Here is a 55,782-nt window from a genome sequence, read left to right on the forward strand (position 1 = left end):
GGCCGAACCGGCCGGAGCTGCAGCACCGGCGGAGCCGGCGCCTGCCTTGATCAGTGCCTCTTTGAGCCGGCGGGCCACGGGGGGCTCGATGCTCGAGGACGGGCCCTTGACGAACTGGCCCATCTCTTTGAGGGTTGCAAGGGCGACCTTGCTGTCGACGCCGAGCTCGGCGGCGACTTCATGTACACGTGGTTTTGCAGCCACAATTCTCCTGTCTGGGGTCTACCCAGACAGGGCAGACCATTAATAGCGGACGGGTCTCATTTCGAGCCGCTCATCAGTTGTCACTCATGGGTTCACGGTGCCGTTCAGCCTGTTCTCTAATGTCGTCACGTCGAGGACTCCCTCGACGCGGAGCGCACGCCCGAATGCTCGTCGCGTGACCGCGATCCGGAAGCACTCGGGTGAGGGATGCAACCATGCGCCTCGCCCGGGAAGAGTGGCCGTCTCGTCGACGACCAAGACATGTTCCTTGGCAACGACCCGCAGTAATGCGGACCGCGTGGCGCGCGCACGACATCCGACGCACGTTCTAACGGGTTCCATGCTACTCCATATTCCCTGGGCGCCGATCGAACGACGCCCGGGAACGCTTGCGATCAGTCTCCGTCGAGGATGCTGTCGGGCTGGATGTCGATCTTCGCGCCAGTCAGCTTCGCGGCGAGCCGCGCGTTCTGGCCCTCCTTGCCGATGGCCAGCGAGAGCTGGTAGTCGGGCACGAGCGCCCGCACGGCCTTGAGGGCGGGGTCGATCACGAAGGCGCTGGAGACCTTGGCCGGCGAGAGCGCGTTGGCGACGAAGGTCGGCAGGTCGTCGGAGTAGTCGACGATGTCGATCTTCTCGTTGCCGAGCTCGCTGGTCACGGCACGCACGCGCTGGCCGAGCTCGCCGATGCAGGCGCCCTTGGCGTTGACGCCCGGCTCGGTGGCCCGGACGGCGATCTTGGTGCGGTGACCGGCCTCGCGGGCCAGCGACACGATCTCGACGACGCCGCTCGCGATCTCCGGCACCTCGAGCGCGAAGAGCTTGCGCACGAGCGACGGGTGGGTGCGCGAGACTGTGATCTGCGGGCCCTTCGGCCCCTTGGCCACGCTCGTGACGTACACGCGGATGCGGGATCCGTGCGCGTAGTCCTCGCCCGGCACCTGCTCCTCGGGAGGCATGATGGCCTCGATGGTGCCCAGGTCGACGTGGATCATCTTCGGGTTCGGGCCCTGCTGGATGACTCCGGCGACGATGTCGCCCTCGCGGCCCTTGAACTCGCCGAGCACCTTGTCGTCGCCGATGTCGCGGAGCCGCTGGTTGATGACCTGCTTGGCCGCGAACGCCGCGATGCGGCCGAAGTCGCTGGGGTTCTCCTCGGCCTCGCCGATGACCACGCCGTCCTCGTCGTGCTCCGGCACGAAGATCGAGATGTGCCCGCTCTTCCTGTCCAGGTGCACGCGCGCCGACGGGGTGCCGTCCTCGTTCGCGAGGGGGCGATCGGTGTGCTTGAGGAAGGCGGTCAGGATCGCCTGCTCGATGATGCCCACGAGCTCCTCGAAGGGAATCTCTCGTTCACGCTCCAAGAGGCGTAAGACGCTGAGGTCGATGTCCACTTCCGGCCTCCTCTGTTCAGATCTGTGTGCCGATGTCTCCGGCAGTCAAACGGAAAGACTACCGGAAGCTGTCGGCCACGGCATCCAGTTCGACCTGCGTTCGCTCTCCGCTTCTGCGATCCCACAGTTCGACGACCCCGTCAGCGACCCCGCGCCCGACGATCACGATGCGCGGGACGCCGATCAGCTCGGCGTCGCCGAACTTCACGCCGGGCGACACCTTGGGCCGGTCGTCGAAGAGCACGTCGAGGCCTGCGCCCTCGAGATCCTGGACCACGGACTCGGCCGCCTGGTAGATCTCCGGGTCTTTCCCCGTGGCGATCACGTGCACGTCGAAGGGGGCGACGGCGGGCGGCCAGATGAGGCCGCGGTCGTCGTTGTTGAGCTCGGCGATGATGGCCAGGATGCGCGTGACGCCGATCCCGTACGACCCCATCGTCACGGTGACGAGCTTGCCGTTCTCGTCGAGCACCTTGAGCCCGAGCGCCTCGGCGTACTTGCGGCCGAGCTGGAAGACGTGACCGATCTCCATGCCGCGGGCGAGCTCCACCGGCCCGGAGCCGTCGGGCGCCGGGTCTCCCGCGAGCACCTCGGCGGCCTCGACCGTGCCGTCGGCGGTGAAGTCGCGGCCGGCGACCAGGCCGAAGACGTGCTTGCCGTGCACATTGGCACCGGTGATCCAGCCCGAACCGTCGACCACGCGGGGGTCGACGACGTAGCGGATGCCCGTGCTCGACTCCTCGCCGAGCACGGCACCCTCGGGGCTCCACGGGCCGATGTAGCCCTTGACCAGCCCGGGGTGCTTGGCGAAGTCGGCGTCGGTGGCCGGCTCGATCTCGGCGGGGGCGAAGGCGACCTCGGCGCGCTTCAGGTCGACCTCCCGGTTGCCGGGGAGCCCGACCACGACGAGCTCGCGGCTGCCGTCGAGGTGGGTGAGGGCGAGCACGACGTTCTTCAGCGTGTCGGCCGCGGTCCAGGACCGGCCGTCGGGACGCGGGTGGGCCTCGTTCGCACGGTCGACCAGCGCCTGGATCGTGGGGGTGTCGGGGGTGTCGAGCACCTCGGCCGGGGTGAGCCCCTCGAACGAGCGCGACTCGGGGACGAGGGTCGTGAAGGCCTCGACGTTCGCGGCGTAGCCGCCGGCGGAGCGGACGAAGGTGTCCTCCCCCACGGGCGTCGGGTGCAGGAACTCCTCGCTCTTGGAGCCGCCCATGGCGCCCGCGTCGGCCTTGACGATCACGTACTCCAGGCCCAGGGCCGTGAAGATGCGCTCGTAGGCGTCGCGCTGCGCCTGGTACGACGCATCCAGCCCCTCGTCGGTGTAGTCGAACGAGTAGGCGTCCTTCATCGTGAACTCGCGGCCGCGCAGGAGGCCGGCACGGGGACGCGCCTCGTCGCGGTACTTGTCCTGGATCTGGTAGATCGACAGGGGCAGATCCTTGTAGCTGGAGTAGAGGTCCTTCACGAGCAGCGTGAAGACCTCCTCGTGCGTGGGGGCCAGCACGTAACCGGCCTCCTTGCGGTCGGACAGGCGGAACATGCCGGGCCCGTACTCGTCGTACCGGCCGGTGACCTCGTAGGGCTCCTTGGGCAGCAGCGCCGGGAAGTGCACCTCGAAGGCGCCCGCGGCGGCCATCTCCTGGCGCACGATCGCCTCGATCTTGGCCTTGACCCGGAGGCCGAGCGGCAGCCACGCGAAGATGCCCGGCGCCTGGCGCCGGATGTAGCCGGCACGCACCAGGAGGCGGTGGCTGGTGACCTCGGCGTCCGAGGGGTCTTCGCGGAGGGTTCGGAGGAAGTACGACGACAGGCGAATAGGCACGGAACGAGTGTACCGAGGAGCGCCGGCTCCCTCCGCTCCTCCACAGCGACGCCCGGTCGGCGGCCTGTCCACAGATTCGCCCGTGATGGGCCGCCGATGAGTCGGGATGCTTAGCCTCGCCCCATGGACACACTCACCCAGTTGCGGGCCGCCTCGCCCTACCTGCAGCGCTGTTCGACGCCGATCGGGCGGATCGAGGTCGCCAGCGACGGCAAGTCGATCACCGCGGTCGCTCTTGAACGCCACGGCGCCCTGCCGCATGACGGGCTCGCGTTCGATTCCACGGCGGTCGCCGACGAGGCCGTGGCCCAGCTGCTGGACTACTTCGAGGGCAGCCGGAAGTCGTTCTCGGTGCCGATCACCCAGCACGGCACGCCCTTCCAGCGCTCGGTCTGGAACCGGCTGGCGGCGCTCAGGTGGGGCACCGCGACGACCTACGGCGCGATCGCCGCCGCGGTCGGTCGGGCCGGATCGGGTCGCGCCGTCGGCGGAGCGATCGCCTCGAACCCCACTCCCCTGTTCGTCGGCTGCCACCGGGTGCTCTCGGCCTCCGGTGCCGTCACCGGGTGGAGCTGGGGCGAAGGGGTGCGCACGAAGGCCTGGCTGCTCGACCTCGAGGGGGTGCCGCACTCCCCCTGACCGCTGACACCTGACACCGGGCCTCTGGCACCTGACACCGGGCCGCAACGCTCGCCAGGCGATCGGGCCGAGCTCAGACCTCGAGCACCAGCTCTTGCCCGTCCAACGACAGCCGCTGGCCGACGGTCCGGCCCCAGCCGATCAGCTCGTCGACCGAGGCGAAGTCCGCCCCGTGCTGCACGATCGCGCGCACGAGCTCGCCCTTGCCCTTCTTGTTGAAGTGGTTGAGCGCTCGGCGCGCTCCGTCGTCGCCGACGCTGACCACCCTGAGGTAGTACGACTCCGGCACCGCGACCGGCACCGGCCCGAGCGCGACGTAGGCCTCCGAGCGCAGGTCGAGCACGAGCTCGCTCGCGTGTGCGGCCAGCTCCTTCGACAGCGAACCCGCCCAGGTCGCCTTCACCGAGGGCGCCTCGAGCCGCGAGTCGTGCGAGAGCCGGTACGCCGGGATCGGGTCCCCGGCCGCGATGAGCCCGAACAGCGCCGAGTGGATGCGGACGTGCTCCGCGGCGAAGGCCCGCGCCGCCGCGTCCAGTCCCGGCGCATCCAGGGCCTCGTAGAGGACCCCGGTGTAGCGGTCCATGGCGGGCATCGTGGGAGCCCTCCGCAGCATCCGGTCGCGGTCGACCTCGAAGGCGAGCTTCGGCCCGAGCTTCAGGCGCGCCATGGCCTCCTCGGGGTTCCGCGCGAGCTCGCCGACGCGGCGGACGAGGGCTCGCCGAGTCGCGGTGAGCTTCGGATGCGCGAGCTGCGCGAGATCCAGCGGAGGCCCGTCGCCGCCGTCGCGCTTGGTCTCGGACGGGGGCAGCAGGATGAGCACGTCTTGCGTCCTTCCACGCGAAAACCGCCGTGCCCGCTCCGGAGAGCAGGCACGGCGGTCTCGACAGGTGTTACTTGATCAGTTCGGCGTCGCGGGCGACGATCGTGACGGTGTCGTTCTCGACCGAGAGGAAGCCGTCGTCGGCACGCGCCACGAGGCGCTCACCGGTGCTCGCGTTCACGCGCACCTCGCCGGCGGCGAGGATCGCGAGCAGCGGCTCGTGACCGGCGAGGATGCCGATCTCGCCCTCGACGGTCTTCGCGACGACCATCGAGGCCTCGCCGGCCCAGATCTGCTGGTCGGCGGAGACGACGCTCACGTTGAGGGAACCAGCCATGATCAGCCGTTCTCCTTCTGGATCTGAGCCCACTTCTCTTCGACGTCCGTGATCGGGCCGACGTTGAAGAACGCCTGCTCGGCCACGTGGTCGAACTCACCCTTGGTGATCGCGTCGAACGACTCGATCGTGTCCTTGAGCGGAACGGTCGAACCCTCGACACCGGTGAACTTCTTCGCCATGTAGGTGTTCTGCGAGAGGAACTGCTGGATGCGGCGGGCCCGCGACACGGTGATCTTGTCTTCCTCGGAGAGCTCGTCGACACCGAGGATGGCGATGATCTCCTGCAGCTCCTTGTTCTTCTGGAGGATCTGCTTGACGTTGGTCGCCACGCGGTAGTGGTCGGCGCCCAAGTACCGGGGGTCCATGATCCGCGACGTGGAGGTCAGCGGGTCGATGGCCGGGTACAGACCCTTCGACGCGATCTCACGGGAGAGCTCGGTCGTCGCGTCGAGGTGCGCGAAGGTGGTCGCCGGGGCCGGGTCGGTGTAGTCGTCGGCCGGCACGTAGATCGCCTGCAGCGAGGTGATCGAGTGACCACGCGTCGAGGTGATGCGCTCCTGGAGCACACCCATCTCGTCGGCGAGGTTCGGCTGGTAGCCCACGGCCGAGGGCATGCGGCCCAGAAGGGTCGACACCTCAGAACCGGCCTGGGTGAAGCGGAAGATGTTGTCGATGAAGAGCAGCACGTCCTGGTTCTGCACATCGCGGAAGTACTCCGCCATCGTCAGAGCCGAGAGTGCCACGCGGAGACGCGTTCCCGGCGGCTCGTCCATCTGGCCGAAGACGAGGGCGGTCTTGTCGAACACGCCCGCCTCCTCCATCTCGTGGATGAGGTCGTTGCCCTCACGGGTACGCTCGCCGACACCGGCGAACACTGACACACCACCGTGGTCCTGCGCGACGCGCTGGATCATCTCCTGGATGAGGACCGTCTTGCCGACGCCCGCACCGCCGAACAGGCCGATCTTTCCACCCTGCACGTACGGGGTCAGGAGGTCGATCGACTTGATGCCGGTCTCGAAGAGGTTGGTCTTCGACTCGAGCTGGTCGAACGCCGGGGGACGACGGTGGATGGGCCACCGCTCGGTGATCTCGATCTTCTCGCCGGGCTCGGCGTTGAGCACCTCGCCGATGACGTTGAACACCCGGCCCTTGGTGACGTCGCCGACGGGCACCGAGATGGCGGCACCCGTGTCGCGCACCTCCTGGCCGCGGACCAGTCCGTCGGTCGGCTTCAGCGCGATGGCACGGACGAGGTCGTCACCCAGGTGCTGGGCGACCTCGAGCGTGATCTCGGTCGACGTGTCGCCGATCGTGATCGTGGTCTTGAGCGCGTTGTAGACCTCGGGGATCGAGTCGTGGGGGAACTCGATGTCCACCACCGGCCCGGTGACGCGCGCAATACGGCCGACGCCGGGCGTGGCCTCCGCCTGGACTGGCGCGGTAGCAGTGTCAGTCATTGTGCTTTCTCTTTTCTTCGTTCAATTCTTGGCGGAGGCCAGTGCGTCGGCCCCGCCCACGATTTCGGAAATCTGCTGCGTGATCTCGGACTGGCGCGCGTTGTTGGCAAGGCGCGTGTAGTCGCGGATCAGGTTGTCGGCGTTGTCGCTGGCCGACTTCATCGCCTTCTGACGTGCCGCGTGCTCGGCGGCCGCCGACTGCAGCATCGCGTTGAAGATGCGGCTCTCGACGTAGATCGGGAGGAGCGCATCCAGAACGGTCGCGGCGTCGGGCTCGAACTCGTACAGCGGGTACACGTCGTTCGTCGGGGCCTCGGGGGCCGCGCCCTCGACGATCTCGAGCGGGAGCAGACGGGTCACCTCGGGAACCTGGGTGACCATGCTGACGAAGCGGTTGTACACGAGGTGGATCTCGTCCACGCCGCCGTCGTCATCGAGGTTGTAGGCCTCGACGACCGCGTCGGCGATCTCCTTCGCGGTGCCGAACTCGGGCTGGTCGGTTCCGCCGGTCCACGACTTGACGGCCGCACGACGACGGAAGCCGAAGTACGCCACGGCCTTCCGGCCGACGAGGAAGTACTCGACCTTCTTGCCCTCGCTCCGCAGGAGCTCGGCCAAGCTCTCCGCCTCCTTGAGGATCGAGGAGGAGAAGGCGCCGGCGAGACCGCGGTCGGAGGTGAAGATGACGATCGCTGCCGTGTCGAGCTTCTCGCGCTCGCTGGTCAGCGGGTGCTCGACGTTCGAGTAGGTGGCGACCGCGGAGACCGCACGCGTGATGGCCTTGGAGTAGGGCGCCGAGGCGGCGACCCGCTGCTGAGCCTTCTGGATGCGCGAGGCGGAGATCAACTCCATCGCCCTCGTGATCTTCTTGGTCGTCTGGGCCGACTTGATCTTCGACCGGTAGACCCTGAGCTGTGCACCCATGGCTTAGCGGCGACCCTTGACGATCTTCTCCTGGCCGACGTCGCCCTTGTCGGTGGCGACGAACTCTTCCTTGCCGACCGAGGCGAGCGGCTTGCCCTCACCGGTCTGGAACTCGAGCTTGAAGTCGTCGACAGCCTTCTCGAGGGCCTGGACGGTGTCGTCGCTCAGCACGTTGGTGTCGCGGAGCGTCGTCAGCACCTCGGTGTTGCGACCGAGGAAGTCGAGGAACTCGGCCTCAAAGCGGAGGATGTCCTCCACCGGGACCTCGTCGAGCTTGCCGTTGGTGCCGGCCCAGATCGAGACGACCTGCTGCTCGACCGGGAAGGGCGAGTACTGCGGCTGCTTCAGCAGCTCGGTGAGGCGGGCGCCTCGGGCGAGCTGGCGGCGCGACGCCGCATCCAGGTCGGAGGCGAACATCGCGAAGGCCTCGAGCGAGCGGTACTGGGCCAGCTCGAGCTTCAGCGTTCCGGAGACCTTCTTGATCGACTTGACCTGTGCGTCGCCGCCGACTCGGGAGACCGAGATGCCGACGTCGACCGCGGGACGCTGGTTGGCGTTGAACAGGTCGGACTGGAGGAAGATCTGGCCGTCGGTGATCGAGATCACGTTGGTCGGGATGTAGGCCGAGACGTCGTTCGCCTTGGTCTCGATGATCGGGAGCCCCGTCATCGAGCCGGCGCCCAGCTCGTCCGACAGCTTCGCGCAACGCTCGAGGAGACGCGAGTGCAGGTAGAACACGTCACCGGGGTACGCCTCCCGTCCCGGCGGACGACGCAGCAGCAGCGACACGGCGCGATAGGCCTCGGCCTGCTTGGAGAGGTCATCGAAGATGATCAGGACGTGCTTGCCGCCGTACATCCAGTGCTGGCCGATGGCCGAGCCGGTGTAGGGGGCGAGGTACTTGAAGCCGGCCGGGTCGGAGGCGGGCGACGCCACGATGGTGGTGTACTCCATCGCTCCGGCGTCTTCGAGCGCGCCCTTCACCGAGGCGATGGTCGAGCCCTTCTGGCCGATCGCGACGTAGATGCAGCGCACCTGCTTGTTCGTGTCGCCGGACTCCCAGTTGGCCTTCTGGTTGATGATCGTGTCGATCGCGATGGCCGTCTTGCCGGTCTGGCGGTCGCCGATGATCAGCTGACGCTGGCCACGGCCGATCGGGATCATGGCGTCGATCGCCTTGATGCCGGTCTGCATGGGCTCGTGCACGCTCTTGCGGGCCATGACGCCGGGCGCCTGCAGCTCGAGCTCACGACGACCCTCGGCGACGATCTCACCGAGACCGTCGATCGGGTTGCCCAGCGGGTCGACCACGCGGCCGAGGTAGGCGTCGCCCACGGGGACGGAGAGGACCTCTCCGGTGCGGGTGACCTCCATGCCCTCTTCGATGCCGGTGAACTCACCGAGCACGATGACACCGATCTCGTCCTCGTCGAGGTTCTGGGCGAGGCCCAGGGTGCCGTCCGAGAAACGGATGAGCTCGTTGGCCATCACGCCGGGCAGGCCCTGCACGTGGGCGATGCCGTCGGCGGCGTCGATGACGTAGCCGACCTCGGTGGTCGCTGCTTTGCCGGGCTCGTACGCCGCGACGAAGTCCTTGAGGGCGTCGCGGATCTCATCCGGGCGGATCGTAAGTTCAGCCATCGTTTTCCCTTTTCTGTGGGGTATCACCCCAGTGTGTTCCGGTGCCCGCCGATTAGCCAGCGAGCTGAAGTCTCAAATCGTTGAGCCGCGTCGAGACGCTGCCGTCGATGACGTCGTCGCCGACCTGGATGCGCACCCCACCGACGACGGAGGGGTCGATCACCTGGTTCAGCTGGATCGTGCGGCCGTGCCGGGTGGCGAGCACCCGTTCCAGCCGCTGGAGCTGTGCCGCGCTCAGCGGCGCGGCCACGACGACCGTGGCCACCTGCGAGCCCGACTGGTCGGCCACGATGGCCGAGGCGTACCGCAGCAGTTCGCCGATCCGGCGGCCGCGCGGCTGGGTGACAAGCTGGCGCACGATCGCGAGGGTCTGCTCCGAGGCCCGGCCGCCGATCAGGCGCTCCACGAGGGAGCGCTTCTGATCGACCGATCCGAGCTTCGACCCGAGCGCGAGCTCGAGGTTCGCGTCGGTCGTGACCGCGCGGCTGAACTCGAACAGCTCCGAGTCGATCGCCGCGGAGGCCGGTGCCGAGGAGGCGACGGCACGGATGCCGAGCTCCTCGATGCCGGCCAGCAGGTCTTTGTGGCTCGACCAGCGGCTGGTCGCCACCGCATCCAGCAGCTCGACGGTCACCGGCGAGTACGCCGGGCCGAAGAGCTGCTTGACGAGCGCCGTCTTGGCCGAGGCCTCGGCCCCGGGGTCGGAGAGTGCTCCGAGCAGGTGTGACGAATCACCGATGATCCGACCAGCGGCGAAGAGCTCTTCTCCCGTGGCCAGATCGACCTTGGCACCCAGGCCCGCGAGGCGGGTCGTGGCCTGCTCAAGGGCTACTCTGGTCGCGCTACCCATGTGGTTACTTCTTTCCCGAGGTGTCGGCGGTCTCGAGGTCGGCGAGGAAACGGTCGACGAGCGCCGTGGCCTTCTGATCGTCGGAGAGGGACTCTCCGATGACGCCGGACGCGAGGTCGATGGCGAGGCTGCCCACCTCGGTGCGCAGCGAGACGAGGGCCGACTGGCGCTCCGCCTCGATGGCGACCTGGGCGTTGGCCTTCACGCGCTCGGCGTCGGTCTGGGCCTGGGCCTGGATCTCCGAACCGATGCGCTGGGCGTCGGCACGGGCCTGTTCGCGGATCTTGCCGGCCTCGGCACGCGCGTCGGCGAGCTGGGCGGTGTACTGCTCGAGAGCGGCCTCCGCTTCGCGCTGGGCGACGTCGGCCTTCTCCATGTTGCCCTCGATGGCGGCGGACCGCTCGTCGAGCAACTTCTTCATGCGCGGCAGAACGAGCCGCCAGAAGAAGAAGAGGATGACGACGAAGCACACGGCCGACCAGATGATGTCGTACGGTTCGGGAAGCAGCGGGTTCGCCGGGGCTTCGCCTTCGGTGGCCGCTACGAGAATCGTCTGAAGCATGGTGCCTCCTTCCTAAGGATGAAAGAGGTCTAGAAGCCGAAGATGAAGCCGGTGGCGATACCGATGAACGCGAGTGCCTCGGTGAACGCGATACCGATGTACATCAGCACCTGGAGACGGCCGGCCAGCTCGGGCTGACGGGCGACGCCTTCGATGGTCTTGCCGACGACGATGCCCACGCCGATGGCCGGGCCGATTGCGGCGAGGCCGTATCCGACGGTGGCGATGCTACCGGTGACCTCGGCGAGGATGGCTGTGTCTGCCATTGTTGTTCCCTTTCGTGATGGTGGAGCAGGCGGGTGCCTGGCGCCGTTAGTGTTCGTCAGCCAGCGCGAGCTGGATGTAGACCGTGGTGAGAAGAGCGAAGACGTAGGCCTGGAGGACTGCGACCAGGACTTCGAACAGCGTGAAGACGAAGCCGAACGCCAAGGTGCCGACACCGAACAGACCGTAGAAGATGCTGGTCTGGGTGGCGGTGAACAGGAAGAACTGGGTGGCCGAGAAGAACAGCACCAGGAGCAGGTGCCCGACCAGCATGTTCATCAGCAGTCGGAGCGTCAGCGTGACGGGCCGGAGGATGAAGGTCGAGACCAGCTCGATCGGCGTCACGATGATGTAAAGCGGCCAGGGCACTCCGGGCGGGAAGAGCGCGTTCTTGAAGAAGGCACCCGGGTGCTTGCGGATACCCGCGTACATGAACGCGAGCCACGCCACCACGGCCAGCACCAGCGGCATGCCGATGAGGCTGTTCGACGAGATGTTCATGAACGGGATGATGCCGGTCAGGTTCGCGAAGAGCACGACGAAGAAGATCGTGGTGATCAGCGGGAGGAAGCGGCGTCCGTCCTTCTTGCCGAGCAGGTCCTCCGCGATGTTCACGCGAGCGAAGTCCAGGCCCATCTCGACGATGCTCTGGAAGCGTCCGGGGACGACCTTCATGCGTCGCGTGCCGATCCAGAAGATCAGCACGATCGCCAGCATCGCGATGAAGCGGATGAGGATGATGCGGTTTATTTCGAACGGGGTACCAGCGAAGAAGATGGCGTCCGGGAAGAACTCGTCGATGGACGGGCCATGGAAACCGCCATCGTCGGAGGTTGCCATCGGGGCTAGCAGGTTCACAGCGTTAGCTATCAGCGCTATCTCCTGTTTCGGGGCGTGGAACTTTCAGAGTTCTCGCGGCGACGAACGGGTGGGGGGTGTGCTGCCTCCGGGCGCGGAAGGCGCTTTGCGGCAGCGGAACGAACTCCGCAAGCCTATCAATACTTAGGTCGTCCTGACTAATCGGCAGGGCCTCATTCATCGCCGGGAAGCCGCACGTCCGAGGCGTAGGGAAGCCGCGTGCGCGCCACGACGACCACGTCGACCGCGAGCGACCCGACGACCGCGACGACGATGCTCGCGAAGAGCGCGACGTCGTTGACCCAGGGCTGTCCGCGCAGCAGCAGCACGAGCACGATGAAGAGCACGAACTTCACGATCCAGGAGCCCAGGACGATCGCGAAGAACAGCGTCGTGTAGATCGGCGACGCCGTGAAGCGGTTGGCCACCAGGATGCTGCCGGCCGTGATTCCGGCGAACACGAGCACCATCACGGTGCCGACCAGTGCGCTGATCGCGGCGGGCCAGCCGTCGACGAGGTAGCCGATCACTCCCCCGACCACGGCGATGACGAGCGCCAGGATCGCGTCGTAGCGCAGGATCCTCGCGAAGACCTTGTTCGAGGACGGGGTCGGGTAGTTCCCCTTGATGACGGGATCGGTCACGGTCTAGAGCTCCTTGATGTCGTCGGCGGCCGCATCCAGCGGGTCGTCCACGGCTTTGATGTCGGCTTCGAGGGTACCCGCATCCGCGGACTGGGCCTCGATCTCGCGCCGCTTGAGCGGGCTGAGCGGGGCCAGGGTGAAGCCGGCGCAGACGATGATGCCCACGGCGAGGAAGATGAAGGCCGGCCAGTACGGGTCGAGCACGAAGAACAGCAGGCAGCCGACCGAGATGACAGTGGTCCAGGCGTAGAAGATCAGCACCGCCCCGAGGTGGCTGTGGCCCATGTCGAGCAGGCGGTGGTGCAGGTGCTTGCGGTCGGCGCTGAACGGGCTCTTGCCCGCCCGGAGCCGCCGGATGACGGCGAGCCCGAAGTCGAGCAGCGGGATCACCAGGATCGCGAACGGCAGCAGGATCGGGATGAACGCCGGCAAGAGCTGCGACCGCCCGAGCTGCGCCGGGTCGACCTGGCCCGTCACGGCGATCGCGCTCGTGGCCATCAGGAGTCCGACCAGCAGGGCGCCCGCGTCGCCCATGAAGAGCTTCGCGGGGTGGAAGTTGAGCGGCAGGAAGCCCGCGCAGGCGCCGATCAGGACGGCGGTGATGAGCGAGGCGAGGTTGAAGTAGTCGGTCGGCGAGGTGTCCTGCGCGAGCAGGTAGCTGTAGATGAAGAACACGCCGTTGGCGATCAGCGCGACGCCGGCCACCAGACCGTCCAGCCCGTCGATGAAGTTGATGGCGTTCATCACCAGGACGACGGCCAGGATCGTGATGGCCAGCGACATCCCGCTCGACCCGATCGTGAGACCGCCGATCGGCAGCGAGACGATCTGCACGCCCTGCCAGGCCAGGAGACCTGCCGCGATGATCTGGCCGGCGAGCTTGGTGAGCCAGTCGAGGTCCCAGATGTCGTCCGCGACACCGATCAGCACGATGATCAGGGCCGCGCCGAGGATGGCCCAGACCTTCCCGGGTTCGGCGAAGACGAGCCGGAACCAGCTGATCTGCGAGGCCACGGCGATCGCGATCACCACGCCGAGGAACATCGCGATCCCGCCGAGCCGGGGCGTGGGGCGGGTGTGCACGTCGCGTTCGCGGATCTTCGGGTAGAGCCGGTAGCGGTGGCTGAGCTTGTAGATCACCCAGGTCAGGATGAAGGTGACGACCGCCGACACCGCGGCGACGAGCAGATAGAACCGCATGCCTCAGGCGCCGGAATCCGCGAGCCGGTCGCCGATCACCTGGCGGAGCCGCCACTCCGAGACCGCGCCCTGCCGCACGATGCGGAGGGTGCCGTCGGCGGCGGTCGCGTCGACGATGGTCGAGGCGAGGGCCTCGCGGCGCTCTCCCCCGTCGAGGTACACCGAGACGCTGTCGCCCAGCATGGCGACGGCGGCGTCGGCCGTTGTGGCGGCGGGTTCGCCGGTGAGGTTGGCGCTGGAGACCGCGAGCGGCCCCGTCTCGGCGAGGAGTTCGAGCGCGATCGGGTCGGACGGCATCCGGAGCGCGACCGTGCCCCCGGTCTCCCCCAGGTCCCAGACCAGCGACGGGGTGGCCTGCAGGATCAGCGTGAGCCCGCCCGGCCAGAACGCGTCGACCAGCGCTCTGGCGGCATCCGGGATGTCGGTGGCCAGGGCGTCGAGCGTGGTCAGCGCCGGGATCAGCACCGGAGGCGGCGACTGCCGCGTGCGCCCCTTGGCGTCGAGCAGGCGCTGCACGGCACGGGCGTTGAAGGCGTCGGCGGCGACCCCGTAGACCGTGTCGGTCGGCAGCACGACGAGCTCGCCGCGGCCGAGGGCGGCCCTCGCGAGCCGCATTCCGGTGAGAAGCTCCGTCGGTGCAGAGCAGTCGTAAGTGGCAGCCATCTCGCCCCCCATGATAGCGGGGACGCCCACGGCTCCCGTGCGCCGCGCTAGCGGTTGACGCGGCCCCGGCCGAAGATCAGCCACAGGATCGAGCCGAGGATGGAGAGGAAGAACGCCACGAGGATCCAGACGAACTTGCCGAGCCCGCCGTGATTCGGGTTCTTCACGATCGACACGACCGTGACGATGAAGATGATCAGGCCGACGATGCCGAAGGTGAAGCTGATGGGTTCCATGGATGATCAGCGTAGTGCCGTCGTGGCCCGGTCGCGTCCGGTGAGGTCGCGGTGGGTCGCCACGGCGCGCCAGCCGTCGGCCTCGAGCAGCGCGCGGGCGCCGGGGCCCTGCAGGTCGCCGTGCTCGATCACGAGGTGGCCGCCGGCGTGCAGCAGCCGGCGCGCGGTCGCGGAGACCTCGCGCACGACGTCGAAGCCGTCCTCGCCGCCGTAGAGCGCGGCCTCGGGGTCGTGCAGGCGCACCTCGGGGTCGCGCGGGATCATGCCGGACGGGATGTAGGGCGGGTTGGAGACCACGACGTCGACCGTGCCGTCGAGCTCGGGCAGCGCGTCGGCCAGCCCGATGAAGACGAGCCGGGCGTTCTCGGCGCCGGTGCTCCGCAGGTTCTGCTTGGCCCAGATGAAGGCCTCGGTCGAGTTCTCGACGGCGACCACCTCGGCGTGCGGCACCTCGGTGGCGAGCGAGAGCGCGATGGCCCCGCTCCCCGTCCCGAGGTCGACCGCGAGCGGACGGGATCCGGGGGCCGGGACGACCGCGCGCAGGGCATCGATCGCGAGCCCGGCGACGAACTCGGTCTCCGGCCGCGGCACGAAGACGCCCGGGCCGACGGCCAGCTCGAGCGAGCGGAACCAGGCGGAGCCGGTGATGTGCTGCAAGGGCTCGCGCGCGGCGCGGCGCTCGACCGCCTCGATGATCGCGATCGCATCCTCGACGCCGAGCGGAGCATCCGTCACCGTGAGCGACTGGACGCGGCCGCGCGAGGCGCCGAGCACGTGGCCGATCAGCAGCTCGGTGTCGACCTGCGGATCGTTCACCCCGCTGGCGGCGAGGATCGCGACCGAGCGCTCGGCGAGCGAGCGCACCGTGACCGGTCGGTCGAGGGCGGTGTCGGTGGTCACCGGCTCAGCCCTCGCTCCCGATGGCCGCGAGCCGGCTCTCCTCGTCGGCCGTGATGGCCGACTGGATGATCGGCTCGAGCGCGCCGTCCATCACCTGGTCGAGGTTGTAGGCCTTGTAACCGGTGCGGTGGTCGGCGATCCGGTTCTCCGGGAAGTTGTAGGTGCGGATGCGCTCGGAGCGGTCGACCGTGCGGATCTGGCTCTTGCGCGCGGCCGAGGCCTCCGCATCCAGCTCTTCCTGCTGCTTCGCCAGGATGCGCGCACGGAGCACCCGCATGCCGGCCTCGCGGTTCTGCAGCTGGCTCTTCTCGTTCTGCATCGAGACCACGATGCCCGTGGGCAGGTGGGTGATGCGCACGGCGGAGTCGGTGGTGTTGACCGACTGGCCGCCGGGGCCGGAGGAGCGGAAGACGTCGATCTTGAGATCGTTGGGGCTGATCTCGACCTCCTCGGGCTCGTCGACCTCAGGGAAGACGAGCACGCCGGCGGCGGAGGTGTGGATGCGCCCCTGCGACTCGGTGGCCGGCACGCGCTGCACGCGGTGCACGCCGCCCTCGTACTTCAGGTGCGCCCAGACACCCTCGGCGGGGTCGGTCGAGCGGCCCTTGACCGCGATCTGGACGTCTTTGTAGCCGCCCAGGTCGCTCTCGGTGCGCTCGAGGAGCTCGGTCTTCCAGCCCTTGGACTCGGCGTAGTGGAGGTACATGCGCAGCAGGTCGGCCACGAAGAGCATGCTCTCCGCACCGCCCTCGCCGGCCTTGATCTCCATGATCACGTCACGGGCGTCGTCGGGATCGCGCGGGATGAGCAGACGCCGGAGCTTCTCCTCGTTCTCGGCGAGGCTCGCCTCGAGGGCCGGGACCTCGTCGGCGAAGCTCTCGTCGTCCTTCGCGAGCTCACGCGCGGCCTCGAGGTCTTCGATGCTCTGCGACCAGGCGGTGTGCGCCGCCACGATCCGGCTGAGCTCCGCGTAGCGGCGATTGACCCGCTTGGAGCGCGCCGGATCGCTGTGGAGCTCCGGATCGGAGAGCTGCCGCTGCAGGTCGTCGTGCTCGGCCTGCAGTGCGGCGACCGATTCGAACATCACTCGCCCTTGTGGCCGTGCCCGTTGTTGCCCTGGGTCGGCGTGGGCATCGACTTCTGCACCTGCATCAGGAACTCGACGTTCGACGAGGTCTCCTTCAGCCGGCTCAGCACGATCTCGAGGGCCTGCTGCTGGTCGACGCCGGCCAGGGCGCGACGCAGCTTCCAGGTGATCTTGGTCTCGTCGGCGCCCATCAGGAGCTCCTCACGGCGGGTGCTCGACGCGTTGACGTCGACGGCCGGGAAGATGCGCTTGTCGGCGAGCTGACGCGAGAGGCGGAGCTCCGAGTTGCCGGTGCCCTTGAACTCCTCGAAGATGACCTCGTCCATCTTGGACCCGGTCTCCACCAGTGCGGTGGCGAGGATCGTGAGCGATCCGCCGTTCTCGATGTTGCGGGCGGCACCGAAGAAGCGCTTCGGCGGGTACAGCGCCGAGGCGTCGACACCACCGGAGAGGATGCGGCCGGACGCCGGGGATGCGAGGTTGTACGCGCGGCCCAGACGGGTGATCGAGTCGAGCAGCACGACCACGTCGTGACCGAGCTCGACGAGTCGCTTGGCGCGCTCGATGGCGAGCTCGGCGACCGTCGTGTGGTCTTCGGCGGGGCGGTCGAAGGTCGAGGCGATGACCTCGCCCTTGACCGTGCGCTGCATGTCGGTGACCTCTTCGGGGCGCTCGTCGACGAGCACGACCATGAGGTGGACCTCGGGGTTGTTCGTCGAGATCGCGTTGGCGATCTGCTGCAGCACGATGGTCTTGCCGGCCTTGGGAGGAGCGACGATCAGGCCGCGCTGGCCCTTGCCGATCGGGGCGACGAGATCGATGATCCGCTGCGTGAGCTTGCCCGGCTCGGTCTCCAGGCGCAGGCGCTCCTGGGGATAGAGGGGGGTCAGCTTGCCGAACTCGACGCGGTTCTGCGCCTCTTCGACGGGCAGGCCGTTGATCGACTCGATGCGCACGATCGCGTTGTACTTCTGGCGGCCGCTGCCGTCGTTCTCGCGCGGCTGACGGATCGAGCCGACGATCGCGTCGCCCTTCCGCAGGTTGTACTTCTTGACCTGGCCGAGCGAGACGTAGACGTCGCTGTTGCCCGGGAGGTAGCCGCTCGTGCGGACGAAGGCGTAGTTGTCGAGGATGTCGAGGATGCCCGCCACCGGGATGAGCACGTCGTCCTCGGAGATCTCGGGCTCGATCTCGTCGCCACCGGTCTGGCCGCGGCGCTTGCGGTCGCGGTAGCGGTTGCGCGCTCCGCGCTCGCTGCGATCGCCCTCGGGGCCGTTCAGGTCGTCGCGCTGGGCGCGGTTGCCCTGCTGCGCACCGTTGTTCTGGCCTGCCTCGCGGTTCTGCGCCGATTCACGCTGGCTCTCGCGCTGGCTGGGCTCGCCACGGCCGCGCTGGTTCTGGCCGCGGTCGTCGGTCTGCTCCTGCTTCGGCTCGGCGGCGGCCTGGTTGCGACCGTTGCCGTTGCCCTGGTTGCCGTTGCCGGCGTTCTGGTTGCCGTTGTTCTGGCCGGCGTTGCCGTTGTTCTGGTTGCCCGTGCTCTGGCCGCCCTGCGCATCCTGACCGGCGGTGTCACCGGAGTCTTTGGCGTTGCGGTTGCGGTCGCGGCGGTTGCGCCCACGGCCGCGGCCCTGGCGCTCCTCGCCGGACTGGCGCTCGTCGCCGGACTGCTCCGAAGCCTGCTCGCCGGCCTGCTCGCCCGACTGGTCGGCGGGCTGCTCGTCGCGCACGGCGGCCGAGTCGTTCTCCGGCGCGGTGGCGGGGACGAGCTCGTCGATCGAGTTGTCGGTGGTGTTGACGTGACCGCCGGCGCTGACGCGCTCGGTGGTGACGCGGCGCGACCGGCGCTTGGGCGAGACGGGGCCCTCGGGCAGCTCGATGACGATCTGCTCCTTGGGCGCGGCAGCCGCGGCGGGGGCCGAGCGGAGGAGCTCGTCCGGAACGATCGGGCCGTCGACCGGAGCGGCCTCGGCAGCGGGGGCCTCGGCGGCTGCCGGAGCCGCCTCAGGCGCAGCAGCGGCCTCGGCGGGCGCCTCGGCGGCAGCGGCCTCGAAGTCGAGGGTGATGGCGTCGGGGAGCGCGTCGACCGCGCCCGCCTGCACCGTACGGATGGCCTCGATCAGGTCGCCCTTGCGGAGCTTGGAGGCTCCGGCCATGCCGAGTGAGGCGGCGATCGCCTGCAGCTCGGAGACTTTGAGGCTCGAGAGATCGGGCTGAGTGTTGACGTCTGTCACGGAATTCGTGTCCTTCCCCTGTCAGCTACGAAAAGCCAGGCAGAGAACTGTCGTCGGTGTGGCCGGCGTCCGATGAACGGTCATCGATCATCGATGCGGGTCAGACCACAGCATTCGACAGATAGTGATTTGGAGGAAATGCGACCGGGACGGGATCTGGAGAAGTGGGTACTACGCCACGTCGTCCGGGTGCACTGTCACTGTAGCACCTTTGAAGTCCACGGCCAGAACGAGCGCCTCCCAGGGTGTCGCAGCCTTAGCGGCCACGAGTTCGGCGGCGGCGAGCCGCTGTCCGGGGTCGCTGCAGAGCACGAGGATGCTGGGGCCGGCACCCGAGACGACGGCCGGGAAGCCCTCCGCCCGGAGCGCCCGGATCAGCCGGTCGGTCTCCGGCATCGCGCTCGCGCGGTAGCTCTGGTGCAGCTTGTCCTCGGTCGCGGCGAGCAGCAGCTCGGGGCTCTGGATGAGCGCCGCGATCAGGAGGGTCGAGCGCGAGACGTTGAAGATCGCGTCCGCGTGCGGCACCGACTCGGGCTGCAGGCTCCGGGCCAGCGCCGTCGACATCGTCTCCTGCGGCACGAGCACGAGCGGCGAGACCCCGCGGTGCACGATGAGCTTCTTGAACTGGGGGCCGTCGGGCGTGGTCCAGGCGATCGTGAGGCCGCCGAACAGCGCCGGAGCCACGTTGTCCGGGTGCCCCTCGAGCTCGGTCGCGCGGGCGAGGAGTCCCAGCGGGTCGATCTCGACGACGCCGGTCAGGAGGCCTTTGGCCGCCATGATGCCCGAGACGATCGCCGCTCCCGAGGAGCCGAGTCCGCGGCCGTGCGGGATCACGTTCTTCGCGACCAGGTGGAGCCCGGGGAGCTCCTGCCCGTACGCGGCGAAGGTGTGGGCGATCGCGCGCACGACGAGGTTCGTCGAGTCGGTGGGCACCTCACCGGCGCCGACGCCGTTCACCTCGACGAACGCACCCGGCTCGTCCCGGACGGAGACCGTCAGCTGGTCGTAGAGGGCGAGGGCGAGACCGAGGGTGTCGAAGCCGGGGCCGAGGTTCGCCGTGGTCGCGGGAACCCGGACGGTGACCGAGCGGCCGGCGAGCGGTCCGCTCACGAGTCGGCTTTCCGGAGGCCGAGCACGCCGGCGATCTCGGCGGCGTCCACGGGGACGATCGTCGGGGTGACCTCGGTGCCGTCCTCGGAGCGGAGGGCCCACTGCGGGTCCTTCAGGCCGTGGCCGGTGACGGTGAGCACGACGGTGGCGCCGGCCGGGATGGCTCCCGCCTCGGAGCGCTCGAGCAGCCCCGCGACGCTGATCGCCGAGGCGGGCTCGACGAAGATGCCGACCTCGGCCGAGAGCAGGCGGTGGGCGGCGAGGATGTGCTCGTCGGTGATCGAGCCGAAGTAGCCGTCGGTGGCCTCGCGGGCGGCGAGGGCGAGCTCCCACGAGGCGGGGTTGCCGATCCGGATGGCGCTTGCGATGGTCTCCGGGTGCAGCACCGGGTGGCCGAGCACGATGGGCGCGCTGCCGGCGGCCTGGAAACCGAACATGCGGGGCAGCTTGGTGGTCGCGCCGCGCTCGAGCTCCTCGGTGTAGCCGCGACTGTACGCGGTGTAGTTGCCCGCGTTGCCGACCGGGAGGAGGTGGAAGTCCGGCGCATCCTGCAGCACCTCGACGACCTCGTAGGCGGCGGTCTTCTGACCCGCGATGCGATCGGGGTTCACCGAGTTGACCAGGTGCACGGGGTAGTTCGCGGCGAGGTCGCGCGCGAGGTCGAGGCAGTCGTCGAAGTTGCCCTGCACCTGGATCAGCTGCGCGTTGTGCGCGATGGCCTGGCTGAGCTTGCCCATCGCGATCTTGCCCTCGGGCACGAGCACCGCGGCGGTGATGCCGGCGTGCGCGGCGTAGGCCGCGGCCGACGCGGAGGTGTTGCCGGTCGAGGCGCAGATGACGGCCTTCGCACCGTGCTCGACGGCCTTGGAGATCGCCATCGTCATCCCGCGGTCCTTGAAGGAGCCGGTCGGGTTCATCCCCTCGTACTTCACGTACACGGTCGCGCCGGTGCGGGCCGAGAGGGCCGGGGCCGGGATGAGGGGGGTGCCGCCCTCGCCGAGCGTCACGATCGGGGTCGCGTCGGTGACGTCGAGGCGGTCGGCGTATTCACGCAGGACACCGCGCCACTGCCGCGACGGGATCGGGCGGGCGGGGGTGCGGTCGGTGTTGTCGGCCACTAGGGCGTGTCTCCTTCAACTCGTAGGACCGACTCGATCCGGACGACGGAGTCGTCGGCCGAGACGGCCGCCACCGTGGCCGACAGGGCGGCCTCGCTGGCTTCGTGCGTGACAATCACAAGGGTAGCGGTGAGCGGCTCGTCCGCCGGACGGGCCGGGTCCGCGCTCGCCACGGTCTGCTGGACGGCCTCGACCGAGACGCCGTGCTCGCTGAACAGGCTGGCGATCTGCGCGAGCACGCCGGGCTTGTCCGTGACGATGAGGGTCAGCTGGTACCGCGTGGTGACCGAGCCGATGCCGAGCACCGGGAGGTTCGCGTGCGTGGACTCCCCCACCCCCGGGCCCCCGGCCACGTGGCGTCGGGCCGCCGAGACGAGGTCGCCGAGCACGGCCGAGGCGGTCTCGAGACCACCCGCGCCGGCGCCGTAGAACATCAGGTCGCCCGCGGCCTCGGCCTGCACGAAGACCGCGTTCTTGGCGTCGTGCACCGCGGCGAGCGGATGCCGGCGGCTGATCAGGGCCGGATGCACGCGCGCCACGACCCCCTCGACGCCGGTCTCGGGATCGACCAGCCGCTCGCAGATCGCGAGCAGCTTCACGACGTAGCCCGCCTTCTCGGCCGACTCGACCTGCGAGGCGGTGACCGTGGTCATCCCCTCGCGGTGCACGGCCTCGACCGGCACCGCGGTGTGGAAGGCGAGGCTGGCGAGGATGGCCGCCTTCTGGGCAGCGTCGTAGCCCTCGACGTCGGCCGTCGGGTCGGCCTCGGCGTAGCCCAGGGCGGTCGCGGTGGCGAGGGCGTCGTCGAAGGTGGAGCCCTCGACGTCCATCCGGTCGAGGATGAAGTTCGTGGTGCCGTTGACGATGCCCATCACGCGCTTCACGCGGTCGCCGGCGAGACTGTCGCGGAGCGGCCGGATGATCGGGATCGCTCCCCCGGCGGCGGCCTCGTAGTAGAGCTGGGCGCCGACCTGCTCGGCCGCGTCGAAGAGCTCGGGGCCGTGGGTCGCGAGCAGGGCCTTGTTGCCGGTCACGACGTCGGCGCCGGAGTTGATGGCGAGCAGGATGAACTCGCGGGCGGGCTCGATGCCGCCCATCAGCTCGATCACGATGTCGGCCGAGCGGATGAGGGTGGGCGCGTCCGTCGTGAGGAGTTCGCGCGGGATGCTCGTGTCACGCGGCGCGTCGACGTCGCGGACCGCTACCCCGACCAGCTCGAGACCGGCGCCCACGCGGGCGGCGAGCTCGTCGCCGTGCTCGAGCAGCAGCCGCGCCACCTGGGACCCGACGGAACCCGCACCGAGCAGGGCGATCCTCAGGTTGCGGTATTCGATCATCGGTCGGCTCCTGAGTAGGCGGTGTCGCGCGCGAGGAGGTCGTCCTCGGTCTCGCGCCGGATCAGCACGGTCGCCTCGCCGTCGGCGACGGCGACCACGGCCGGGCGGCCAAGGTAGTTGTAGTTGCTCGACAGCGACCAGCAATAGGCGCCGGTCGCGGGCACCGCGACCAGGTCGCCCGGGCGCACGTCGCCCGGCAGGTAGTCGGCGTAGACCACGATGTCGCCGCTCTCGCAGTGCTTGCCGGCCACCCGCACGAGGGCGGGATCGGCGTCCGAGCGGCGTCCGGCTAGGCGTACGGAGTAGTCGGCGCCGTAGAGCGCGGGGCGGGCGTTGTCGCTCATCCCGCCGTCGATGCTGACGTAGCGGCGCACGAAGTCGACCGAGCCGGGCTCGGTTCCGTCGGCACCACCCGGAACGCCGACCAGCACGTCCTTCACGGTCCCGACCTCGTAGAGCGTGGCCCCGGCGGTGCCGATCACGGCGCGGCCGGGCTCGAAGGCGAGGGCCGGCACCGGGATCCCGAGCCGCTCGCACTCGCGGGTGACGGAGGCGACGATCGCGCCGGCCAGCTCGGCGACCGGGGTCGGGTCGTCGGCGCCCGTGTAGGCGATCCCGAAGCCGCCGCCGAGGTTGAGCGCGGGCACCTCGCCGCCCGCGAGCAGCTCCGCGTGAACTTCGAGCAGGCGCGCGGCCGACTCGGCGAAGCCGTCCGAACCGAAGATCTGCGAGCCGATGTGGCAGTGCAGGCCGAGGAAGCGGAGACTGTCGTGCGAACGGATGGTGGAGGCGTACTCGACCGCCTGGTCGAGCCGGACGCCGAACTTCTGGTCCTCGTGCGCGGTGGCGAGGAAGTCGTGGGTGTGCGCGTGCACGCCGCTGTTCACGCGCAGCCGCACGGTCTGCACCCGGCCGTGCCGGGCGGCCGCCTCGGCGACCCGCTCGATCTCGATCGCGCTGTCGATCACGATCACGCCGACGCCCACGGCGACCGCCCGGTCGATCTCGGCGAGGGACTTGTTGTTGCCGTGCAGCCCCAGTCGCGCGGGGTCGACCCCGGCGGCCAGCGCGACCGCGAGCTCACCACCGCTGCAGACGTCGATCGAGAGCCCCTCCTCGGTCATCCACCGTGCGACTGAGATGCTGAGGAAGGCCTTGGCGGCGTAGTAGACGGTCGCCGTCGTGCCGGCCCTCTCGGCCTCGCCGACGAAGGCGTCACGGATCTCGCGGGCGCGCGACCGAGCATCCGCTTCGTCGATCACGTAGAGCGGGGTGCCGAAACGCTCGGCGAGGGTCGTGGCGGGCACTCCCCCGATCACCAGGCCGCCGTCGCCGTCGCGGACGGCGGTGCGCGACCAGACCGGGGCGACCAGCTCGTTGGCGTCGTCCGGATGCCGGAGCCAGGAGGGCGCGAGGGGGCTTGCGGTCATGAACGGATCCCTTTGCATGTCGTCGAGCCCCGCGTGGCGCGCGGGGGCGGGGCGCGTGCCGGTCGGCACAAGGGGCGAGCGGACCTGGCTTGGTCCCTGAAGCCGGTTCCGGGGCGTGAACACCCGGATGCTGCCTCGATCTTAGCCGCAGGTGCCGAAGGTGCGCAGACTGTCCTCGCTCAGCACGAAGTCCGAGGCGGTGAGCGTCGCGGTCGCTTCGTCCGGATGCACGACGAGCGACTCGATCTGTGCGCCCTGCGGCAGGTACTCGGCGACGCACACGGTCACCGGATCCTTTACGAGGCCCGAGAGCGCTCCGCCCAGGTCGAGGGCGTTCGAGCCCTGCGTAAGCGCGGCATCCGTCGGCTGGATGACGACGTCGGTGCCCGACGCCGAGACGTCGCCGGTGGCGGTGTAGCCGAGCGTGAGGCCGAGGATCGACAGCGTGCCCTGGTAGGAGACGTCGCCCTCCCCGAGCGTCAGGGTCGCGTCGCCCGGAAGGGTGATAACGCTGTCGACGGCCTGCTGGTCGAGGGTCACGGCGGCACGGATGTCGCCCACCGGCTTCGCGAGATCGGTCGGCACGCCCTCGGCCACGACGTGCGCCGAGAGCGGGATGCCGTCGACGGTGAGCGCGGGCGCATCCAGCGTGACCTGGTCGAAGCTGCCGGAGACCAGCTGGGACAGCATCGAGAAACCGCCGATCGAGACGTCGACGTCGCCCTGCACGTTCTCGGGGAGCTGCTTCTCGATCTCGTCGGCCGCCCGGCCCTGCGCGTAGGCACGCACGGCCACGTCGGCCACGACCACGAGCACGCCGAGCACGACGACGATGCCGATCAGCCACCAGAGCCAGCGCAGCCGACGCACGGTCACATCCGCTCGGGCGCGTCGACGCCGATCAGGGCGAGGCCGTTGCGGATGACCTGGCTCGTGGCGTCGTTCAGCCACAGCCGGGTGCCGTGGATCGGCGCGATCTGCTCGTCGCCGAACGGCAGCACGCGGGTCGCGTCGTACCAGCGGTGGTAGTAGCCGGCGAGCTCTTCGAGGTACCGCGCGATGCGGTGCGGCTCGCGGAGCTCGGCCGCGTGCGCGACGATGCGCGGGAACTCCTGGAGAGCTCCGAGCAGCGCGGTCTCCGTCGGGTGCACGAGCAGCGACGGGTCGAAGTCGTTTCGGGTGACCCCGGCGTCGGCCGCGTTGCGGGCCACCGAGCGGGTGCGGGCGTGCGCGTACTGCACGTAGAAGACGGGGTTGTCGTTGGTGCGCGAGCGCAGCTTCTCGCCGTCGAGCGCGAGCGGGGAGTCGGCCGGGTAGCGCGCGAGCCAGTAGCGCAACGCGTCGGCGCCGAGCCAGGCGAGCAGGTCGTCGAGCTCGATGATGTTGCCGGCGCGCTTGGACAGCTTCGCGCCGTTGAGGTTCACCAGCTGCCCGATCAGCACCGAGAGCCCCACGTCCGGGTCGTCGCCGGCCGCGGCCGCGAGGGCCTTGAGCCGGCCGACGTAGCCGTGGTGGTCGGCGCCGAGGAGGTAGATCTTCTCCGGGAAGCCGCGGTCCTTCTTGCTGAGGTAGTAGGCCGCGTCGGCGGCGAAGTAGGTGACGACGCCGTTGCCGCGGGTGAGCACGCGGTCCTTATCGTCGCCGAAGTCGGTGGTGCGCACCCAGACCGCGTCGTCGGCCTCGTAGACGTGGCCCTGCGCGCGCAACCGGGTCTCGGCGTCGTCGATCGCGGTGCGGCCGGTCTCCGGATCCGGCGCGTGCAGGGTGCGCTCGGAGAAGAACACGTCGAAGTGCACCCGGAAGCTCTCGAGCGAGGCCTTGATCTCGGCCAGCTGCAGCTCATAGGCGACGTCGCGGGCTACCGCCATGGCCTCGTCGTCCGGCATCTCGAGCAGCCCAGGCACGGCGGCGACGACGCGCGTCGCGAGCTCGCCGATGTACTCCCCGGGGTAGCCGCCCTCGGGTCGCGGCTCGCCCTTGGCCGCGGCGAGCACCGAGCGGCCGAAGGTGTCCATCTGGCTTCCGGCGTCGTTGATGTAGTACTCGGTCGTGACCTCGGCGCCGGATGCTTTGAGCACCCGCGCGATCGAGTCGCCGAGCGCCGCCCAGCGGGTGTGGCCGATGTGCAGCGGGCCGGTCGGGTTCGCCGAGACGAACTCCATGTTGATCGTGTGCCCGGCCAGCACCTCGTTGTGGCCGTAGGCGTCGCCGGCCTCGACGATCGTGCGCGCGATCTCGCCGGCTGCCGCCGCGTCGAGCGTGATGTTGATGAAGCCGGGGCCGGCCACCTCCACCGCGGCGACGCCGTCGATGGCCTCGATCCCGGGGGCGAGCTCGAGCGCGAACTCGCGCGGGTTGGTGCCGAGCCGCTTGGCCAGCTTCATCGCGATGTTCGAGGCCCAGTCGCCGTGGTCGCGGTTGCGCGGGCGCTCCAGCACGACGTCGGCCGGGGTGATCGTGACGTCGTCGCGCGAGGCGAGCCGGCCCTCGACGATGGCGAACAGGGCGGCGGAGAGCGCTTCAGGAGTCACGGCAGACGATCCTACCGGCTAGCGGAGCTGGACGAGCCGGCTCAGGTCGTCGTCCGGGAGCCGGTCGGCGACCGCCGTGACCTCGAGCCGGGTGAGCACGAGGTTGCCGCCGTGATTGGTGAGGAACGCGGTGTCGGCCGCATCCCGGCCCGTCGCTATGCGCAGGAGCGAGGACCGCGGCGCGAGGGTCGTCGCGTCGACCACGTACCAGGCGCCCTCGACGTAGGCCTCGGCGACCGCGTGGAAGTCCATCGGCGAGAGCCCGGGGGCGTAGACCGAGACCAGCCGGGCCGGGACGTCGAGCGCCCGGAGCAGCGCGATCACGAGGTGCGCGTAGTCGCGGCAGACGCCCTGGCGGAGGAGCAGTGTCTGCACCGCGCCGTCCGTGGGGGCGCTCGACCCGGGCACGTAGCTGAGCTCCGAGCCCACCCAGGAGCTCACCGACTCGAGCAGCTGCTTGCCGGAGAGACCGCGGAACTCGCCCACGGCGGTCGGGAACAGGGTGTCCGACTCGCAGTACCGGCTCGGCCGGAGGTAGCGGATCAGGTCGATGTCCTCGACCGGAGCGAGCGCCGCACGACCGTCGACCACGGCCTCGTAGCGGGCGGTGAACTCCCCCGCCGGCACCTCGAAGCGGTGCAGGCGGGTGCCGTGCGCATCCGTCACCTCGACGGGCACGATCGGCTCGCCGTCGATGCGGTAGTCGATCACCTCGTGGGCGAACTCGGCCCCCGGGGCGGCGGCGATGGAGAAGATCACGGTCGTGGCCTGGTCGACCCGGGCGTCGAGGGCGGCGGAGACGGAGCGCTGCATGACTCCGATCCTGTCATGGCACGAAGCACGCCGTGCATCCTGCTAACCTTGACGAGCACCCCGGGCCCCCATAGCTCAGGGGATAGAGCGTCTGCCTCCGGAGCAGAAGGCCGTAGGTTCAAATCCTACTGGGGGCACATTCTTATTCGGCTCGCGCCGCCGCTCCTGCGGCGCGAGATCGTCGTTCCGTCTCTGTGTGCGGAACGTGTTGTCACGCAATCCTCATTTCAGCGCGTCGTGGGCTCTAGGATGTGGAGCCACACGGGCTACCCACCCGTGAATCCGTTCGATGATGAAGGATCCGAGATGAGCGCTGTCGAGACCTACCGCAGCAACAACATGTGGCACAACCGGATGGACGACGAGGAGTCCGATCTCTCCTCGCACGTCATCCGCAGCCAGGCGATCGCCGAAGGGCGCACCTGGGCCCGCTCCCGGAAGGCCGACCACGTCGTCCGGCGCGCGGACGGCTCGATCGAGTCGGTCACGCCCTTCGAGGAGCGCACGCCCGCCTGAGCGGTGCGCGCCCGGACCGACGGGCTGACGAGCCCTCGGACTCGTCGGTCAGACGATCCGCACGAAGTAGTAGCTGCCCCAGAGCCCGCGGGCGTGGGTGACGTAGCGGCCCCAGTCCGGCGAGTGGATGACGCCGCCGTGGCCGTCGTAGATGCCGATGTGCTCGCCCGGCCAGACCACCAGGTCGCCGGCCTGCGGCGACGAGACCCGCACGCCCATGGCGGACTGCCGGGAGACCAGTCGGGGCAGTGAGATGCCGAAGTGGCCGTAGACCCACTGGGTCAGCCCGTCGCAGCCGAAGCTGTCGTCGGGATTCGCTCCCCAGCCGTAGGGGACGACCCCGACGTACTGCTCGGCGTAGGCCACGACGTCGTCGCCGTTGAAGCTCTGCGGGGGTGCCGAGGGTGCGGACGAGCCGCCGCCCGAGGACCCGCCGGACGAAGAGCCGCCCGAGGAGGATCCGCCCGACGACGACCCGCCGCCGGAGCCGCTGCTCGGTGCGGAGGGCTGCGCGGCCGGCTGTGCAGCCGCGGCCTCGGCCTCGGCTGCGGCGCGGGCGGCGTTGGCCGCATCCTGGGCCGCCTGCTGCTCGGCGAGCTGACGCTGCTTCTCGGCCTCGACCCCGGCCTGGTACTGCTGCTCGGTCGTGATCGACGCGTCCTGCAGGGCGGCGAGCTGCACGGTGAGCTCGGCCTGGTGCTGCTCCTGCTCGAGCAAGGCGCCCTGCACGGAGCGCTGGGCCTCGACCGCCGACTGCAGGCTGGCGTCGGCCTGCGCGGCCAGGGCCTCGAGGCCCGACTTGGCCACTGCCGCCTGCTCGCTGAGCGAGGAGGCGGTGTTGGCGTCCTGCGCCGCCTTCTCGAAGACGCCCTTGCTCGTCTGGGAGAGCTTGGACATCGTGCCGAGCTGGTAGAGCAGGTCGTCGCTGGCGTCGCCGGAGACCATCAGTTGAGAGGTGAGGTCGTTGCCGGCGCTCCGGGCGAACTGGGCGCCGAGGGCGGCGGCGCGCTTGTTCGACTCCTCCGAGGCGGTCTGGGCGGCGGCCGCGGCGTCGGCGAGCTGCTGCGCCTTGCGGGTGCCGTCGCTCAACGCGTTCTGTGCGGTCTGGTCGGCCGCCCAGGCCTGGTCGGCGGCGGCCTGGGCCGCATCCACCTCGCTCTGCAGGCCCGAGATCAGGTTCTGGATGTCGCTGACCTTCGCCGCGGTCGACGCGGTGTTGGCCTTCGCGGCGACGACGTCGTTCCAGGACGGGTAGTCGGTGGCCGCGGCGGGCGAGACGACGAGGAGCGTGGTCGCGAGCGCGACGACACTCGTCACGGCGACGAAGCCGGCAGCCCGAGGGCCGCGGCGAGTGGATGGTGCGGTGACCCGCATGACTCCCCCGAACGTTTCGATGTGCGTTCCTGGACCACTCCAGTCACACGCGTAACAGCAACAACATCGATCACATTAGCAACACGCCGAGCGAACGGACAGCCCGGAGCCGGATCACGGGGTTATAGTCCGCGCCGGCGGAGCGGCGCGCAGGGTGGATCGGCCGCGGATCGGAGGCAATCAGGCGGGGCTGATCAGCTGCTGTCGCGGGTCGGGTGGCGTCGCGGGCGGGGAGGTGTCGCGGGTCGGGCGGTGTCGCGGGTGGGGTGGTGTCGCGACTCGGTTCAGGCGGCGGTGGCGAACGCGGCACCGCGGCGGGCCGAACCCGCCACCGAGGCGAGCAGCGCCGCGAATTGGCCGATCGGCGCTCCCGGATCCTCGGGATGCCACTGCACGCCGAGCACGGGGGCCGACTCGTGCTCGATCGCCTCGACGAGCCCGTCGGGAGCCACCGCGACGACCCGGAGCCCGGTGCCCAGGGTCGCGACCGCCTGGTGGTGGGCGCTCCGCGTCTCGGCAGTGGAGCCGAGGGCCGTCAGAAAGCGGCTGCTCCCGTCCACCGTCACGGCGTGGTCGGCCATCACGCGCTCGACCGCGACACGCTCGTTGCGGTGCCCCGAGCCCTCGCCGAGATCCTGCACGAGGTCGCCGCCGAGCGCGACATTGATGATCTGGTGGCCGCGGCAGACGCCGAGCAACGGCGTTCCGGCGCGGATCGCCCGATCGGCGACGGCCAGCTGCGCCTCGTCGGCGCGCTCCCGGTGGGCGCCCTCGGCGCGATAGCCGCGGTCGGCTCCGTAGAACTCGGGCGCGATGTCCTCGCCACCGAGGATGACGAGCGCATCCGCCGGCTGCGTCAGCGCCAGCGTGCTCGCGGCGCCCTCGTCGGCCGCGATCACGTCGACGTCCCAGCCCGCGGCGCTCGCCGAGCGCACCGCGCGCTCGACCAGCAGGCCGGAGTACGCGTGGTAGTCCGGCGCGAGCGGGCGCGACCGGGTCACGATCACGATGCCGAGGCGGGAGGAGGTCACGGGAACCATCCTGTCGAGAGCGCGAGAGGCGCGCATCCGGAGCGGTAACGAAGTGAAACATGACGAGCGAATGAGGCGCGGATGCGGCACGGATGCGGGTGGCTCGCATCCCGCGACCGGGATTCTCCCGGGAATGGCTCGGCGCGCATCCGGAATCCATGGCGGGCCGGAGGGCCTGCTCATAGACTCGGCAGCGATGAGACACCGCACACGAACGCATCGGGCGCGGGGCCTCGGCCTCGTCGTCGCCACCCTCGCCGCCGTCGTGCTCGGAGGCGCCGCCGCCGTCACGCTCGCCGCTCCCACCCCGGCCTACGCCGGCGACCCGGTCGAGCTCGGAGGCCGTTACGTCGTCGACGAGTCCGGTGTGCTGGGCGGCCAGGAGTCGGCGGTGCAGGACGCGATCGACACCCTCGCCACCGAGCACGGGGTGAATCTCTTCGTCATCTACACCGACCGCTTCACCGACCCGTCCGACCGGGTCCAGTGGGCCCAGCAGGTCGCCGAGATCAACCAGTTCGGGCGCAACGACGTGCTGCTCGCGGTGGCCACGGACGACCGTGTCTACCAGCTCTCCTACGCCTCGGACTTCCCGCTGAGCGACTCCCAGCTCGCGGACATCGAGGAGCAGGACGTCGTGCCGGCCCTCCGGTCGTCGGACTGGGCGGGCGCCGCCGAAGGCGCGGCCGAGGGACTCGGAGCCGCACTGAGCGGCGACCCGGTCGGCTCGGGCGGCGGCTCCGGGAGCGGCTCGGGCACCGGCGGTGGTTCGAACACCGGTGGCGGGCTCGGCGTCGGCGGCTTCATCTGGCTGATCGCCGGAGGCATCATCGTCATCGCGGCCGTGATCATCCTGGTCCTGGTGGTGCGCCGCCGGTCGAAGCTCGACACCCGCGACACGCTGGCGGCCGAGGAGGCCGGGCCCACCCAGAAGGAGCTCGACCAGCAGGTCGGTGCGGTGCTGGTCGACCTCGACGACGCCGTGACCACGAGCGAGCAGGAGCTGGGCTTCGCCACCGCCCAGTTCGGGGCCGAGGAGACCGCGGCCTTCCAGACCGTGCTGACCCGGGTGAAGGCCTCCCTCACCGAAGCCTTCACGATCAAGCAGAAGCTCGACGACGCGATCCCGGACACCGACGAGGAGCGCCGGGCCTGGTCCGAGCAGATCATCACGATCTGCGACCGGGCGGCCGACGAGCTCGACGCCCAGACCGAGGCCTTCGAGAGTCTGCGCGCGGTCGAACGCGACCCGGCAGCCGCCCTCGCCACCGCGAATTCCGAGCTCGCCGCCCTGCCCGCGGGTACCGAATCGCGCGAACGACTCACCCGGCTCGCCGCGGCCTACGACGCCTCCGCGCTGACCACGGTCGCCGGCAGCGCGGAGCAGGCCGACCGCCTCCGCAGCTTCGCCGAGAGCGAGCTCGCTGAGGCCGGCACCGCGATCGCCACCGGCGCCACCGGCGCGGCCGCCCTGCACATCCGTGACGCCCGCCAGGCCATCGCGCAGACCACGACGATCTTCGACGCGATCGCCGCCCTCGAGACGGGCCTCGCGGATGCCGCCCGCGGCCTCGACGCCGCTCTCGCCGACGCGCGGCAGGATCTCGCGGCCGCGGACTCCCTGCAAGCGGCCGATCAAGCGGCCGGCCGGGTGTCCGACCCGGCGACGGCTGCCGCGGCCGCAGCACTCCGGGTGGAGGTGCAGCGCGCCGAGAGCCTCGGAGCCCGTGACCCGGTGAACGCCCGCCTCGCACTCGAGCGCGCCGATGCGCCGCTGGATCAGGCACTGCTCGCGATCCGCACCGAGCAGGAGCGCGTCGCCCGCCTGATCTCGCAGCGCGACCGCGCGATCGCCACCGCGCAGAGCGAGATCGCGGCTGCCCAGAGCTACCTGCAGACCCGACGCGGCGCCGTCGGCCCGGATGCCCGCACCCGGCTCTCCGAAGCCCAGCGCCATCTCGACCAGGCGTTGACCCTCGCGACCACCGACCCGGAGGCCTCCCTCCGCGAGGCGACCTCGGCCTCGCAGCTCGCCTCTCTCGCCACGTCCTCGGCCCAGCAGGACGTCAGCTGGGCTCAGGGCGGCGGAATGGGCGGCGGCTACAGCCAGGGCGGCGGCCTGTCGGGTGGCCTCTCAGGCGGCTCGTCCGGCGGAGACTTCAGCGGCGCCCTGCTCGGCGGCATCATCGGCAGCCTGCTCGACGGAGGAGGCGGCGGTGGTCGCTCGGGCGGCTACGGCGGCTTCGGCGGCGGCGGTTCCCGCGGCGGCTGGGGCGGCGGCAGCCGGGGCGGCGGGTTCGGCGGCTTCGGCGGCGGAGGCGGCGGCGGTTCGCGCCGGTCCAGCGGCGGAAGCTTCGGCGGCGGCGGTGGGCGGCGCGGCGGCGGCGGCCGTTTCTGAGCCCCTCCCATCCTCGTCAGCACCCACTTTCGATGTCATGATTCAGCCAGTACAAAGGAGACAGAGATGACCAACAAGCAGTCGATCTTCGGTCGCATCGCGCAGCTCGCGAAGGCGAACATCAACGCCCTGATCGATCAGGCCGAAGACCCGCAGCTCATGCTCGACCAGCTCGTGCGCGACTACACCTCCAACATCGCCGACGCGGAGAGCGCGATCGCCCAGACCATCGGCAACCTGCGCCTGCTCGAGGACGACCACCGCGAAGACGTCGCCGCCGCCGCCGACTGGGGTCGGAAGGCCCTCGCCGCCAGCACGAAGGCCGACGAGTTCCGCGCGGCCGGCAACACGGTCGACGCCGACAAGTTCGACGCCCTGGCGAAGGTGGCGCTGACCCGCCAGCTGCAGTCCGAGAACGAGGCGAAGGATGCCGAGCCCTCGATCGCCTCGCAGACCGAGTCGGTCGAGAAGCTGAAGTCGGGCCTCGCGGCCATGAAGGACAAGCTCAACCAGCTGAAGACGAAGCGCGACAACCTGGTGGCGCGGGCGAAGACCGCACAGGCGCAGAGCCAGGTGCAGGATGCGCTGAAGAACATCAACGTGCTCGACCCCACGAGCGACCTCGGCCGCTTCGAGGACAAGATCCGCCGCGAGGAGGCCCGCGTCCGCGGCCAGGAGGAGCTCAACGCCTCCAGCCTCGACTCGCAGTTCGAGAGCCTCGAGGACCTCGGCGAGCTGACCGAGGTCGAGGCCCGTCTCGCCGCACTCAAGGCGGGTTCGGGCAGCGGCGCCAAAGCCGTCACGGGCGGCGAGTAGGCGTCCGCCGACCGTGAGCGCCACGTTCGTCGTCGTCCCCGAATGGCAGGGCTCCGGGTCGTCCCGCGCCATGCGCCTGATCGATGGGGCCGAGGCGATCCGCGGTGACCTGCCGCGCGCCTCGACCGTCGTGGTCGAGGTGCCGGCCGGTGCCGGCGAATCGCTGGAGACCGGGGTGCAGCGCTACTCCTCCATCACCGTCGTGGCCGAGGCTCTCACCGCGGCCCTCGACGAGGTGACGGATCTGCCCGTCGTGATCGGCGGCGACTGCGGTGTCGAGTTCGCCGCGGTCCGGCACGCCGTGGCTCGGAGCGCCCGGCCGGTGGCGCTCGTCTGGTTCGACGCGCATCCGGATCTGAACACCCCGCGCACCTCCCCCTCGGGGGCCTTCCACGGGATGGTGCTGCGCACCCTCCTCGGCGGCGGTCCCGAGCAGCTCGCCGCCGAACCCGTGCTCGACCCCGGGAGGGTCGTGCTGGCCGGCACCCGCGCGCTCGACGACGGGGAGGCCGAGTTCGTGGATGCGGCGGGCATCGCGCTGCTTCCGCCGGACCGGATCATCGATCCCGCCGCCCTGGTCGACGCCGTGCGGGCCACGGGCGCCGAGGCTGTCTACCTGCACGTCGACCTCGACGTGCTCGACCCGGCCGAGATCCACGGGGTCGCGTTCCCCGAGCCCTTCGGCCTCGGGGTCGCCGACCTCACCGCCGCCCTCCAGGCGCTCCGCGCGGAGTTCGACCTGGTGGGCGCCGGAATCACCGAATTCGCCCCCGCCACACCCGACGCCGCGGTCGACGACCTCCCGGCCATCCTGCGGATCGTCTCCGCACTCGTCCGCGCCCCCAAGGAGTGAACATGATCAAGGAATTCGACCTCATCGTCATCGGAGCCGGCGCCGTCGGCGAGAACGTCGCCGACCGTGCCGTCCAGGGCGGCCTCCGGACCGCCCTCGTGGAGGCCGAGCTGGTCGGCGGCGAGTGCTCCTACTGGGCCTGCATGCCGTCGAAGGCTCTGCTGCGCGCCGGTGAGGTCGTCGCCGCCGCGCGCGCCGTCGGCGGAGCCGAGCAGGCCGTCACGGGCGAGATCGACGTGGCCGCCGTGCTGAAGCGCCGCGACTCGTTCACGAGCGACTGGGACGACGAGGGCCAGGTGAAATGGGTCGAGGGTGCCGGGATCGAGCTGATCCGTGGGCACGCGACCTTCACCGGCGTCAAGGAGCTCGAGGTGCGTGCCGCCGACGGAACCACGACGACGCTGAAGGCGACCCACGCGGTCGTGGTCTCCACCGGCTCGACGGCGCTCCTGCCCGACATCCCGGGCCTGGCCGATTCGAAGCCGTGGACCAGCCGGGAGGCCACGAGCGTCAAGGCGATCCCCGCGCGCTTCACGATCGTCGGCGGCGGCGTCGTCGCGGTCGAGATGGCGACCGCGTATGCCACTCTCGGCTCGAAGGTCACGCTGATCTCCCGCGGCGCCTTGCTCGCGAACCAGGAGCCGTTCGCCGGCGAGGCGGTCGGCAAGGCGCTCGGCGACCTCGGCGTCGACATACACCTCGGGCAGTCCCCCGCCGAGGTCTCCCGTGACGCCCAGGGTGTCGTCCACACGACCCTCGAGGACGGCTCGGTGATCGACTCGGACGAGATCCTCGTCGCCACCGGCCGCCTCCCCCGCACCGGCGACCTCGGGCTCGAGACCATCGGCCTCGAGCCGAACCAGTGGCTGAACACCGACGACACCCTGCTCGTGCTGGGTGAGGACGGCGCTCCGTTGCCGGGCGAGTGGCTCTACGCCACCGGAGACGTCAACCACCGCGCGCTGCTCACCCACCAGGGCAAGTACCAGGCCCGGGCCGCCGGCGACGTCGCCGCCGCCCGCGCGAAGGGCGAGCCCGTGCACGACCAGCCCTGGGGCCGTCACGTCGCGACCGCCGACCACCAGGCTGTGCCGCAGGTCACCTTCACCGAGCCGCAGGTGGCCTCGATCGGGATGACCGCGGCCGCTGCCGAGAAGGCCGGGTACCGCACCAAGGTCGTCGACTACGAGATCGGCAACGTCGCCGGGGCCGCCGTGCACCGCGACGGCTACGCCGGCACCGCCCGGGCGGTCGTGGACGAGGACAAGAAGGTGCTCCTCGGCGTGACCTTCGTGGGCCCCGACGTGCAGGAGCTGCTGCACTCCGCGACGGTCGCCGTGGTCGGCGAGGTACCGCTCCACCGCCTCTGGCACGCGGTGCCCTCCTACCCCACCATCAGCGAGGTCTGGCTCCGCCTGCTCGAGACCTACGGACGGGACGCCAGCGCGTGATGGAACGGATCCGCCGCATCCTCTACGCCCCGCCCGTCGCCCGGGCCGGGTATCTCTACGCGACCGGGGTGGCGCTGACGATGGGGGCACTCCTCGGCACCGACCGCATCCGCCGCGTCGACGGGCTCTACGTCTGCACGGGGTTGCCTCGGTGGGCGTTCCGCCGCGGCGGCACCTGCGTCGGCGGGGTCTACCTCACCGACGACAACGACGCTCCCGCGGTGCTCCGCCACGAGGCGGTCCACCGCCGGCAGTGGCAGCAGTACGGGATGATGTTCCCGCTGCTCTACGCGCTGGCCGGGCAGAATCCGCTGACCAACCACTTCGAGATCGAGGCCGGCCTCGAAGACGGCAACTACCTCCCACGCAAGCGCTGAGGCCTCGTAAGACTGAGACCTCGGTGGCGCGGTGACCCGGTGACCTGACGCCTAGGAGGCGCTGACCTCGCGGGAGAGCCAGACGCAGACCTCGTCGCCGTCGAGGGCGTCGTCGCCGGTGGACATCTCTTCCATCCACGCCTTCGTCGCGCGACGGACGGCCTGGCCGGTGGCGCAGGCGAGGCCGGATCCGATGTCTCCGGTGCGGGTGTCCCGTGTCAACCAGGTGACGGTGACGCGCTCGGGGGTGGCGATCGGGTCGATGTCGGCCTTGCTCGGCACCTCGACGAACACCTGGCCGCGGGCCCGGTCGCCGAGGAGCGAGACCATCGCCCGGATCTCGTCGAGGGCGGTCTCGGTACCGGCGATGAGGACTCGGCCGGTGGCGCGGGAGACGGCGGTGGCGTCAGAGGCGATCACATACATTTGAGATCAGTATAGGCATGCCTAACTTAGGATTGCCACACCTGACCTGAAGCTCTCAGAACTGTGGTGGATGCACCAGATCCCAGCGCAGTCGGCGCTCGAGTTGCCGCCCCAGCGCGAGCAGGGTCGCCTCCCCGCCGGGCCGGCCGATCAGCTGCACGGCCATCGGCAGGCCGTCCTCCGTGCGATGCACGGGGAGGCTGATCGCCGGCAGCCCGCTCACGTTCACGAACGAGGTGTACGGCGTGTACCTGACCTGCTGTGAGAAGTTCTCCTCGCCGTCCTCCTGGTCGTACCAGCCGACCGGGCGCGGGGTCATCGTCATCCCGGGGATGAGCACGGCGTCGAACCGCTCGAGCTGACGGATGACCGACCGCTCGTACCGCGTGAGGGTGGCCAGCGCGCGGGCGAGCTCGGATGCAGGGATCGCCCGGCCCTGGTTCATCAGCCACCGGGTCAACGGCTCGAGGAGTTCCTCCGCCTCCCCCTCGGCCGGGATCGTCGACGCGCCGACCTGCCAGATCACGCGGAACGCGTCCGCGTACTCCGGGGCGGGCTCGAGCTCGAACTCCTCGACACCGTGGCCGAGCGCCGCGAAACCGTCGCGGGCGAGCTCGAAGGCGGCCACCGCATCCGGATCAAGGGGCAAGTCGTAGGAGCTCGCCCATGGGGTGCCCGTCGTGACGCCGAGCTGGAAGCGCCCCTCGCCGCGGATGGCGGCGCCGAGGAACAGTCCGTCGTCGTAGTCCGGCGCCCGCAGCGCGAAGTGGTGCACCACGCGGTCGCCCCGCCGGGCGATCATCCCGTCCAGGAGCAGCGCGGCATCCGTCACCGAGCGGGCGATGGGTCCGCCGACGCCGAGCCCCGCGAGCGATTCCTGACCGGAGGCGGCGGGGACGAGCCCGCGTGAGGGCTTCAGCCCCACGAGCCCGCAGGCGGCGGCCGGGATGCGGATGGACCCGCCACCGTCCGATGCGGGAGCGAACGGCACCAGACCCGCGGCGACGGCGGCCGCCGCCCCTCCGCTCGAGCCGCCGGCGCCCAGGGCGAGGTCGTACGGGTTGCGCGTCGGCGGGCCGATCAAGCCCTCGGTATAGCTCGGCAGCCCGAACTCGGGTGTCGCCGTCTTGCCCAGGCTCACCACCCCGGCCTCGTCCAGCTGCCGCACGAGCTCGTCCGACTCCTCGGGCACGAAGTCGGCGAACAGCCGCGAGCCGAAGGTCGTGCGCACCCCGGCGCGCCGCACCAGGTCCTTCTCTCCCGTCGCGAGGCCGAACAGCGGGGCCGACCGGTCGTCGGAGGAGTCGAGGGCGTCGGCGCGGGCACGCGCCGCATCCGGAGTCACCGTGAAGAAGGCCCCGAGCTCGCCGTTCAGCCGGTCGATGCGCTCGAGGTAGTGGTCGGCCGCCTCACGCACGCCGAGCTCGCGGCGCTGGATCAGGCGGTACTGCTCGAGCGCGCTCAGCTCGTGGATCTCGACCATGCCGGGCCTACTTCAGTGACTTCTGCAGCAGCACGGTGCCGAGCCAGTGCCCGAACTTGAAGCCGACGCGCCCGAGGCGGCCGACCTCCTTGAAGCCGAAGCCCTCGTGCAGACGGATCGAGGCGTCCGCGCCCTGGTCGGCGATCACCGCCAGCATCTCCTTGATCCCGGCCTGCTTCGACCGGACGATCAGCTCGGCGAGCAGGACCTTGCCGAGGCCCTTGCCCGTGGCGGCCGGGCCGAGGTAGATCGAATCCTCGACCGTGCGCCGGTAGGCGGCCTTCTGCTTCCAGGCCGAGACGTATGCGAAGCCGAGCAGGGTGCCGGTGGGCGAGACGGCGACGAGGAAGGGGTAGTTGAGCTTCTGGGTCCAGGCGAACTTGTGCCGCCACTCCTTGAGCGTCATCGCGTCCTCGTCGAAGGTGACGACGGTGTTCGCGACGTAGTGGTTGTAGATCTCGCGGATGTACGGGAGGTCGGTCTCCGTCGCATCCCGGAGCACGTACTCGAACGGCACCTCCAGCGGCGGCTTCTCACCGGTCGCGGGCCGGAGCTCGCGGGGCAGCCGGCGGCGCGGCTGGTACTCCTCTTCCAACATGGTTCCAGCCTAGCCAGCGGCGGACTACCGGGGCGTCCAGTCGACCGGCTCGGCCCCCTGCTCCTCGAGGAGGGCGTTGGCGCGGCTGAACGGCTTCGAGCCGAAGAAGCCGCGGCTGGCCGACAGGGGGCTCGGATGCGCGGACGTGATCACCGGTGTGTCACCGAGCAGCGGCACGAGCCCCGCCGCATCCCGCCCCCACAGGATCGCCACGAGCGGACTGTCGCGGGCGACCAGCGTGCGGATCGCGTGAGCGGTGACCTCCTCCCACCCCCGGCCCCGGTGCGAGGCGGGCAGACCCGGCTGCACGGTCAGCACACGGTTGAGCAGCATCACGCCGTTCTCGCCCCAGGCGCTCAGATCGCCGTGCGGGGCGGGCGGGATGCCCAGGTCGTCGTTCAGCTCGCGGTAGATGTTCGCGAGACTCCGCGGCAGGGGCCGCACGTGCCGGTCGACCGCGAACGAGAGCCCGATCGGATGCCCGGGCGTGGGATACGGATCCTGTCCCACGATGAGCACCCGCACCCCGGAGAGCGGGGCCCGGAACGCGCGCAGCACGTCGTGGCCGTCGGGCAGGTACCCGCGACCGGCCGCGTTCTCGGCGCGCAACATCTCACCGAGTTCGGCGATCCGGTCGCCGACCGGGGCGAGCGCCTCGGCCCAGCCCGGGTCGATCTGCCCCGTCCCGGCGAGTTCGTCGAGCGAGAGTCCCGTCATCGGAGCAGCCTCAGCTCGCGCCGGCGCCCGCCGTCGAGACGCGCACGCTCCCGTTGTCCGGCGTGACCTTCCAGACGCTGCCACGGCCGAGCACCTGCAGGGGGCCCTCGCCGACCACCAGCGCGGTGTGCTCGTCGATCGCGACACCGCCGTCGACCAGTCCGGCCTCGGTCGCAGCGATCAGCCGCGACACCGAGCCCCACTGCACGGCGTGCACGTCGACCGCGAGGTCGATCAGGCCGATGCCCTCGGCGACGGTGAGCTGCTCGAGATCCTCCGCCGCATCCTCGGTACCGATCTCGACGGTGTCGATCTTCCAGCCGCCGACGATCGCGTGCTCGGCCGCGAGGGCCGCACCGGCGGAGAACCCGAGGTAGGGCACACCGGACGCCACGAGGCGGCGGAGCTCGAGGAAGGCCGGGGCGAGGGATTCGCGGTAGGCCGGCGTCAGGCCGCCCCACACGATGATCCCGTCCGCATCCGCGAAGACCGCAGGGTCGATCGGGGCGTTCTCGGGCGAGAGCACCGCCACGGGCTGGATCTTCGCCAGGTGCTCGAACGCCGTGACGAGCTCGGCGTACTTCTCGGGGCCGTCGCCGTCGCGCACCAGCACGATCGGCAGGTGGGCGCCCTCGAGGCGGCCGGCCGCCTCGGCGCGGGCGGTGATCTCCTCGAAGAACACTCGGTAGACGGCACCGTCGTCTTCGACGGGCCAGCCGCCACCGACGAGATGGATGCTCATTCGGCGCTCACCGGGGGGTGCGCCGACCACGGGAAGACGATCCAGCGATCGGTCTCCTTCCAGTGGAAGTCGGGCGCGATCACCGAGCGGGGCTTGCTGTAGAGCGTGGCCGACTTGACGGTGATGTCGAGCTTCTGCAGCAGGTCGACCACGAGCGCGAGCGTGCGCCCCGAGTCGGCGACGTCGTCGACGAGCAGCACGTTCTTGCCGATCAGGGGCTCGTTGTCGAGCAGCGGCGGCAGGATGATCGGCTCGGGCAGGGTCTCCTCGATGTCGGAGTAGAACTCCACGTTGAGGCTGCCGCAGCTCTTCACACCCAGGGCGTAGGCCAGGGCGCCGCCCGGGATCAGGCCGCCGCGGGCGATCGCGATCACGAAGTCGGGCACGAAGCCGGACTCGACGATGTCACGGGCGAGCGAGCGCGAGGCGTCGCCGAACTCCAGCCAGCCGAGCACCTCCCGTTCGGGGGTGGGCGCCTCGGCCACCGTGCCTTCGAGGGTCTCGAACTCAGAATCCATACACGGAACGCTACCGGAAACCGGATGTCCCGACCGAGCGCGTTCCCGTGCCCTACCATCACCCCATGAGCTCAACAGCGAGTCGTCTTCCGTCGTTGCGGGGCAGCGCCGTGGGGGTGACCGCATCGCTCATCGGCTTCCTCTTCCTGGTCGAGATCACCAGCGGCATCCTGCAGGGCTTCTACGTCCCGCTGATCCCCGACCTGGTGCAGCATCTCGGCATCCGCGACGCCGACTTCAACTGGTTCGAGGCCGCCCAGCTGCTGCTCTCGGCGATCGTCGTGCCGGTTCTCGCGAAGCTCGGCGACATGGTCGGGCACAAGCGGATGCTCCTGCTCGCGACGGTGCTCACCGCGGCCGCGAGCTGGTGGCTGGTCGCTGCGGGCGACTTCACGAGCTTCCTGATCGCCTGGGCGCTGCAGGGCTTCTACGTCGTCTGGCTGCCGCTCGAGGTCGCGCTGATCTTCGACCGGGGGCGGCGCACGGGGCGGGCGGCCTCGCAGACCCGCCGGGCCGCGGGCCTCCTGGTCGTGGCGCTGGAGGCCGGAGCGATCATCGGGGCGCTCGCCGGCGGCCGGGTCTTCACGGCGTTCGGTGAGAACGTGCCGCTCACCCTCATGGTGCCGGCGATCGCGGTGACACTGGTCTTCTTCGTCATCCTGTTCGGGGTGCCCGAGTCCAAGCCCCTCCCGGGGCGGAAGCTCGACCTCGTCGGCTTCACGATGCTCACCCTCGCGTTGCTGCTGATCACGAGCGGCCTGACCTTCCTCCGCACCAACGGCCCCGAGACGTGGTGGGTCTGGGCTCTGGTCGCTCTCGGGGCGCTGATGTTCCTGCCGTTCGGCCTGTTCGAGCTGCGGCAGCCCGATCCCGCGATCGACCTGCGGGTGCTGCGGCAGCCGTCGATGTGGCCGGTGCAGCTGACCGCCGGGCTCGTCGGCATCAGCCTGCTCGGAGCGCAGGTGCCGCTCAGCACCTTCGCCGGCACCGACCCGGTGAACGGCTACGGGCTCGGGCTCGACGCTCCCGGGATCTCGAACCTGATCGGTGTCTACCTGGTCTCGATGATCGTCGGCGCCATCCTGTTCCCGTTCGTCTCGCGCTGGGCGACGCCCCGGGTGGCGCTGATCGGCGCGACCTTCCTGGTCGCGCTCGGGTACGCGCTCTTCCTGCCGTTCCACCACGAGAGCTGGCAGGTGGTGCTCAACATGGCCATCGCCGGGCTCGGGTCGGGCGCGTTGGTCGGAGCGATGCCCGCCGCGGCGGCCGCGGCCGCTCCCCCGGGCCAGACCGGGATCGCGGCCGCGCTCACGAACACGACCAAGACCATCGGCGGCTCGTTCGCCTCGGCGGTCTTCGCGGTGGTTCTCTTCCAGGGCGCCGCGACCGTGGTCACGGCCACCGCATCCAGCCTCTCGGGCTACCTGATCGTGTGGTCGATCTGCGCGGGCGGGGCCGTGGTTGCCGGGGTGCTGCTGTTCTTCGTGCCCAAGCTGGCCTTCGCCGACGCCGACGTGGTGGTCGCGCCGGCGCCGGCCGCGGCGACTACTGCCCCTTGACCTTCAGCTCGCCGCGCGCGACCTTGTAGGCGGTCGACTGCGCGACCGGCTTGATGACCACGAGGTCCAGGCTCACGTGCGGGGGCAGCTCGAGCATCGAGACGATCGTGGTGGCGACGTCCTCCGCGCTGAGCGGGTCGGGCACGTTCTGGTAGACCGAGTCGGCCTTGGCCGCGTCGCCCTTGAAGCGGTTGAGCGAGAACTCCTCGGTCTTGACCATGCCGGGGGCGATCTCGAGCACGCGGATCGGCTCGCCGGAGAGCTCGAGCCGCAGCACGTCGAGCATCGAGTGCACCGCGAACTTCGCGGCGTTGTACCCGCCGCCGCCCTCGTACGAGATGTGGGCCGCGATCGACGAGACGGTCAGGATGTCGGCCGCGCCTCCCGGCTCGACCGAGGCCCGGAGCAGCGGGAGCAGCGCGCTCGTCACGCGGCGCACCGCGAGCACGTTGATCTCGAACATCCAGCGCCAGTCGTCGTCGGAGCCGTTCTCGACGCTGTCGAGCCCCAGGGCGCCGCCGGCGTTGTTCACGAGCGTGCTGACGCCGCCGGTGGACTCGACGTGGGCGCGGAGGGCCTCGACGTCCTCCGGCTTCGTCAGGTCGGCGACGAAGTACTCGGCGCCGGTCTCCTCGGCGAGCTCGCGCAGCTTGTCCTCCCGGCGCGCCACCGCCAGCACGGGCCAGCCGTGCTGCCGCAGCAGGCGGACCGTCGCCGCACCGATACCCGAACTCGCCCCTGTGACAACCGCACGCTTCATCCGCGTCCCTCTTCCACCGGCCGGGACCTCCCCGGCCCCTTCCGTACCGTCAACGGTAGTGCGGAACGCGGGTGCCGGATGACCGAAGGTTACGCCGCGAGACCCGGTGCGTTGACCGGCCGCCCGGCCGCTCATACGCTTCCAGCAGCCCTGATCCACCCGACCCGATCACCGACGACGGAGACGACAATGACCGACAACGCCGCGAACTGGAAGTTCGAGACCAAGCAGATCCACACCGGTGCGCAGCCGGACCCGGTGACGAACGCGCGGGCGACGCCGATCTACCAGACCACGTCCTACGTCTTCAACAGCGCCGACCACGCGAAGAACCTGTTCGCCCTGGCGGAGTTCGGCAACATCTACACGCGCATCCAGAACCCCACGCAGAACGTGGTCGAGGAGCGGGTCGCCGCCCTCGAGGGAGGCACCGCCGCACTGCTGGTCGCCTCCGGCCAGGCCGCCGAGACCTTCGCCGTGCTCAACATCGCCCAGGCCGGCGACCACATCGTGTCGTCGTCGTCGATCTACGGCGGCACTTACAACCTCTTCAAGTACACGCTGGCGAAGCTCGGCATCGAGACCACCTTCGTCGAGAACCAGGACGACGCCGAGGAGTGGCGCCGTGCGGTGCGCCCGAACACGAAGCTGTTCTTCGGCGAGACCATCGGCAACCCGAAGATCAACATCCTCGACATCGAGCTCGTCGCCGGCGTCGCGCACGAGAGCGGGGTGCCGCTGATCGTCGACAACACGATCGCGACGCCGTACCTGATCCGCCCGCTCGAGCACGGGGCCGACATCGTCGTGCACTCGGCCACCAAGTTCCTCGGCGGCCACGGCACCGTGATCGGCGGCATCATCGTCGACGGCGGGAAGTTCAAGTGGTCGGAGAACGTCGAGAAGTTCCCCGGACTCACCGAGCCCGACCCCTCGTACCACGGCGCCAGCTACACGGGCGTGCTGGGCGACGGCATCGCCTACATCATCAAGGCGCGGGTGCAGCTGCTCCGCGACCTCGGCGCCTCGATCGCGCCGGCCAGCGCCTGGCAGCTCATCCAGGGCATCGAGACGCTGTCGCTCCGCATCGAGCGGCACGTGCAGAACGCCCAGGAGATCGCCGAGTGGCTGGATGCCCACGACGACATCGCCACCGTCTACTACGCGGGGCTCCCGACGAGCCCGTGGTACGCGGCCGCGAACAAGTACGCCCCCAAGGGCGTCGGCGCCGTGCTGTCGTTCGAGCTCAAGGGCGGTGTCGAGGCCGGACGCACCTTCGTCGAGAGCCTGTCGCTGTTCAGCCACCTGGCGAACATCGGCGACGTGCGCTCGCTGGTCATCCACCCCGCCTCCACCACCCACTCCCAGCTCACCCCCGAGCAGCAGCTCACGGCGGGCGTGACGCCCGGACTCGTGCGCCTCTCGGTGGGCCTGGAGAACATCGACGACCTGAAGGCCGACCTCGAGCAGGGGCTGGCGGCGGCGCGGGAGACTGTGCGCGCGAACGCTGTGTGATCCAGGGAAGTGAAGGCGGCGTAGACGGTCTTTTTCGTCCCGGCAGGTGAAGGCTGATTAGACGGTCTTTTTCGTGCCGGCAGGTGAGGGATGCATGACGTCCCGCTGTGCTAGCTGCCGGGATGCGCGTGCTTCGCGCGCGTATCCCGGGCTGCGCCGGTCCCTGCCCGGCGCAGCGCGACATGTTCGTGTGCGGTCGCTAGCGCGGCCGCGCACTCACCCTGGGTCAGCGAGTACGGCCTGTAGGTTTCATTCACGTCCCATAACTTCGAGGGGAACATGGACTGGCAGACCAACGAAGACACCGTTCCTAGCGGGTTCGTTAGTGATGCGCAGATTCGGTCGGTGTTGGGGAAGCCGGCGGCTTCGGGGGCCTGGCGGGAAGGGGATCCTGTCGGGCGGCGGCGGTTCGTCGAGGTGGGGGCGTTCTCGTTCGAGAGCGGGGAGAGCGTGCCTCAGGTGCGGCTCGCGTTCGAGACGTACGGGACGCTCGCTCCCGAGCGCGACAACGCGATCCTCGTCCTGCACGCCCTGACCGGCGACAGCAACCTGAACCACCCGGCCGAGCCCGGGCATCCGACCGACGGCTGGTGGCCCGGGCTCGTGGGGCCGGGGCTGCCGATCGACACCGACCGCTGGTTCGTCGTCGCGCCCAACATGCTGGGCGGCTGCCAGGGCAGCACCGGCCCCTCCTCGATCGCGCCCGACGGCGTGGAATGGGGCGCGCGCTTCCCCTTCACCACGATCGCCGACCAGGTGCGCGCCCAGCACGCCCTGCTCGCCGAACTCGGCCTCGACCGCTGGGCCGCCGTCGTCGGCGGGTCGATGGGCGGGATGCAGGTGCTCGAGTGGGCCGTTCAGTTCCCCGGCGAGGTCGAGCGGATCGCGGTCATCGCCGCCCCCGCCGCGAGCTCAGCCGACCAGATCGCGCTGAACTCGGTGCAGATCCAGGCGATCCGGGCCGATCCGCTGTTCCACGGCGGCGACTACTACGACGCCCCCGACGGCGAAGGACCCCATCAGGGCCTCGCCCTGGCGCGCCGTATGGCGCTCCTCAACTACCGCAGCCCGAGCGAGCTGAACGACCGGTTCCAGCGCAGCTGGCAGAGCGGGATCGACCCCCTCGGCGGCGGGGGCCGCTTCGCCGTCGAGAGCTACCTCGACTTCCATGGCAACAAGTTCACCCGCCGGTTCGACGCGAACACCTACGTCACCCTGCTCGAGGCGATGAACTCCCACGACCTCGGCCGGGGCCGCGGCGGCGTCGAGGCGGCGCTGGCCGGAGTCCGTGCGAAGGCGCTCGTGGTCGGCATCGACAGCGACCGCCTCTTCCCGGTCGCCGACCAGGAGCTGATCGCCCGGCACCTGCCCGCCACCCTCGACGGCGACCGGCCGGTCGTGATCGAGTCGAAGTTCGGCCACGACGGGTTCTTGATCGAGTTCGACCTGGTCGGCCGCGAGATCGCCCGGCTGCTCGCATCCTGAGCCCGGCCGGGCCGCTGTCTAGCGCATCCGCCGCTTAAACAAATGCGGCCGGGGGCGTCTTGTCGACGACCCCCGGCCAATTCCCCCCTGGTCTGGAAACCACTTTACCGACAGCTGTCGAGATCTGTCCTGCCCCAGTTCTGGGGGCAGACAGCGGCACGCCCGGGTGGCATATATCATGCGAGAGTGCCCCGCACCGATCGTGAGCGCCGCAAGCTCCTCAGCAGGACGACCCGCGACCTCGGCCTGACCTTCACGGTCTCCTCGATGATCGCGGTGGGTGCCGCCACCTGGACCAGGCTCCCCGACTACGCCCCCAGCCTGTCGCTGATGGCCCTCACCGCCTTGAGCTTCTACTTCGTCGGCAACTCCCGGTCGCTCGTCTGGCCCGCGGTCACCTACCTGGTCGGGATCGCCGCGCTCGGCTCCTTCCTCCTGCCCGCGACCGCACCCATCGACGTCGCGACGACCACCGGCATCACGTTCTTCGCCTCCACCGCCATCCCCTCGCTGATCGCCGCGCTCGCCACCTCGGCCCGGCTGCTCTGGCTCGTGATCCCGGCCTACCTCCCGGTGCTCGCCCTGGCCACCGTCGCGACCTGGCAGACCGGCCGCGCCGCCTTCGTGATCGCCTCGATCGTGGTCGGCTGGGTGGCCCTGTTCGTCACCGCGACCTGGCTCTCAGCGAGCCTCCGCCGCGCCTTCGTCGGGATGGCCCGGCTCGGCCGCGCCCACGCCGTCGAACGGCAGGCCAGCGAGATGGAGGCGCAGCGCCGCCAGGGCGCCCGTCTGCTGCACGACACCGTCCTCGCCACCCTCACCCTGCTCGCGCACTCCGGCATCGGCGTGCAGCCCGAGGCGATGCGCAACCAGGCCGGCGAGGACGCCCGGCTCCTCCGCCAGCTGCGGCTCGGCGGCACGCCCATGCCGAGGTCCTCGGGCGGGTACACCCTCGAGCCGGTCGAGACCAGCGACCTCGGCCACACGCTCGAATCGGTCAAGCAGCGGTTCGGCCGGATGGGCCTCCAGGTCGCCTGGCACGGCAGCGGGCAGATCCTCCTGCCGAGCCACGTGCTCGACGCCTTCCTGCTCTCGCTCTCGGAGTGCCTCGAGAACGTGCGCCGGCACGCCGAGGTCGGCTCGGCCGACGTGACGATCACGGAGGACGACCAGACGGTGCGCGCGATGGTCACCGACTCGGGGGTCGGCTTCGACCTCGACGCGGTGGATGTCGGCCGGCTCGGACTCGCCGAGTCGGTGATCGCCCGCATCCGCGACGTCGGCGGCAAGGTCAGGCTGTTCTCCTCCCCCGGATCCGGCACCACCGTGGTGCTCGAGGTGCCGAAGTGAACGCGCCCGGCGGCCGCGGCGCCACGACGCCGGGCGAGCCCCGCTCCCCGGGCCTCCGCCCGCGGGGCCGCACCGCCGATCCCGGGATGCTCACCCAGCTGGTCCGCGCACGCCGGCTCGGCCCCGGCGCGGTCGACGCCGTGCGCCAGGACATCGAGCGCGACTCCCGGCTCGGGGTCGGCTACCTCGGCATCGGCGCCGTGATCGTCGGCGTCATCCTGATCGTCCGGGGCCTGGTCTCGTTCGCCTGGACCTGGCCCGCCAACGACCTGCGCCTGGTCTCGCTCGCGGGCTGGTTCGTCGTCGTCCTGGCCTTCGCAGCAGCCCTGCTCCTGGCGCGCCGCAACCGCGGGATGCTCTCCTCGGCCGCGTTCCTCGGCATCCTCGCCGCCGACGCCGTCGCCCTCGCGCTCGACTACGCCGCCCTGATCGGCAGCCCCTCCCCGGCCGACTACGTCACGACCGGGATCGGGGTGGGCGCGACGCTTCTGGCGTGCGTGACCCTCCGCCCCATCCGCACCCTGATCGCGGCGACCGTCGGGCTCGGGGCCGTCTCCGTGGCCGGCATCGCCGTGCTCGCCGTGCTCGGGGTCGCCGACCCGGCGGTGGGTGTCGCGCAGCTCGTCCTGACGATCGTGCCGGCGGTCGCAGGCATCGTCGTCGTGCGCTCCTTCGGAGGCCTGGTGCAGCGCGAACTCGACCGCACGGTCGCCGAGAGCGCGATCAACGCCCCGCGCTACGGGCTCGGGCTGCTGGCCTCGACCGAACTCGCGCTCCTCGACCTGGCGGCGGAGGAGCTGCTGCAGGACGTCGCGACCGGGAAGGCCCCGCTCCCGCTGGAGCGATCCTTGGCGACGACGGCCTCGTCCCTCGCGACCGACCTCCGTCGGGTGCTGGTGGCCGGCCGGCGCGAGACCTGGCTGCACCACGCGATCACCGAGTCCGAGTACCTCGGGCCCGTCGTCACGCTCGAGGACCACGACGGCCTGGCCGCGTACCTCGGCCCCGGACAGCGGGACGGGCTGATCTCGGCCCTCTGGCTGATCGTCGACGAGTCGGGGCGCTACACGCCCGGGATCGATCTCGGGATCGGCCGCCCGGGGGCCCGGAGCCGGCCCGCGCCTGACGGTAGGATGGTGCTCCCGATAGCCATCTCGATCGGCGGCCTCCCGCGCCGTCGCGTCGATCCGGCTGTCTGGTCGGCCCTGTCCCGCGTCGGGCAGTACTCGGTCGAGGCCCGCACGGGCCGGCTGCGGGTCAGCGTCGACGCCCACGTTGTCGTGCCGGACGCCTCACGGTGATCCCGCCGGAAGGAAGGAACCCCGTGACGGTCACCCGAGAGCCCATCCGCTTGGCCATCGTCGACGATCATCGGATGCTGCTGGGGGCGCTGACGGAGTGGATCCGCGGTGCCGCCGACGACATCAGCATGGTCGCCGCCGTCACCACCTGGCCTGACCTCCTCACGCATCCGGAGTTCCCGGTCGACGTCGTGCTCCTCGACCTCGACCTGAAGGACAACCTGCCGGTCTCGGTCAAGCTGCGGGCCCTCAAGTCGGCCGGGGTCAAGACGGTGCTGATGAGCACGTACTCCGAGCCGGTCGTCGTGCGCGAGGCGATCGCCGCCGGCGCCCTCGGCTACCTGGTCAAGAGCGAGGAGGCCGACATGATCGTCGAGGCCATCCGCGCGGCCTCCGACGGCGACAGCTTCATCTCGACCGAGCTCGATCTCGCGCTCGCGGCGGAGGACCTCGAGGCCGCCCCGCGCCTGAGCGCCCAGGAGCGCCGGGTGATGGCGCTCTACGGCGGCGGCGAGCCGGTCAAGCAGGTCGCGAAGGCCCTCAGCATCTCGGAGGAGACCGCGAAGTCGTACCTCAAGCGGATCCGCGAGAAGTACCGGGTCGTCGGCATCGACGTCGGCACGAAGGTGGCGCTCCGGAAGCGGGCGATCCAGGACGGCCTGCTCCCCCGCGACGAGTACCTCGGCAACCAGAGCGCCGACGACTTCGAGGACGACGTGCTGCCGAGCTGACTCAGCCCTGTTCGGCGGCGCTCCGGCGCCTCTTCGAGCGGGCTGGATCAGTCCTGTTCGCGGCGCTCGAGCGCCTCTTCGAGCCGCTCGACCTTGGCGGTCAGCTCGCCCGTGTGCCCGGGCCGGATGTCGGCCTTCAGCACGAGCGACACCCGCGATCCGTAGGCCTGCACGGCCTCGGTGGCGCGCTTGACGACGTCGAAGACCTCGTCCCACTCCCCCTCGATCGTGGTGAACATCGAGTCGGTGGAGTTCGGCAGACCGGATGCCCGGACCACCTCGACCGCCGCAGCGACCGCGTCGTGCACGCCGGCGTCAGAGGCGGCCGACGGGCCCCCCGACGGTGCGACCGAAAACGCCACCAGCATCCTGTGCCACCTCTCTCGACGTCTCCCTACTCTGCCACAGCATGACCAGCGAGAACACGAACAGCGAGACGGTCAGGAGGTTGCGGAGCGAGAGCACCGTGAGCATCACCGGGTCGAGCCCGATGACGTCGTCGTAGGCGATCGGGTAGATGATCTGGGTCAGCGCGCCCATCACGAACGCGACCATCGCGGGGGCGAAGAACCGGCGGCCCTGCGTGACGATGCCCAGGATGATCGGGGCCGACAGCCACACCATGAACTGCGGCGAGCCCACCTTGTTGAAGGTCATCAGCGCCGTCACCAGGGCGAGCGCGAGCCACGGCAGCACCACGACCGAGGAGGTGCCGCGGCGCACCACGATCACGGCGAGCACGAGCACCAGGGCGACCGCCACCACGAGCAGGGGCGTCATCAGCCAGGAGGCGAACTCGCTGCCCGGGCCGGAGACCTGGAAGGTGAGGATGTCGAGGTCGTAGCCGACGCGCGTCTCGGCGCCCGCGTAGGCCATCCACATCCAGATCGACGATACCGGGGCCTCGACCTGGAGTCCGCGGCCGGTCTGCTCGGTGACGAAGCTGAAGACGTTCATGCCGGCGCCGAAGGCCAGCGCCCCGGCGGCGACGCCGACCAGGGTGATCGCGGCCGCGACGGCGACCCGTACGCGGCGGCGGACGGCGATCACGACGGCGGCGACCATCGCAGCCGGCCAGACCTTGACCCAGGTCGCCAGGGCGAGCAGCACGCCGGCCAGGGCCGGGCGGGTGCGGACCAGAAGGAGCCCGACGATCACGAGGTCGACCGTGAAGATGTCGATCCGGCCGACCGCGACCGGGCCGATCAGGAGCAGAAGGGCCAGCCACCACCAGGCGGCGACGATCCGGCGGGTGCCCGTCTCGGCATCCGACCGCGCCCGCACGATGAGGTAGGCGAAGACCGCGGCGTCGGCGAGGGTGACCATGAGCATCCAGCCGATGCCGTAGTTCGCCGCGCCCAGCACCATTGCCGCGAGCATCGGGATGAACGCGAGGATCGGGTAGACCCAGGGGCCGTCGATGCCCAGCCGGAAGCCCGAGAGCGACTGCTCGACCCACGGGCGGTAGACGTTCGTGACGTCGCCGAAGGGGAGGTTGGGGTGGTTGAGGCCGTCGTACCCGAGCCAGAGATGGGTGGCCAGGAACGCGACCCAGAGCACGACGGGCATGGCAGCGAGTCGTCCTACACGTGTCAGCACGAGGGTCATCCTATTGGGCGCATTCTGAATGGCCGGTGACCGAAGACCCAGGTGTCGTTGCGGCGCTTCCCAGGCGTCAACCACCTTGGCTTGCTTTGATGAGGCGTCCGATCCGATCCGGAAGCCCCCGCGTGAACAATCCCGTCAAGTACAGCGTCGCCCTCGTGCTGGGCATCGCTGCGGTCGGCGCGGTCGCGGTGGTCGCGCTCCCCATCCTCGGACGCACGCTGGCCACCGAGACCTCGGCCAGCGTGCAGCAGGTCGTGCCGACCGTCTTCGACTCCCCGGGAACAGGGCTCTCCGGCGATCCGGAGAGCGAGACCTGGGTGCTGCAGCCGAGCTCGACCCTCGGCTACCGGGTGTCGACCACCGGCGACGAGGAGGTCACGGGCAGCACCTCCGACCTCACCGGAGTCGTCGCGGTGACGGGCGACCGGCTCACCGACGCCGAGTTCATGGTCGACCTGTCGACCCTCGTCGGCCGGGGCGACTCCCGCGACGCGGTGCTCGGCGCCCTCGTGCTCGCCACGGGCGGCAACCCGATGGCCTCCTTCGTGCTGACCGAGCCGATCACCCTGCCGGACACGCCGTCCGACAACGGGCAGACCGCGGTCGAGTCCGTCCCGATCGTCGGCACCCTCACGATGCGGGGCATCAGCAATGCGGTCTCGGCCGAGGGCCGGCTCAGCTTCGACGCCTCCTCGGGCACGATCGAGGGCTCCATCCCGGTCGACCTGTCGGCGTTCGGGATGACGCTGCCGGAGATCGGCGGTCTCACCGTGGGCGACACCGCCTACCTCGACGTGCAGCTGGACGTCAGTCCGAGCCGCTGACCAGGCGGGCGACGATCCGGGGCACCGCCCCGGCGATGTCCAGCGCGGCGATCGGCCCGCGGTCCGACGCGCGCTCGGCCGCCCAGGCGTGGATGTAGGCACCCGTCGCCGCGAGGCCGACAAGCCGCGCGGTCCGCGCCTCTGGTGAGAGGTCGGATCCGTCGCCGAGCTCGTCGGCGTGCGTCGCGACCAGCGCACCCACGATCCCGCCGAGCACGTCGCCCGAACCCGCCGTCGCCGCCCAGCTCGAGGGCGCGAGCACCCGAGCGGCGGTCCGGTGCCCGTCGGCGTCGGCCGGGCCGCAGACGTGGGTGACGCTGCCCTTCAGCAGCACGACGTGCCCCGTCGCGTCGGCGGCGCGCTGCGCGAAGGACTCCGGGTTGGCGCTGACCGCTCTGCGATCGGTCTGGATGCCGAAGTCGGCCAGCAGGGTCACCATCTCGCCGGCGTGCGGCGTGAGCACGGCCGGCCCCACGATCCGGCCGGCGAGGTCGAGGGCCCCGGCGTCGGCGACGACGGGCTCGCCGCCGGTCACCGCCTTCTCCAGCAGCGCCGACTCCTCATCCGTCCGGCTCGCGGAGCTCATCCCGGAGCCGATCAGCCAGGCCTGCACCCGGCCCTCGGCGGTGACGGCCTCGGGCCTGGCGTGCAGCACGAAGCCGGCGGCGCGCTCGGCGCCGAGGTACCGCACCATCCCGAGCCCGGTCCGCACCGCGGCCTCGACACCGAGCACGGCGGCGCCCGGGAACTCGGCCGAGCCGGTGACGATGCCGAGCACACCCCGGGAGTACTTGTCGTCGTCCTTGCCCGGCACCCGGATGCACTCGGAGGCGGCCAGCTCGTTCCAGTCGCGCCAGTCGGCGGAGGGTGTTTCGCTCATCCCCTCACGATAGGCCGGGGTGCCCGGTGGCCGGGGATAATGGAGCGTGCCTTCCGCTCTCTTCTCCCCCATGACGATCCGGTCCGTGACCCTCCGCAACCGCATCTGGGTCGCCCCGATGTGCCAGTACTCCGCCGAGGAGCAGGACGGGATGCCGAACGACTGGCACCTCGTGCACCTGGGCTCCTTCGCGACGGGAGGTGCGGCACTGGTGATCACCGAGGCCACGGCCGTCTCACCCGAGGGGCGCATCTCGCCGCAGGACCTGGGGATCTGGAACGACGCTCAGCGCGACGTGTTCGCGCGGATCACCGCGTTCATCCGTTCGCAGGGCGCCGTGCCCGGCATCCAGCTCGCCCACGCCGGCCGCAAGGCCTCGACGTTCCGGCCGTGGAGCGAGGAGCACGGATCGGTGCCGGTGGACCAGGGCGGCTGGCCCACCGTCGGCCCCTCGGCGCTCGCCTTCGGGCGGTACGCCGAGCCGCGCGCGCTCACGGTCGACGAGATCGCCGGCGTGGTCGAGGACTTCCGGGCGGCCGCCCGCCGCTCGGTCGAGGCCGGGTTCGACGTGCTCGAGGTGCACGCGGCCCACGGCTACCTGCTGAACCAGTTCCTGTCGCCGCTGTCGAACCGGCGCGAGGACGAGTACGGCGGGAGCCTGGAGAACCGGGCCCGCCTGCTGCTCGAGGTCGTCCGGGTCGTGCGCGAGGAGGCCGGCCCGGATCGGGTCGTCTTCGTGCGCTTCTCGGCCACGGACTGGACCGAGGGCGGCTTCGACGCCGAGCAGACCGCGACGGTGGCCGACTGGGCCGCCGCCGAGGGCGCCGACCTCGCGGACATCTCCAGCGGTGGCAACGTCGCCGGGGCCACGATCCCGGTCGGGCCGCTCTACCAGGTGCCGCTGGCCGCCGAGGTGCGCCGCGACTCCGGAGTGCCGGTCTCGGCCGTCGGGCTCATCACCACCCCGCGCGAGGCGGAGGACGTCGTGGCCTCGGGCCGCGCCGACGCCGTGATGCTCGCCCGGGAACTGCTCCGCGACCCGCACTTCCCGCTCCGTGCGGCGGACGAACTCGGCGTCGACATCGACTACTGGCCCGCGCAGTACCTGCGGGCGCGGCTGCCGCGCTCCTAGCGGTTGGCCGCTCGCGGCCGGCGCCTAGCGCCGGGTCGCGTCCTGCACCTCGCCGACGAGCTCCTCGATGATGTCCTCCAGGAACAGGACGCCTGTGGTGAGCCCGGACTCGGTGAAGGTGCGGGCCAGGTGCGCCCCGGAGCGCCGGAGGAACGCCAGGGCGTCCTCCAGCTCGGCCTTCTCGAAGATGGAGGGCAGCTGACGGATGCGCTTGGCCGGGATCGGCTCGTCGAACTCGTCGTCGTCGAGGTCGATCACGTCTTTCAGGTGCACGTAGCCCGAGGGCAGGCCCTCGTCGTCGAGCAGCACGTAGCGCGAGAAGCCGTACTTGGCGACCGCGCGCTCGACCTCGGCGGGCGTCGCGTCGGCCGGGAGACTGACGAGCGACTCGAGCGGCACCGCGACGTCGGACGCCGTCTTCGACGTGAACTCGAAGGCGGCCGTGAGCGTGCCGGTGCGGTCCGAGAGCACGCCCTCGCGGGTGGACTGCTCGACGATGGTCTCGACCTCGTCGAGCGTGAAGGCACTCGCGGCCTCGTTCTTGGGCTCCACCCGGAACAGGCGCAGCACGCTGTTCGCGGTCGCGTTGAGCGCCACGATCACGAAGCGGAAGATGCGGGCGATGCCGACCAGCGGGGGCGCGAGCAGCAGCACGGCCTTGTCCGGCATCGAGAACGAGATGTTCTTCGGCACCATCTCGCCCAGCACCACGTGCAGGAACGACACCAGCAGCAGCGTGAAGACGAACGCGATCGTCCCCGTCGCCTCTTCCGGCAGCCCGGTGAGGTGCAGCGGCCCCTCGAGCAGGTGATGGATGGCGGGCTCGGAGACGTTCAGGATGAGCAGGGAGCACACCGTGATGCCGAGCTGGGTGGTCGCGAGCATGAGCGTCGCGTGCTCCATCGCGAACAGGGCGGTCTTGGCGCTCGCCTTGCCCTGCTCAGCCAGCGGCTCGATCTGCGAGCGGCGTGCGGAGATGACGGCGAACTCGGCCGCGACGAAGAAGGCGTTGCCCGCGAGCAGCACCACGAGCCAGACGATCCCGAGCCAGTCAGCCATTGCGGGCCTCCTTGTCGTTCTGCCTCGCGAGGGCCTCGGCGGCCTGGTCGGCGCGGTCGGCCTTGTCGGCCTTGCGGAAGTCGTCCGCGGAGGTGTCGCCGGAGGCGTCAGAGCTGTCCTCGGTCGTGTCCTCGGCCGGGATGAACCGGAGCCGGTCGATCCGCCGCCCGTCCAGCCGCTCCACCCGGAGGGCGCCGTCGGGGAGGTCGACGGTGTCGCCGACCACCGGGAGCCGGCCGAGCCTCGACATCACGAATCCGGCCACGGTCTCGTAGGGTCCTTCCTCCGGCACGGCGATGCCGGCCTGATCGGCGAGCTCGTCGGGGCGGAGCATCCCGGGGAACGTCGTGGCGCCCCGCGACCGGATGACGCCGGCCCGGGTGCGGTCGTGCTCGTCGGCCAGCTCGCCGACGAGCTCTTCGACCAGGTCTTCGAGCGTCACGACGCCCGCCGTTCCGCCGTACTCGTCGATCACGACACCCATCTGGTAGCCGCGGCCACGCAACTCGCCGAGCAGCACGTCCAGGGTCATCGTCTCCGGCACCCGGATGGTCTCGGTCATGATCGCGACGACCGGCACCTCGCTTCGCCGGTCGCGCGGGATGGCGACGGCCTGCTTGACGTGCACGAGCCCGACGATGTCGTCGATGTCCTCGTCGACGACCGGGAAGCGGGAGTGCCCGGTCGAGCGCGCGAGATCCATCACGGATGCAGCGGTCTCGCTCCGTTTGACGCTCACGATCCGCGGGCGCGGGGTCATCACGTCCGAGGCGTCGTGCGAGGAGAACAGGAGCGTGCGGTTCAGCAGCGTCGCCGTGTCGACGTCGAGGCTGCCCTCCATCGCCGAGCGCCGGACGAGGGAGGAGAGCTCCTCCGCCGTGCGCGCACCGGACAGCTCCTCCTTGGGCTCGATGCCGACCAGGCGGAGCAAGCCGTTGGCGCTGCCGTTCAGCACGCGCACCGCGGGCCGGAAGACGGCGGTGAACACGAGCTGGAACGGCACCACGATCTTGGCGGTCTTCAGCGGCAGCGCCAGCGCGAAGTTCTTCGGCACCAGCTCGCCAATGATCATCGACAGCAGGGTCGCGAAGGCGATGCCCACGGTCGCGCTGATCGGCGTGACCGCTCCCTCGGGGATGCCGACGGCCATCAGCGGATCCCGGAGCAGGCTCGAGATCGCCGGCTCCATCGTGTATCCGG

56 protein-coding genes and 1 tRNA gene (1 of these 57 only partly in view) are annotated in these 55,782 nt (G+C 70.4%); 16 read left to right on the forward strand and 41 right to left on the reverse strand.

Features of this window, described 5'->3' with window-relative positions:
* The 4 genes from HSO01S_RS18300 to HSO01S_RS07705 form a co-directional block, all read right to left on the reverse strand.
* The coding region (locus HSO01S_RS18300; protein ID WP_157078960.1) for a translation initiation factor IF-2 N-terminal domain-containing protein at positions 1–204 on the reverse strand (204 nt) is incomplete at its 3' end.
* 84 nt (positions 205–288) lie between these two features.
* Entirely contained in the window at positions 289–546 is a 258-nt protein-coding gene (locus tag HSO01S_RS18305) for a YlxR family protein (RefSeq protein WP_084361449.1), read from the reverse strand.
* Between the two features lie 53 nt (positions 547–599).
* Positions 600–1,598: a transcription termination factor NusA gene (nusA, locus tag HSO01S_RS07700; RefSeq protein WP_066040111.1), complete on the reverse strand. Its 999-nt coding sequence runs from the start codon at positions 1,596–1,598 to the stop codon at positions 600–602.
* A 58-nt stretch (positions 1,599–1,656) separates the two neighbouring features.
* Complete coding sequence (locus HSO01S_RS07705; protein ID WP_157078961.1) at positions 1,657–3,420, reverse strand: proline--tRNA ligase; 1,764 nt, start codon at positions 3,418–3,420, stop codon at positions 1,657–1,659.
* 123 nt (positions 3,421–3,543) lie between these two features.
* On the opposite strand from HSO01S_RS07705, the gene HSO01S_RS07710 reads away from it, so the two are divergent.
* On the forward strand, positions 3,544–4,059 hold the full coding sequence (locus HSO01S_RS07710; protein WP_245635934.1) for a methylated-DNA--[protein]-cysteine S-methyltransferase: 516 nt from the start codon (positions 3,544–3,546) through the stop codon (positions 4,057–4,059).
* A 73-nt stretch (positions 4,060–4,132) separates the two neighbouring features.
* Here HSO01S_RS07710 and HSO01S_RS07715 read toward each other — a convergent pair whose 3' ends face one another.
* From HSO01S_RS07715 to HSO01S_RS07825, 23 genes are all read right to left on the reverse strand, one after another.
* Positions 4,133–4,879: a YaaA family protein gene (locus HSO01S_RS07715; RefSeq protein ID WP_066040113.1), complete on the reverse strand. Its 747-nt coding sequence runs from the start codon at positions 4,877–4,879 to the stop codon at positions 4,133–4,135.
* 70 nt (positions 4,880–4,949) lie between these two features.
* On the reverse strand, positions 4,950–5,216 hold the full coding sequence (locus tag HSO01S_RS07720; protein ID WP_066040114.1) for a F0F1 ATP synthase subunit epsilon: 267 nt from the start codon (positions 5,214–5,216) through the stop codon (positions 4,950–4,952).
* Positions 5,217–5,218: 2 nt separating this feature from the next.
* Entirely contained in the window at positions 5,219–6,679 is a 1,461-nt protein-coding gene (gene atpD, locus HSO01S_RS07725; RefSeq protein WP_066040116.1) for a F0F1 ATP synthase subunit beta, read from the reverse strand.
* 21 nt (positions 6,680–6,700) lie between these two features.
* Positions 6,701–7,603, reverse strand: a complete 903-nt coding sequence (locus HSO01S_RS07730; RefSeq protein WP_066040118.1) for a F0F1 ATP synthase subunit gamma — start codon at positions 7,601–7,603, stop codon at positions 6,701–6,703.
* 3 nt (positions 7,604–7,606) lie between these two features.
* Positions 7,607–9,244, reverse strand: coding sequence for a F0F1 ATP synthase subunit alpha (gene atpA, locus HSO01S_RS07735; protein ID WP_066040122.1), 1,638 nt, complete (start codon positions 9,242–9,244; stop codon positions 7,607–7,609).
* Positions 9,245–9,296: 52 nt separating this feature from the next.
* Complete coding sequence (locus HSO01S_RS07740) at positions 9,297–10,094, reverse strand: F0F1 ATP synthase subunit delta (protein WP_066040125.1); 798 nt, start codon at positions 10,092–10,094, stop codon at positions 9,297–9,299.
* Between the two features lie 4 nt (positions 10,095–10,098).
* Positions 10,099–10,656 (reverse strand): F0F1 ATP synthase subunit B, encoded by a 558-nt coding sequence (locus tag HSO01S_RS07745; RefSeq protein ID WP_066040129.1) that lies wholly within the window; start codon positions 10,654–10,656, stop codon positions 10,099–10,101.
* 29 nt (positions 10,657–10,685) lie between these two features.
* A complete protein-coding gene (gene atpE / locus HSO01S_RS07750; protein ID WP_066040131.1) occupies positions 10,686–10,922 on the reverse strand; it encodes an ATP synthase F0 subunit C in 237 nt (78 codons plus the stop codon).
* 46 nt (positions 10,923–10,968) lie between these two features.
* Entirely contained in the window at positions 10,969–11,760 is a 792-nt protein-coding gene (gene atpB / locus HSO01S_RS07755) for a F0F1 ATP synthase subunit A (RefSeq protein WP_174522975.1), read from the reverse strand.
* A gap of 191 nt (positions 11,761–11,951) precedes the next feature.
* Positions 11,952–12,422 carry a Cg1360 family ATP-synthase-associated protein gene (locus HSO01S_RS07760; RefSeq protein WP_066040135.1) on the reverse strand — a complete coding sequence of 157 codons (471 nt, stop codon included), beginning with the start codon at positions 12,420–12,422 and terminating at the stop codon, positions 11,952–11,954.
* Positions 12,423–12,425: 3 nt separating this feature from the next.
* Positions 12,426–13,622, reverse strand: coding sequence for an MraY family glycosyltransferase (locus tag HSO01S_RS07765; protein WP_066040137.1), 1,197 nt, complete (start codon positions 13,620–13,622; stop codon positions 12,426–12,428).
* A 3-nt stretch (positions 13,623–13,625) separates the two neighbouring features.
* Positions 13,626–14,285 (reverse strand): L-threonylcarbamoyladenylate synthase, encoded by a 660-nt coding sequence (locus tag HSO01S_RS07770; protein ID WP_066040726.1) that lies wholly within the window; start codon positions 14,283–14,285, stop codon positions 13,626–13,628.
* Between the two features lie 47 nt (positions 14,286–14,332).
* Positions 14,333–14,521, reverse strand: a complete 189-nt coding sequence (locus HSO01S_RS07775) for a PLDc N-terminal domain-containing protein (RefSeq protein WP_066040139.1) — start codon at positions 14,519–14,521, stop codon at positions 14,333–14,335.
* A gap of 6 nt (positions 14,522–14,527) precedes the next feature.
* Positions 14,528–15,421: a peptide chain release factor N(5)-glutamine methyltransferase gene (gene prmC / locus HSO01S_RS07780; protein WP_066040141.1), complete on the reverse strand. Its 894-nt coding sequence runs from the start codon at positions 15,419–15,421 to the stop codon at positions 14,528–14,530.
* Between the two features lie 4 nt (positions 15,422–15,425).
* The gene (gene prfA, locus HSO01S_RS07785; protein ID WP_066040143.1) at positions 15,426–16,505 is read right to left on the reverse strand and encodes a peptide chain release factor 1; all 1,080 of its coding nucleotides are present in this window, start codon (positions 16,503–16,505) and stop codon (positions 15,426–15,428) included.
* A complete protein-coding gene (rho, locus tag HSO01S_RS07790) occupies positions 16,505–18,739 on the reverse strand; it encodes a transcription termination factor Rho (protein ID WP_066040145.1) in 2,235 nt (744 codons plus the stop codon). The genes prfA and rho overlap by 1 nt, the downstream gene beginning before the upstream one ends.
* Before the next feature lie 171 nt (positions 18,740–18,910).
* Positions 18,911–19,849: a homoserine kinase gene (gene thrB, locus HSO01S_RS07795; protein ID WP_066040147.1), complete on the reverse strand. Its 939-nt coding sequence runs from the start codon at positions 19,847–19,849 to the stop codon at positions 18,911–18,913.
* Positions 19,846–20,967 carry a threonine synthase gene (gene thrC, locus HSO01S_RS07800; RefSeq protein ID WP_245635935.1) on the reverse strand — a complete coding sequence of 374 codons (1,122 nt, stop codon included), beginning with the start codon at positions 20,965–20,967 and terminating at the stop codon, positions 19,846–19,848. The genes thrB and thrC overlap by 4 nt, the downstream gene beginning before the upstream one ends.
* The gene (locus tag HSO01S_RS07805) at positions 20,967–22,304 is read right to left on the reverse strand and encodes a homoserine dehydrogenase (protein WP_066040149.1); all 1,338 of its coding nucleotides are present in this window, start codon (positions 22,302–22,304) and stop codon (positions 20,967–20,969) included. Before HSO01S_RS07805 ends, thrC begins: the two co-directional genes overlap by 1 nt.
* Positions 22,301–23,734 (reverse strand): diaminopimelate decarboxylase, encoded by a 1,434-nt coding sequence (gene lysA / locus HSO01S_RS07810; RefSeq protein ID WP_066040150.1) that lies wholly within the window; start codon positions 23,732–23,734, stop codon positions 22,301–22,303. The genes HSO01S_RS07805 and lysA overlap by 4 nt, the downstream gene beginning before the upstream one ends.
* 141 nt (positions 23,735–23,875) lie before the next feature.
* On the reverse strand, positions 23,876–24,604 hold the full coding sequence (locus HSO01S_RS07815) for an LmeA family phospholipid-binding protein (RefSeq protein ID WP_066040151.1): 729 nt from the start codon (positions 24,602–24,604) through the stop codon (positions 23,876–23,878).
* A 2-nt stretch (positions 24,605–24,606) separates the two neighbouring features.
* A complete protein-coding gene (argS, locus tag HSO01S_RS07820) occupies positions 24,607–26,265 on the reverse strand; it encodes an arginine--tRNA ligase (RefSeq protein WP_066040153.1) in 1,659 nt (552 codons plus the stop codon).
* Between the two features lie 18 nt (positions 26,266–26,283).
* Positions 26,284–27,078, reverse strand: coding sequence for a transglutaminase-like domain-containing protein (locus HSO01S_RS07825; protein ID WP_066040156.1), 795 nt, complete (start codon positions 27,076–27,078; stop codon positions 26,284–26,286).
* A 64-nt stretch (positions 27,079–27,142) separates the two neighbouring features.
* Between HSO01S_RS07825 and HSO01S_RS07830 the strand changes: the two genes are divergently transcribed.
* Positions 27,143–27,215, forward strand: a tRNA-Arg gene (locus tag HSO01S_RS07830).
* A gap of 169 nt (positions 27,216–27,384) precedes the next feature.
* Entirely contained in the window at positions 27,385–27,594 is a 210-nt protein-coding gene (locus HSO01S_RS07835; protein WP_157078962.1) for a DUF2188 domain-containing protein, read from the forward strand.
* A 48-nt stretch (positions 27,595–27,642) separates the two neighbouring features.
* Here HSO01S_RS07835 and HSO01S_RS07840 read toward each other — a convergent pair whose 3' ends face one another.
* Together HSO01S_RS07840 and HSO01S_RS07845 are read right to left on the reverse strand one after the other, a co-directional pair.
* A complete protein-coding gene (locus HSO01S_RS07840; RefSeq protein ID WP_157078963.1) occupies positions 27,643–28,911 on the reverse strand; it encodes a C40 family peptidase in 1,269 nt (422 codons plus the stop codon).
* A 341-nt stretch (positions 28,912–29,252) separates the two neighbouring features.
* Positions 29,253–30,008, reverse strand: coding sequence for a gamma-glutamyl-gamma-aminobutyrate hydrolase family protein (locus HSO01S_RS07845; protein ID WP_066040164.1), 756 nt, complete (start codon positions 30,006–30,008; stop codon positions 29,253–29,255).
* Between the two features lie 187 nt (positions 30,009–30,195).
* On the opposite strand from HSO01S_RS07845, the gene HSO01S_RS19615 reads away from it, so the two are divergent.
* The 5 genes from HSO01S_RS19615 (at position 30,196) to HSO01S_RS07870 (ending at position 35,894) form a co-directional block, all read left to right on the forward strand.
* Complete coding sequence (locus HSO01S_RS19615; protein WP_066040165.1) at positions 30,196–32,397, forward strand: TPM domain-containing protein; 2,202 nt, start codon at positions 30,196–30,198, stop codon at positions 32,395–32,397.
* Between the two features lie 66 nt (positions 32,398–32,463).
* On the forward strand, positions 32,464–33,213 hold the full coding sequence (locus HSO01S_RS07855; RefSeq protein WP_066040167.1) for a PspA/IM30 family protein: 750 nt from the start codon (positions 32,464–32,466) through the stop codon (positions 33,211–33,213).
* A 70-nt stretch (positions 33,214–33,283) separates the two neighbouring features.
* A complete protein-coding gene (locus HSO01S_RS07860; protein WP_066040169.1) occupies positions 33,284–34,066 on the forward strand; it encodes an arginase family protein in 783 nt (260 codons plus the stop codon).
* Positions 34,067–34,068: 2 nt separating this feature from the next.
* Positions 34,069–35,517: a dihydrolipoyl dehydrogenase family protein gene (locus tag HSO01S_RS07865; protein ID WP_084361452.1), complete on the forward strand. Its 1,449-nt coding sequence runs from the start codon at positions 34,069–34,071 to the stop codon at positions 35,515–35,517.
* Positions 35,517–35,894, forward strand: a complete 378-nt coding sequence (locus tag HSO01S_RS07870) for a Fe-S oxidoreductase (RefSeq protein WP_066040172.1) — start codon at positions 35,517–35,519, stop codon at positions 35,892–35,894. Before HSO01S_RS07865 ends, HSO01S_RS07870 begins: the two co-directional genes overlap by 1 nt.
* A gap of 51 nt (positions 35,895–35,945) precedes the next feature.
* Here the strand turns inward: HSO01S_RS07870 and HSO01S_RS07875 are convergent, their stop codons facing one another.
* From HSO01S_RS07875 to HSO01S_RS07900, 6 genes are read right to left on the reverse strand one after another with little or no spacing between them, the layout of a single operon-like run.
* Positions 35,946–36,320, reverse strand: a complete 375-nt coding sequence (locus HSO01S_RS07875; protein WP_066040173.1) for an SIP domain-containing protein — start codon at positions 36,318–36,320, stop codon at positions 35,946–35,948.
* A gap of 55 nt (positions 36,321–36,375) precedes the next feature.
* The gene (locus tag HSO01S_RS07880; protein WP_066040174.1) at positions 36,376–37,803 is read right to left on the reverse strand and encodes an amidase; all 1,428 of its coding nucleotides are present in this window, start codon (positions 37,801–37,803) and stop codon (positions 36,376–36,378) included.
* Positions 37,804–37,810: 7 nt separating this feature from the next.
* Positions 37,811–38,401, reverse strand: a complete 591-nt coding sequence (locus tag HSO01S_RS07885) for a GNAT family N-acetyltransferase (RefSeq protein ID WP_066040177.1) — start codon at positions 38,399–38,401, stop codon at positions 37,811–37,813.
* A 24-nt stretch (positions 38,402–38,425) separates the two neighbouring features.
* Positions 38,426–39,118, reverse strand: coding sequence for a uracil-DNA glycosylase (locus HSO01S_RS07890; RefSeq protein WP_066040179.1), 693 nt, complete (start codon positions 39,116–39,118; stop codon positions 38,426–38,428).
* A gap of 10 nt (positions 39,119–39,128) precedes the next feature.
* On the reverse strand, positions 39,129–39,860 hold the full coding sequence (locus HSO01S_RS07895) for a type 1 glutamine amidotransferase family protein (protein WP_066040730.1): 732 nt from the start codon (positions 39,858–39,860) through the stop codon (positions 39,129–39,131).
* Positions 39,857–40,378 (reverse strand): phosphoribosyltransferase, encoded by a 522-nt coding sequence (locus tag HSO01S_RS07900; protein WP_066040182.1) that lies wholly within the window; start codon positions 40,376–40,378, stop codon positions 39,857–39,859. Before HSO01S_RS07900 ends, HSO01S_RS07895 begins: the two co-directional genes overlap by 4 nt.
* 65 nt (positions 40,379–40,443) lie before the next feature.
* Between HSO01S_RS07900 and HSO01S_RS07905 the strand changes: the two genes are divergently transcribed.
* Positions 40,444–41,937: an MFS transporter gene (locus tag HSO01S_RS07905; RefSeq protein WP_066040185.1), complete on the forward strand. Its 1,494-nt coding sequence runs from the start codon at positions 40,444–40,446 to the stop codon at positions 41,935–41,937.
* On the opposite strand, the gene HSO01S_RS07910 is transcribed toward HSO01S_RS07905, so the two are convergent.
* Positions 41,924–42,697 carry an SDR family oxidoreductase gene (locus HSO01S_RS07910; protein ID WP_066040186.1) on the reverse strand — a complete coding sequence of 258 codons (774 nt, stop codon included), beginning with the start codon at positions 42,695–42,697 and terminating at the stop codon, positions 41,924–41,926. The two genes, HSO01S_RS07905 and HSO01S_RS07910, sit on opposite strands and share 14 nt — an antisense overlap.
* Before the next feature lie 189 nt (positions 42,698–42,886).
* Between HSO01S_RS07910 and HSO01S_RS07915 the strand changes: the two genes are divergently transcribed.
* From HSO01S_RS07915 to HSO01S_RS07935, 5 genes are all read left to right on the forward strand, one after another.
* Entirely contained in the window at positions 42,887–44,212 is a 1,326-nt protein-coding gene (locus tag HSO01S_RS07915) for a bifunctional o-acetylhomoserine/o-acetylserine sulfhydrylase (protein ID WP_066040188.1), read from the forward strand.
* Between the two features lie 279 nt (positions 44,213–44,491).
* Positions 44,492–45,697: a homoserine O-acetyltransferase MetX gene (gene metX / locus HSO01S_RS07920; RefSeq protein WP_066040189.1), complete on the forward strand. Its 1,206-nt coding sequence runs from the start codon at positions 44,492–44,494 to the stop codon at positions 45,695–45,697.
* A 186-nt stretch (positions 45,698–45,883) separates the two neighbouring features.
* Positions 45,884–47,047, forward strand: a complete 1,164-nt coding sequence (locus HSO01S_RS07925; protein WP_066040190.1) for a sensor histidine kinase — start codon at positions 45,884–45,886, stop codon at positions 47,045–47,047.
* Entirely contained in the window at positions 47,044–48,348 is a 1,305-nt protein-coding gene (locus HSO01S_RS07930) for a hypothetical protein (RefSeq protein WP_066040193.1), read from the forward strand. Before HSO01S_RS07925 ends, HSO01S_RS07930 begins: the two co-directional genes overlap by 4 nt.
* A 23-nt stretch (positions 48,349–48,371) precedes the next feature.
* On the forward strand, positions 48,372–49,079 hold the full coding sequence (locus HSO01S_RS07935) for a response regulator (protein ID WP_084361453.1): 708 nt from the start codon (positions 48,372–48,374) through the stop codon (positions 49,077–49,079).
* Positions 49,080–49,126: 47 nt separating this feature from the next.
* Here HSO01S_RS07935 and HSO01S_RS07940 read toward each other — a convergent pair whose 3' ends face one another.
* Positions 49,127–49,447, reverse strand: a complete 321-nt coding sequence (locus tag HSO01S_RS07940; RefSeq protein ID WP_066040197.1) for a thiamine-binding protein — start codon at positions 49,445–49,447, stop codon at positions 49,127–49,129.
* Positions 49,395–50,678: a glycosyltransferase 87 family protein gene (locus HSO01S_RS07945; protein WP_169799964.1), complete on the reverse strand. Its 1,284-nt coding sequence runs from the start codon at positions 50,676–50,678 to the stop codon at positions 49,395–49,397. The genes HSO01S_RS07940 and HSO01S_RS07945 overlap by 53 nt, the downstream gene beginning before the upstream one ends.
* 131 nt (positions 50,679–50,809) lie before the next feature.
* Here HSO01S_RS07945 and HSO01S_RS07950 point away from each other — a divergent pair, with 131 nt between their 5' ends.
* Positions 50,810–51,511 (forward strand): YceI family protein, encoded by a 702-nt coding sequence (locus tag HSO01S_RS07950; protein ID WP_066040201.1) that lies wholly within the window; start codon positions 50,810–50,812, stop codon positions 51,509–51,511.
* Here HSO01S_RS07950 and HSO01S_RS07955 read toward each other — a convergent pair.
* A complete protein-coding gene (locus tag HSO01S_RS07955; RefSeq protein WP_066040203.1) occupies positions 51,495–52,391 on the reverse strand; it encodes an ADP-dependent NAD(P)H-hydrate dehydratase in 897 nt (298 codons plus the stop codon). The genes HSO01S_RS07950 and HSO01S_RS07955 overlap by 17 nt on opposite strands.
* A gap of 70 nt (positions 52,392–52,461) precedes the next feature.
* Here HSO01S_RS07955 and HSO01S_RS07960 point away from each other — a divergent pair, with 70 nt between their 5' ends.
* Positions 52,462–53,523, forward strand: a complete 1,062-nt coding sequence (locus HSO01S_RS07960; protein ID WP_066040205.1) for an NADH:flavin oxidoreductase/NADH oxidase — start codon at positions 52,462–52,464, stop codon at positions 53,521–53,523.
* Positions 53,524–53,547: 24 nt separating this feature from the next.
* Here the strand turns inward: HSO01S_RS07960 and HSO01S_RS07965 are convergent, their stop codons facing one another.
* Entirely contained in the window at positions 53,548–54,582 is a 1,035-nt protein-coding gene (locus HSO01S_RS07965) for a hemolysin family protein (protein ID WP_066040207.1), read from the reverse strand.
* Positions 54,575–55,782, reverse strand: partial view of a hemolysin family protein gene (locus HSO01S_RS07970; protein WP_084361456.1) — the 3' portion only. The gene runs 205 nt beyond the window's last position; only the last 1,208 of its 1,413 coding nucleotides appear in the window; its start codon lies off the right edge, out of view; the stop codon is at positions 54,575–54,577. The genes HSO01S_RS07965 and HSO01S_RS07970 overlap by 8 nt, the downstream gene beginning before the upstream one ends.

Origin of the sequence: Herbiconiux solani NBRC 106740, assembly GCF_001571005.1 — a bacterium.
In the GTDB taxonomy this organism is placed as follows: domain Bacteria; phylum Actinomycetota; class Actinomycetes; order Actinomycetales; family Microbacteriaceae; genus Herbiconiux; species Herbiconiux solani.

Bases quoted from the DNA above. Each gene is read 5' to 3' on its own strand.
- HSO01S_RS18305 (WP_084361449.1), bottom strand. From the start codon at position 546: ATGGAACCCGTTAGAACGTGCGTCGGATGTCGTGCGCGCGCCACGCGG.
- HSO01S_RS07710 (WP_245635934.1), top strand. From the start codon at position 3,544: ATGGACACACTCACCCAGTTGCGGGCCGCCTCGCCCTACCTGCAGCGC.
- HSO01S_RS07720 (WP_066040114.1), bottom strand. From the start codon at position 5,216: ATGGCTGGTTCCCTCAACGTGAGCGTCGTCTCCGCCGACCAGCAGATC.
- atpD (WP_066040116.1), bottom strand. From the start codon at position 6,679: ATGACTGACACTGCTACCGCGCCAGTCCAGGCGGAGGCCACGCCCGGC.
- HSO01S_RS07730 (WP_066040118.1), bottom strand. From the start codon at position 7,603: ATGGGTGCACAGCTCAGGGTCTACCGGTCGAAGATCAAGTCGGCCCAG.
- atpA (WP_066040122.1), bottom strand. From the start codon at position 9,244: ATGGCTGAACTTACGATCCGCCCGGATGAGATCCGCGACGCCCTCAAG.
- HSO01S_RS07740 (WP_066040125.1), bottom strand. From the start codon at position 10,094: ATGGGTAGCGCGACCAGAGTAGCCCTTGAGCAGGCCACGACCCGCCTC.
- HSO01S_RS07745 (WP_066040129.1), bottom strand. From the start codon at position 10,656: ATGCTTCAGACGATTCTCGTAGCGGCCACCGAAGGCGAAGCCCCGGCG.
- atpE (WP_066040131.1), bottom strand. From the start codon at position 10,922: ATGGCAGACACAGCCATCCTCGCCGAGGTCACCGGTAGCATCGCCACC.
- atpB (WP_174522975.1), bottom strand. From the start codon at position 11,760: ATGGCAACCTCCGACGATGGCGGTTTCCATGGCCCGTCCATCGACGAG.
- HSO01S_RS07765 (WP_066040137.1), bottom strand. From the start codon at position 13,622: ATGCGGTTCTATCTGCTCGTCGCCGCGGTGTCGGCGGTCGTCACCTTC.
- HSO01S_RS07770 (WP_066040726.1), bottom strand. From the start codon at position 14,285: ATGGCTGCCACTTACGACTGCTCTGCACCGACGGAGCTTCTCACCGGA.
- HSO01S_RS07775 (WP_066040139.1), bottom strand. From the start codon at position 14,521: ATGGAACCCATCAGCTTCACCTTCGGCATCGTCGGCCTGATCATCTTC.
- prfA (WP_066040143.1), bottom strand. From the start codon at position 16,505: ATGTTCGAATCGGTCGCCGCACTGCAGGCCGAGCACGACGACCTGCAG.
- HSO01S_RS07805 (WP_066040149.1), bottom strand. From the start codon at position 22,304: ATGATCGAATACCGCAACCTGAGGATCGCCCTGCTCGGTGCGGGTTCC.
- lysA (WP_066040150.1), bottom strand. From the start codon at position 23,734: ATGACCGCAAGCCCCCTCGCGCCCTCCTGGCTCCGGCATCCGGACGAC.
- HSO01S_RS07825 (WP_066040156.1), bottom strand. From the start codon at position 27,078: ATGCAGCGCTCCGTCTCCGCCGCCCTCGACGCCCGGGTCGACCAGGCC.
- HSO01S_RS07835 (WP_157078962.1), top strand. From the start codon at position 27,385: ATGAGCGCTGTCGAGACCTACCGCAGCAACAACATGTGGCACAACCGG.
- HSO01S_RS07845 (WP_066040164.1), bottom strand. From the start codon at position 30,008: ATGGTTCCCGTGACCTCCTCCCGCCTCGGCATCGTGATCGTGACCCGG.
- HSO01S_RS19615 (WP_066040165.1), top strand. From the start codon at position 30,196: ATGAGACACCGCACACGAACGCATCGGGCGCGGGGCCTCGGCCTCGTC.
- HSO01S_RS07855 (WP_066040167.1), top strand. From the start codon at position 32,464: ATGACCAACAAGCAGTCGATCTTCGGTCGCATCGCGCAGCTCGCGAAG.
- HSO01S_RS07860 (WP_066040169.1), top strand. From the start codon at position 33,284: ATGCGCCTGATCGATGGGGCCGAGGCGATCCGCGGTGACCTGCCGCGC.
- HSO01S_RS07865 (WP_084361452.1), top strand. From the start codon at position 34,069: ATGATCAAGGAATTCGACCTCATCGTCATCGGAGCCGGCGCCGTCGGC.
- HSO01S_RS07870 (WP_066040172.1), top strand. From the start codon at position 35,517: ATGGAACGGATCCGCCGCATCCTCTACGCCCCGCCCGTCGCCCGGGCC.
- HSO01S_RS07875 (WP_066040173.1), bottom strand. From the start codon at position 36,320: ATGTATGTGATCGCCTCTGACGCCACCGCCGTCTCCCGCGCCACCGGC.
- HSO01S_RS07880 (WP_066040174.1), bottom strand. From the start codon at position 37,803: ATGGTCGAGATCCACGAGCTGAGCGCGCTCGAGCAGTACCGCCTGATC.
- HSO01S_RS07885 (WP_066040177.1), bottom strand. From the start codon at position 38,401: ATGTTGGAAGAGGAGTACCAGCCGCGCCGCCGGCTGCCCCGCGAGCTC.
- HSO01S_RS07890 (WP_066040179.1), bottom strand. From the start codon at position 39,118: ATGACGGGACTCTCGCTCGACGAACTCGCCGGGACGGGGCAGATCGAC.
- HSO01S_RS07895 (WP_066040730.1), bottom strand. From the start codon at position 39,860: ATGAGCATCCATCTCGTCGGTGGCGGCTGGCCCGTCGAAGACGACGGT.
- HSO01S_RS07900 (WP_066040182.1), bottom strand. From the start codon at position 40,378: ATGGATTCTGAGTTCGAGACCCTCGAAGGCACGGTGGCCGAGGCGCCC.
- HSO01S_RS07905 (WP_066040185.1), top strand. From the start codon at position 40,444: ATGAGCTCAACAGCGAGTCGTCTTCCGTCGTTGCGGGGCAGCGCCGTG.
- HSO01S_RS07910 (WP_066040186.1), bottom strand. From the start codon at position 42,697: ATGAAGCGTGCGGTTGTCACAGGGGCGAGTTCGGGTATCGGTGCGGCG.
- HSO01S_RS07915 (WP_066040188.1), top strand. From the start codon at position 42,887: ATGACCGACAACGCCGCGAACTGGAAGTTCGAGACCAAGCAGATCCAC.
- metX (WP_066040189.1), top strand. From the start codon at position 44,492: ATGGACTGGCAGACCAACGAAGACACCGTTCCTAGCGGGTTCGTTAGT.
- HSO01S_RS07940 (WP_066040197.1), bottom strand. From the start codon at position 49,447: ATGCTGGTGGCGTTTTCGGTCGCACCGTCGGGGGGCCCGTCGGCCGCC.
- HSO01S_RS07955 (WP_066040203.1), bottom strand. From the start codon at position 52,391: ATGAGCGAAACACCCTCCGCCGACTGGCGCGACTGGAACGAGCTGGCC.
- HSO01S_RS07960 (WP_066040205.1), top strand. From the start codon at position 52,462: ATGACGATCCGGTCCGTGACCCTCCGCAACCGCATCTGGGTCGCCCCG.
- HSO01S_RS07965 (WP_066040207.1), bottom strand. From the start codon at position 54,582: ATGGCTGACTGGCTCGGGATCGTCTGGCTCGTGGTGCTGCTCGCGGGC.